Raw genomic sequence first — 48385 nt, 5'->3', positions numbered from 1 at the left:
ACAGCGCATGGGCCCCGACATCTCACCCGACCGGTTGTAGCTCTAGCGGCTTCGCGACACCGCTGCGACCTTCGCCCAGTCCCGGTGGCGGATCCGATCTGACACACTGTCGCGGCATGACCTCCGAGGCGCAGACCGCCGAGCAGCAGCCGGACCACTACGACGCCTTCGCCGAGGCGTACGCACGGGCGAACGAAAACGGCCTGTTCACCCGCTGGTACACCCGGCCGGCGGTGCTTGATCTGCTCGGTGACGTCGCCGGGCGGCGGATCCTGGACGCCGGCTGCGGCACCGGGCCGCTTGTCGCAGACCTGAAGGAGCGCGGCGCGAGCGTGGCCGGGTTCGACGCGAGCCCGGCGATGATCCGACTCGCACGGGAGCGGCTCGGAGACGAGGCCGACCTAAAGGTGGCCGACCTGACCCTGCCGCTTCCGTATGACGACGAGGCGTTCGACGACGCGTTGGCCGTGCTCGTGCTGCACTACCTTAAGGACTGGTCGCGGCCGCTGGCAGAGCTGCGCCGGATGCTGAAGCCCGGCGGCCGGCTGGTCGTGGTGGTCAACCACCCGGTTATCCCGCCGGTGATGTATCCCGAGATCGACTACTTCGCGACCGTGCCGAACGAGGAGGAGTACGACTTCGACGGCGTCTCCGCGACGCTCAGGATCTGGTACCGCTCGCTGAGCGCGATGTCGGAGTCGTTCAGCGCCGCAGCATTCAGGATCGCGGCAATCAGCGAGCCGCCGGTGTCCCCCGACACGCCGCCCGAGTTGCTGCCGCCGAGCAAGCCCGACCCCACCCGCTTCATCGGCTTCATCTTCTTCACTCTTGAAGCCCTCTCCTAGCCGGACCGAGGCTCGCTAGCTGACCACTCCGTGAGCTGCCCGGCTCCAACGAGCCTCGCCAGCGGGTCTCGGCCGTCGACGACGGTCCTGGTCAACGGACACCCGCGAGCCGTCCCGTTTGAGGAACGTCCTGCGGGCACGTCCGCCGACAGCCACGCCCGTAGGGCCGGCTTGAACCTGGGCGTTCTGATAGACCACTCCGGTCAGCGGTCCGGTGACGGGGTGCTATCCGGAGGACAGTCCGGTGCCGGAGTCGTTAGCCCTGTGTGGCGATCACGGTTCGAGCGGAACGACGTCGTAGCGCTCCGGCTCGCTGACGTCGGCAACGACCTCGTTGGCGTAGTCGAGCGCCTCACCGGGGTCGTCGAAAGTCATCCACTCGTCCCGGACGCGGTCGGAGGCCTCACCGGTGCCGTCGACGGAGTAGTAAGCCTCCACGACCTCACCGCCCTCGGCGATCGTGTACGCGTCGGTCACCCACACGTATTCGCGGTCGTTCTCGCGGGCGAGACGCTCGGCGGCCTCCCGCCGGGCTTCGTGCGGAGCAACCTCCCCGGCTGGGATGGTGTCCCCGACATCGTACGGCCCCGTGGAGGGAGCAATCTCGGACGCGATGTCCTCGGGCTCAGTCGTCGTCGCGTCAGTGGAACACCCAACCAGTCCGAGAAGAACGAGCGCTCCAGCGGCCGCTCGGGCGGTGGTCATCACTGATCCCATCGTCGATCGTGCAGAGTACTGCAGCATGCGCCTGTTGCCAGGCTACCAAGGGGCATCAGGCCAAACGCGTGGACTGTGCGTCCTGGGCGCCTTCCAGGTCACCCTCGGCGGCGACCTCGCCAAGCGCCTCCTCTATCGCCGTTGGCGTGCCTACGATCGTCAGGTGGCCAGCCTTCCGACCCGTGAGATCGCGCGTCCAGGACGGCTGCTGATGGCGGTCCTCCTCGGGACTCTCCTGCCGGGCTGCGCCCCGTCGGGGCCGTCCTACGACCCGTACATGTCGGGCATCCCGGAGGCGCGCGCAGCTGCCGTTGCGACGCTCGACGAGGCCGCTGAGCGGATCACCCTCTCCGATCGGGTCACCGTCCTGGGAGCGGGCCGCGCTGACGGCTGTGGGATCCACACCGACTCGACGGTCTTCGCGCGGGCGATCGGCTACTACTGCGTGATGGGAGAGATGGTCGCGTTCGTCGTCCCGGACGCGAGCGCCCGCGAGGACGTGGTCGGGGCGGTCGATGCCGAGCTCGCGTCGATGGACATCACGTACTCCTACCCCCTTGCCGAGGACCTCGTGATGGCGTACCCGAGCGTGCGTCCCGGGATGACGGTGACAGGCGGGGGCCGTGCCGGCGGTGTCGAGATCCGGGTGGAGGTAGAGCCGTTCAGGGCCGACTCCTGGAGGACGCCGCGCATCCCGCGCGGGTCCTCCGAGGTCTCCGTCGATGGCGACCTCGACGTGATCAGCGCCTCGGCCGTCAAGGCCACGGGCGCCGACGAGGTCGTCACCGTCCTCCTGTCCACGAGGTACTGGGACACCAGGGGTCTGGACGCCGTCGCCGGCGCACCCTCGCCGCCCGTCCGGTTGGAGTACTACAGCGAAGGACCGGTCTACGGCTTCGACGTCGCTCTCCCGGTGCCGGCCGAGGGCGGGAAAGCGTGCGCCCTTGACGTGTCGGTGGACACGGCGACCGTCTCATCGGTGCAGCAGCCGTTTCCCCGTCTCTCCTTTTCCTTGAGTCGCGAGGCAACCTCCGACGACATGCAACGCGTGCGTGACTGCCTCACCGCCGGTCTCACGTCGGGCGCTGTCGCCGTGCTGACGCCCCACGAGTGAGCCGGCGCTCACCGGTGAGGCCCAGTCACTCCGACTTCTTCGCCCGGGACGGCTGCACCCGGGCCGGCTCGCCGGGCATCTTCGGGGTGCCTCACCGTTGAGCGTTGTGCAGACAGGCGGAAACCCGCACGAATGTTGGTGGTCGGTGGGAGCGCTGTGGTCGAGGTTATCCGGTGAGATTCGGGGCGCCTCGGACCAACACAAGAGTGCCCCGCTCGGTGGGTTAGACCGGCGGGGCCGACGCTGAAAGGACCAGCGCCATGCATCACAGTATGCGCGTCAGTTCCACCACAGGGACCGCACCCCTCGACATTGCCGCCGGGGATGTCCCCGGCACCGTGTACCTCTTCAATGAGGACACCGGCGCCGGCCAGGTATACCCGATCCATGAGCTGCTCGCGGCGCTGCGGGCAGCCTGCCCCGAAGGAGTCTCAGCATGATGGGTTTCGAAGCAGTCGAAGCGCTCGGTATCACCGTGGTGCCGGTTGCCACACTGAACGGCGACGCCGTCATGGTGGAGGGGCACCCCGTCCTTCTCGTGAGGGAGGACGTCGATTCAGTCGACCGCGACCGGATCGTCACCTGGGTCGTTGGAAAGGCCCGCGAGAGCAAGGACGCTGAGGACGCTGAGGACATCGCCCGCGGACTGCGGCACGCCGAGCACATGCTCAAGTGCCTGAACAACCTCCGCAAGCGCCCGCCCGTCTTCCACCACACGGACGCGGGGCTGATCTCAGGATGTCCCGACGTGACCCTGCCCCTCGACGCCAGGACGGGTCCTGGAACTGACCAACGCACGCTCTGCGGGATGTACTCGAGGGACGTGTGGCTACGCGGCGACAACCCCATCGTTCTCGATGTGCTCGGCGAGATCCGCATTTGCCGACGGTGCGCGGCCTCACACGCCAGGATGAAACAGGACGGCTGATGCCCAGCGCTCGAGCGAGCCGTCACAACATCAATCTGCCAACGCGGCAGTCCGGTGCGTGCCACGCTCGTGACCATGGACGCCGACATTACAGCCGCTGCCATCGCGGCAGCCGGTGCCGTCGTTGCGGCCACCGTGACGACCCTCCTCCGGAGCCTATTCAGAAGGAACATCCGAGACGACATCGAACGCGAGTTGAGGATCGTGGCGGCTCTGCGTGCAGACTCCAAAGCGCGAGTCACCCTCATGGACAAGATCGAGCGCCGCGTCGAGCTCCTCGCCGCTCGAGAGGAAGCTTCCCGCAGCTGGTTCGGTGCCGGTCTTGCCGCGGTCTTTCTCGCGTCCTTCGGCTGGCTCACGTATCTCACGGCGAGCGCAGGCGGCTGGTGGTGGATCGTCGCCGTGCCGGCCGGCTTCATCACGTTGGTGATGCTGCCGCTCGGCATCCGAGACCTAAGAAAAGTCCCACGCGACGAGCAGGGCCGGCCTCTGTCCGATCGACAGTAAGGAGTTCACGGGCATGAGCAACGATGATGACGAGAAGTACGAGCAGACAGACGCCGAGATCCGAGCGTACGTGAGCGGCGTCGTCACCTTCGCCCGACATTGGATTGACGCGGCCCTCACTGAGTGGGACATGGCCATGTTGACGGCGACGCCCGAGTTCCGGCTGAGCCACGCTCAGAACTGGGTGCGCAGCGCGATCGAGGTCGGCGAGATCCTTCCCGAGGAGCGTGACGAGGTCTTCGCCGCAATGGTGGAGGCGAAGGTCGAACACCGGCACTGGCCTTCGTTCGCTCGCGCGAATTACCACTACTACCGGGAGAGGTTCGGGGATGTCCGCGACCACCTTTCCTTCGGCACCCGACCGCGACTGGTCGACCTGGACCATGAGGTAGTGGTCCTGGTCGATGGGCGCGTGGCTGCGCGGGAGGATGTCTCGGCCCCCAGCAGCATCGGCCGAGTCGTAGAGGCCCCCATCGGCGCTTTCGCCACGATGACGCTCCGGTTCCTGCCGCCGGAGTTCTTCCTAGTGGACGGCATCGTCTTCACCGCAGACCAGCCGCAGCGGCCTGAGGGCTGACGTGTGACGTGAAGCGGCTCCCTGCGTCTGACGGCACAGGGAGCCGCTTCGTTGTCACCTCTGGTAATAGCGTCCGATGCCGCGCGCCTGGTGCTCGCGCTCAAGGATGCGGCCATTGGCGACGTCCTCCATGTAGCCAGTGAACTCACGCTCACCGACACTCAGCCGCACCCGCATGCCCTCGAGAGACACCCGGGTAGCCGACGCAGACACCGCGCCGCCCGAAGCGAACGACGGCACATACTGCACCGCCCCACCGTCGCGATACCCACGCATCGCACCCGACCGGATCGCCGCCCGCATCGCATAGATCGCGCCATGCCCGCCAGCTGCCTCGACCTCAGCGGCGGTCAGCATGTGCTCACCGTTCGACGCCATGATCGGCACATCATCCGACGTGCCCGTCCCTGGCCCGATCACCGCGCCACCAGTCGCCATCGCTGCCTGCCCGTACTGACGAATCGCGACCGCGGCCGTGACCGTCTTCCCGTTGATCGAGTTGAGGGTGGCGTCAAGCGCCCCAAGACGTGAGAGCGCCGTGTCGATCCCGGTCACCGCGACTGCGGTCTCGATTGCAGACGGAATCAGGTTGAGCTGGTCCGCGAGGGCGCGCGCGGCGTCTTCCTCAATCCCGGCTGCGACCGCGGCCTCGATGAAGTCGTCCCGAGTCTCAGCCATCTTGGCCTGGAGCTCCTCCTGCGAGGCACCGTTGGCAGCCATCGCTTCGATCAGGTCCCAAGAGGCCCCGGCGATGTCGTCGAGGGCTGCCTGGTTGGCGCGGCCCTTCTCAGTGGTGATGTTGAACGTGTCGCCGTTGTCCTTGATCGACTGCGTCAGGTCGTCATAGGACTGCTCGAGGTTGCGCTGCGCATCCCGGAGCGACAGGGCGATGTCTGCGAGCGTCGACTGAGCGTCAATCAGTTCATCGAGGGCGTCAGTCTGGTCCTCGACTGCGCCGGTGGTGTCCTCCATGACGGTGCCGAGTTCGCCCTGAGCGGTCGCGGTCTCCCCCACCGCTTCCTGGATCTGTCCGTGCTCGTCGCGCGCCTGGGAGACAGCGTCGCGCTGCTCCTCGAGGCGGCGGGACACGAGCAGGATCGCGTCAGCATGCTCGCCGGTACTGCGCCACTCATCGAGCGTCGTGTTGACCTCTGCGAGGGCCTCCGCATCACCCAGCGCGGCGTCCGTCAGCGTGCCCAGGTCGATGCCCAGTTCCTCCGCTGCCTCCGCAGCAGAGTCGAACCCGTAGCCGATGCGGTTGGCCCAGTTCTCAACCTCCAGGAAGCCCTCAGCCACCAGTTCTCGTGACTGCTCCGTGATCGCACTCGACGCGTCATCGAACGTGTCCCGTAGGGCCTCCACGCGCGCTCGCGCCTCAGCTTGCGCTGACGCCCATGCGGTGACAGCAACCGTGGCGATGCTGAGTGCCGCGCCGACACCAGCGACCGCGATCCCGGCTGTCTTGGCGCTGATGCCGAGGTTCTGCATCGAGGTTCGGACGTCCGACACCGCGGTGACCAGTCGCCCGAGGCCGGCGGTGCCGAGCAGCACGAGCCCACCGGCGCCGGTGATGCCCACGAGCCCCTGCTGTACAGACGAGGGCAGGTCCGAGAACGCGTTGACCACGTCCGTCGCGCCCTGCACCAGGGACCGCAGCGGCCCATCCGCGCCCTCACCAGCACCAATCAGTGCCGTCTCAAGGGCGCCCGTGAACTCCTCCCAGTCACCCTTGAGGTTGTCCATGCGGGTCGCAGCAACCTCAGCCGCATAGCCCGAGTCGTTGACCGCGTCAGTCCACTCACGGACACCCTCCGCGCCCTCCTCATACAGGATCGACGCCGCACGGATCGCGTCCTGCCCAAAGATCTGAGCGAGAGCAGCGTTGCGCTGCTCCTCCGTGAGATGCGCCAGCCGGTCCTGCAACTGACCGGCCACGGATTCCATGCCGACGAAGTCACCCTGCGCGTCGTAGAACCGCAGGCCCAGATCCTCGATAAGCCCGATGTTCTCCTTCGTCGGGTTCGCAAGCCTCAGCATCGCCGACCGGAACGCAGTACCCGCATCGCTCCCGACCAAGCCCGCCGAAGCGAACGCCGTAAGCGAGCCGACCGTCTCGTCCAGAGAAAGGCCCATCTGACTGGCGACGAGACCGCTCTGGTTCAGCGCGGCGGCCATGTCCGACACGCCACCTTGCGCCTTGCCGGCACCAGCGGCGAGGAGATCAGCGATGTGGGTGACGTCCTCACCGGCCAGCCCGAACTGCGTCATCGCTGACGCCGCGGTCTCTGCGGCCTCAGCCACGCCGATGCCGCCGGCCGCCGCGAGGTCGAGCGCCCCATCGAGGCCGCCACCGAGAATGTCAGCCGTGGAGATGCCAGCCTTTGCGAGCTCTTCGATACCGGCCGCGGCCTCCGTCGCCGAGTATGCGGTTCGCTGACCGGCGTCGATGGCAGCGTCCCGCAGGAGCTCCATGTTGTCCGCGGACTCCATCGTGGACGCCTGCACCGACGACATGGCCTCGTCGAAGTTCGCGAACGCGAGCACGGCAGCACCGGCGGCGGCGACCATCGCGCCACCCATGATCCCGGCCGTGTTTGACAGGGTGTTGACCGCTTGCGAGTTCGCGGCGATTTTGTCGAGGCCGCGTGCCGTGAAGTTCTCTGCCGCTTGCTGCGCGGTTCGCATGCCATTGACAAACCCCGTGACGCGCGCACCCAGGTTCAGCGTTACTGTTCTATCCGCCATAGTCCTTCTCCGTTTCAATCCGAGTAGATGAATCAACAATGCGTCGCACACATTCATGCTTTGCGGCCATTGTCAGGACTGCCCTACAAGCGGGGCAGATGCGGTCACGAGAAGAACGAAAGCGAGCCGCGGTCGGCTCCGGCTCTCTCTTCCTGCGCGCCATTTCAGCCAGCCCTCCCCTCAGCGCGACGGGCAGCCGCCTCGGTGTCCTTACCCAGCCACCGGGCTCGCGCGTTCTCGTGACCGCTGATCGCGCGAGGATTCGAGATGGTGCCGCCCTCGTCGTCGGGAAGCGCAAGGGCCGCCAGAAGCCGGTGCAGGGCGAGTCGCTGCTGCCGAGCCTCCGAGACGGCAGGGTGCATGACGATCTGGCCCTGACTGCCGGCCGTCGTCGTTCCGTCCTTCGCGATGGTCGCCGCTAGGAGATCGAGGGTGTCCAGGGTTCGGCACACCTCGGCGAGCAGGTTCAGCTCGCCATCCGTTAGCTCGAAATCCTCGAGGGTTTCCTTCCAGAATCGGCGCCCCCTGGCCTTGAGGCCGACGGGTGCTTTCGGTGTCGTTGTCATTGAATCGGGCCTCTCAGGGGGTCGAAAAATGGTCGTTGCCACCGTCTTGCTTGTCAGAGCCCTCTCCGGCGGTACGAGAGGGACGCCGCTCGGGCCCCCTCCCCTACCCGGGATCGGCGGCTGGGGGACGCGGCCCGCGTCCGTGCTGGAACGATGTCGCGGGCCGCGTCAAGGTCTGTCAGCGAAGCGCGGTCGACCAAGAAGGCGGCTGACTCATGACGACCTTCTCGGGCTGCGGCACGTTGTAGGGGTTTCCGTCGTCGTCGAGAGTGACGCTGGCTCCGGTGTTGAGACTGCGATGAACGGTGATGCGCTTGCCGTCCGGCGTAGTGCGGTGGGTGGTCTCCACTGCTCCGTCCTGCTGTATCCGTGCAAGAGGGCTGGCGGGTCGGGCACTCGACTGGCCGTACCGGGCGAGAGTGTCGGGGTCAGCCATCTCAGCGCGGGCGCGTTCGGCTCGCTGCACGCGCTCTTCCTCGTGGATGGTCTCCGCGAGGGAGTCGGCGGCCCTTGCGACGGGGCGCACGAGGAACTCCGGGACGACTGAGCCGTCGATGTAGCCGGCGACCGAGGTGGGCACGGTGCCCTTACCGGTGAGAGTGGTACCGAGGATGGCCGCGGCCCGTTCCTGGTCGTGGCGGGTGAGGGCGGCACGCTTGCGGACGGCTCCGAGGTGAGCGAGGGCGCGGACCCAAGGCTCTTCAGCGAGGGCCGCCTCAAAGTCGGCGGCGGCCTTCCGCTCGGCGGTGCGGTGCCCTGCCATCTCGGCGTCGGAGCGCTGGAGCACCATGCGTGCCCATGCGCGTTCCTGGTCCGTGGTCGGGGTCTCGGTCGTAGGGTTGTTCTGCTGCTTCGTGGTCATCGGGGGTCTCCTTCGTGGTCGTGCTGGGCCTGGGCGATGCCGTACTCGAGGCGCTTGGCGGCGATGAGCTCGGGGTTTCCGATCTCTTCGGCTAGCTGTAGTTCGGCTTCCTTGCGTGCGAGCTGTGAGGGGTCGTCGTGGTCGGCCGGGTCGCGCGGCTTCATGGCGGCGTCGAGCCCTGCGGCGAACTCGTGGTTGGCGAGCCACGCTGGGCGCGGCCGGAACTCTGCGGGAGTGCTCATGCTTTGATCTCTTCCTGGTTGATGTACTGGCGACGCCATGCCGTGAGCGCGGCGCCTTGGTGGGGGCAGAGGGCGGCGCCGAGGTTGCCGTGCGTGTCGCACGTCCAGCGCTTGCCGTGGGGGCGTCTGCGCACGCGGACCTCTGCCGAGTCGTTGGGGAGTTGGACGATGGCGATCCAGCTCGTGGGGCGTGGTGTGCCGACGAATCGGACGACGGATGAGCGGCTCACGCGCTTACCTCGCATGCGGGATGCGTCGTCTGTCCTCTTTCGATGACGGTCATGGGGAGGCCGCACACCGCGCAGGTGGGCGCCACCGGTTCAACCGGTTCAACCGGAGCCACCGGTTCCCCGGGAGGGGTAAAGCCCATCCGGTGCCAGACCGGTTCGAAGGACACACGCAGGTACCCGCGAGGTCCGACGCCGCCCGGACGGTCGGAGTGGAGGTTGTAGGAGGAGACGAGCATCCGTCCGAGCCGCTGGGCGGTGAGTGCCTTGCCGAACGGGGAAGCGTCGCCCCACGAGTCGGGGTTGTGGTCGATCAGGGCAGGGATGAGGTCCTCCGTGGGGAAGAAGCTCTGACCTGCGGGCCACACCTCACGGATGTTCCGCAGCAGGACGACGCCGGGACGCTCTCGCACCATGCCGTCCTCGCGGTCCTGCTCCATTCGGGCAAGGTCTGCCAGGGCGAGGGCATCGACCACGGAAGGCCAGCGTCCGCCGGCCGCTGCCGCCACACGCTTGAGTGGGGACCACCTTTCCCGTGAACGGCCAACGATCCCCGCGGGCAGCGGCGGTCGCTCCGCCACGACCTGCTCACGGACGAGCTCGGCCCATGCCGCGAGGCTCTCTCCGAGGTCGCGGGCGTCGATGTCGATGAGTTCCCAGTCCGACTCCTCTACCCGGCCCTCGAGGTCGGGGAGCAGTAGGACGCGGATGGTGCGGCTCTTGGTGTCCTCGGGCAGGTTGGGGTTGTTACCTGCCATGACGACGGGTGCGAAGGTGGGCATTTCCTTGGGGTCCCACCCGTCCTTAGTGGGGACAAGCACGGGGCGGGTGCCGCCGCGCTTATATCCGGAGTTCAGGACGGCGAGCAGTTCCGCGACGCCTTCCTTGTCGGGGCTCAGGGACCGGTCCGCCTCGTCGATCAGGACGGTACGGATACCGGAGTCGAGCATCCGAGTGAGGAGTGCGGGCGAGGATAGGGACGCCATCTGCACGGGGTTGAGGCAGAGGCGGGACAGGTGCTCCAGAACGGTGGTCTTACCGGACCCGGGCACCGGGGAGTCGAGGACGAGGCGGGGCGTTGTGTACGTCTCGAAGCACAGGTGGGTGTGTGCCGCCCAGAGCGTGAGCACGTCGAGGTCTTCGTCGTGCATGGTTCGGACGTAGGTGGCGAGCCACTTGCGCACGGCGTCCAGTACGTCTCCACCGGTTCCCTGGGGGGTCCCGGTGTAACCGGTGGAAGTGGTTGAACCGGTTGAACCGGTTGAGATGTCGATCCACGGGTCGTAGTCGAGCGTGCTCATGCGACCCCCCGTTCCTTGAGGGTCTGGCGCTGGCGCTCTGCCCGGTGCCGCTCGCCCCGCCGTTCGCAGAGGACGTCGTAGGGCAGGCCGCGAGCGACGTCCTGCACGGTGGCGTGTGCGCGGCGCTGGATCGCGGACAGGTCGGCCTCGGCGGCGTCGTAGCCCATTTGCCACCCGGCCTGCATGCCGAGCTCGTAGACGGCCATCCATGAGGCGCGTGCGTCGTCGCTCATGGTGCCGAGGTCGTAGGCCACGGTGCGCCCGGTCGCGCTAGTCACGGTGGCCGGCTGCTGGCGCTGCTCGAGGGTCACCATGAGCCGACCCCCTCGGGCACGAGCCGGACGAGGGTGACCTGGGCGTCGAACCCGCGCGCCTCAGCCTTCGTGACCGCGCGCGTGGCGGAATGGAGGCTCAGGAAGAGTCTGCGACGGGTGCGCGGCTCAGAATCCGCCGGGATAGTGACAACTACGGCGTAACCGCTAAGCGTGGCGGACGTGCCGTTGGGTGCTCTGTCCCGGTATGCTGTAGGTGCCTGCCCGGCGAGTTTCTGAGATGCCGTCCCGTTGCCCGCGGGGCGGCTTTCTCGTTCCTGGGTCGCGCTCATGCTGCACCACCACCCGCGGCGGTGAGCTCGACCTCTGCGCGGACGGCCTCAGCGTTCAGTTCGGCAGCCCTGCGGCGGGAGCGCGCCGACTTGAGTGCGAGGCGCTGGAAATGCGCGCGCCGTAGGTGCTCGGCACGCACAGGATCCCCGCCGGCCTGGTCGAGGAACTTCTGGTCTAGCGCACGCCGAGCGGGCGCTGTGCGGGCGGTACGGTCGGGCGTAGCCGCCCACGACTCATGCGCCGCGATCGAAGCACGAAGCTTGCGTTCCGCTTCTGTCATTGCTGGGCACAACCTCTCGGCCGGTCCCAGGTTCGTCGCGGTGAATCTGCGCGAATGTGAGTCCAGCTCGAGGGCGGCGGCGCCAGTGACGGCGACTTACGTTAAGCCCGCAACGGTATTCAGGTGCTCAAAGCATAACGCATCTACAGGGTGATCCCCCGGCGACTCGCCGAGACGTTGAGAAGTCCCTCATCCGCCACGCCTGCCACATTCTCCCCTTCGACGATCTCCGCAGCCTGTCGAGCGAGAGTCGCGATGCGGAAGCGCGGTCGGTGACCACAGCGACCACACCGGGCTTCGGCCCCGCCGCCTCGCTGCGGTTGGCCCGCGATGCGGCGCTCCCGACGCCCGTCGGGGTAGATCTTCAATCGGTCGACGCGCTGCCAGCGCCAGCCGCCACCCTCGATGTGGTCGGGCCACAACTGCATCTCACCCAACATCGCAGCCTTGCCATATCGCGCCAGGCACTGCCCACAGCGAACGGGCACGATGGCTCGTAGCCTGTCGTCACTCACACTCGGTCTCCTCGTCGTAGGTTCTGGGCGGCTTGCCGGGCACGCGCGTCTGCCGCTGACGCTCCGTAGCGCTCGAGCATCACGTCGGAGGTCCATCCAGCGAGGCGCTTGAGGTCGCGTTCCTGCCCGCCGGCCATGAGGAAGTCGTGGGCGAAGGTGTGGCGGAACCGGTGAGGGTGGAGCCCCTCGATGCCGGCGGCGTTTCCGCGGACTCGGATGATCTCGCGGGCGCCGTCTGTGGAGAGGGCGCCGCGTTGCGTGAGGAAGTAGGCGGCGAGGTGGGCGTGCCGGTGTGAGCTGCGGGCGCGTGAGTAGCGGTCGAGGGCGGCGACGGTTCGGGTGGAGAAGTACACGGGCCGCACCTTGTCGCCTTTGCCGCGCACGAGGGCCATGCCGTTGTCGAGGTCGACGGACTCGGTGGTGAGGCCACACAGCTCGGAGACGCGAATCCCTGCGTCCAGGAGAACGCGGATGACGGCTTCGTCGCGGCGATCGTTGAACGCTTTGCCGCGGCACGCCTTGAGGAGCGCCGTCAGTTCGTCGTCGTCGAGGACCGGCACGGGCGTGACCTTGGCGACTGGCTGGGCGATGGTTCGCATCGGGTTGTCGTCGAGCTCGTCCTCGTCAACGAGCCAGCCGGCGAAGCGATGCAGGCCGCGGTAGCGGGTGCGGACGGTGCCGGTTGCCCGCGTCTCGGAGAGGTCGGCGAGCCACTCGCGGATGTTGTCGCGTGTGAGTGCGGCGACTGTGGGGGCGATGCCTTTGGCGGTCAGCCAGTCGGCGTACATGTCGACGGACATGCCGTAGAGCGTGACGGTACGCGGCGCCTTGCCTTCGGCGCGTAGGTGACGCGCGAAGGACTTGCCCATGTCGGTCAGATTCGAACTCACGGACTAGACGTTATCAGGTGAGTGTGCGCTATGCTAGGACCGCCACGCACTCCTACCGGCTACTTTTCCGCAGAATCGCGGCGCTTTCTGGATGGTTGCACCCTCGCCGGCTCGCCGGGCATCTTCGGGTACTCCGGCGGGTACGGCATGTCCCCGTGGCCCTCGGCCTCCTGCTCCGCGTAGAGCTCGAGGAGCGGGGTGAGGTCGTGGGCGACGCCGTCGATCTCGGCATGGAGGTCACCGAGCTCGGCGAAGCGGGCCGGCATGGTGCGGACGGTGAGGTCGCGCGGGTCGACGTCGGGCAGCTCGTCCCAGGTGACCGGCGCGGACACCGGGGCGTGGGCGATCGGGCGGATGCTGTAGGCGCTGGCGATCGTCCGGTCGCGGGCGTTCTGGTTGTAGTCGACGAAGATCGTCTCCCCGCGCTCCTCCTTCCACCAGTTCGTCGTCACCTTCCCCGGCATGCGCCGCTCGAGCTCGCGGCCGAAGGCGATCGCCGCGTGGCGCACCTGGGTGAAGTCCCACTGCGGCTCGATGCGGACGTAGATGTGGACGCCCCGGTTGCCGGAGGTCTTGGGGAAGCCGCGCCAGCCGAGCTCGGCGAGGTACTCCCGCGCGACGGCGGCAACCTCGACGGCGTCGGCGAAGTCGGTGCCCGGCTGGGGGTCGAGGTCGAGGCGCAGCTCGTCGGGGTGGTCGACGTCCCCGCGCCGCACCGGCCACGGGTGGAAGGTGATGGTGCCGAGGTTCGCGGCCCAGGCGACGGCGGCGAGCTCGGTGGGGCACAGCTCGTCGGCGGTGCGGCCGCTCGGGAAGGCGATCTCGACCGTCTCGATCCAGTCCGGCACCCCCTTGGCGGGCACCCGCTTCTGGTAGAACGCGTCACCGTGCGGGTCGCTGCGGGTGGCTCGCTTCATCCCCTCCCGCACGCCCTTGGGCCAGCGCTCGAGGGTGACCGGCCGCTCGTGGAGCGCGCGCAGGATCCCGTCCCCGACGGCGAGGTAGTAGTCGACGACCTCGCGCTTGGTGATGCCGGGCTCGGGGAAGATCACCCGGTCGCTGCTGGTGATCCGCACAGGCCGGCCGGCCACGTCGATCTCGACGGCGGGGCTCTTCGTCGGTGCCATGGCCAGACGCTACCGCCCTCACCCGCTGCGGCCCACCGTTCGGCGGCAGGCGAGGTGCACGGCCCCTTGGAGGAGGCCCGCACCCTGACGGATGCGGGCCTCCTCGGCAGGCTGCCGCTGGTGTGTCAGCGCGTCATCACGGAGCGCGGCGGACGCCGAGCGTGTCGGTCCCGTCGCCGTTCCAGTCACCGACGTAGACCTCGTCACCGGTGCGCCCGTAGGTCTGCACCAGGTCCGGGTCCCCACCGTTGAGGCTGTTCTTCACGTGGTAGGTCGCCCCGCGGCGCACCGCGAAGGTGTCTACCCCGTCACCGTCCCAGTCCCCGGCGAGGACGGTGTCCCCCGCCCGGCCGTAGGTGATCACCGCGTCGGCGTCGCCCGCCGTCACGCTGTTCCTCACGTGGTACGTCGCCCCGCGGCGCACGGCCAGGGTGTCGCCGCGTCGTCCGTCCCAGTCCCCCACGACGACGGCGTCATCCGCCTTGCCGTAGCGGACGACGACGTCGGCCGGGCCGCCGCTGATGCTGTTCTTCAGGTGGTACTCGTTGCCGCGTCGCACGGCCAGCGTGTCGATGCCGTCACCGTCCCAGTCGCCGACGAGGACGACGTCCCCGGCGCGGCCGTAGGTGAAGGTGCGGTCGGCGTCGCCGCCGCGCTGGGCGTCGGACACGTGGAACTCGCGACCGCGGCGCAGGGTGATGGTGTCGGTCCCGTCCCCGTCCCAGTCCCCGATGAGGACCTCGTCGGTGAACCGGCCGTAGCGGAAGACGTGGTCGGCCCACGCGTCCCAGCCGTCGTTGAGGAAGAAGCCCGTGCGCGGGGGCGCCGGCTCCTCGGGCATGCCGGGCACCTCGGGCTCCGGCTCCTCCGGCCAGCTCGGGGGGTTCTGGGCGCACGAGTCGTCCCACTCGGTCTCCTCGCTGATGCCGGTGCACCGGAACAGCGAAGGATTGGTCTCCTCGGGCGAGCGCCACGCCTGCGCGGCGTCCTCGTAGTCCGAGGCCAGGGCGAGCAGCTCCGCCTCGCTCCACGCGGTGCCGAGGAAGACGATGTTGACCGGGCGGCGGTTGTTCGCCGCATAGCCGGCGGGCACGCTGACGGAGGGGTAGCCGGCACTTGCCGCCGTCCCGGTCGTCGCCGAGGCGGAGACGATCGCCTCGACGTCGTTCTCCTCGAGCGCGGAGTCGATCGCCTCGCGCGACTCGCTCACGAGCTGGTCACGCTGAGCGGTGTACTGGGCGTAGGTGTCCGGGTCCTCGAGGTCGACCTCCTGCGAGGCGAGCAGCAGGGTCTGGCCGAACTTCAGCGCGGCGTCCGCGTGCTCGGTGTTGTACTCGATGATGTCGCTCAACGTCTTCATCGGGGCGTCCGCGGGCAGCCGGGACAGGTAGGCGTTGATGTCCCGCTTGTACTCGCTGGTGAGGATGCTCCCGGCGGAGGAGCGCCCGACCTGTACCGGCACGAGCGTGGCGCCCTGCTCCTCGAGCGTCTCCAGGGCCGCGGCGTAGACGGGGTCGTCGGACTCGACGTACCCGAGGCGCGTGCCCTCCAGGGCCGTCGTCGACAGCGACTCGGTGAAGTCGACGCCGACGCTCGGGTTGCCCGCCGTCGCCGGGTCCTCCGGGTCGACGGTCACCATGCCGGTCAGCAGCGCGGCGGCGTCGTACACGCTGCGCGTCATCGGCCCGGCGGTGTCCTGCGTCGCCGAGATCGGCACGATGCCCGTCCTGCTGATGAGCCCGACGGTCGGCTTGATGCCGACGTTCGAGTTCGCCCGGGAGGGGCTGAGGATCGAGCCGGACGTCTCGGTGCCGACGGTGACCGTGGCCAGCGCGGCGGCGGCCGCGGAGCCGGACCCGGCACTGGAGCCACTCGGACTCTGGCTGGCGTCGTAGGGGTTGAGGACCTGGCCACCGAGGGAGCTGTACCCGCCCGGCATCCCGCTGGTCATGAAGTTGGCGAACTCGGTGAGGTTGACCTTGCCGAGGATGATCGCCCCGGCGTCCTCGAGGGCAGCCGTCACCGGCGCGTCGGCGGCCGGGTAGGAGTCCGCGAGGGCCACCGAGCCGGCGGTCGTGGCCATGCCGGCGACGTCGATGAGGTCCTTGAGCAGCACCGGGATGCCGTGGAGCGGCCCGTGCACGGTCCCGGCGGCGCGCTCGTCGTCGCGCTGTGCCGCCTGCTCGAGGGCGGCCGGGTTGATGGACCGCACCGCGTTGAGCGCCGGCCCCTCGATGCTCAACGCCTCGATACGCTCGAGGTAGGCCCGGGTCAGCTGGACCGAGGTCAGCTCACCGGCGGCGAGGGCGGCCTGGATCTCCTGGATGCCGGCCGTGGCGAGGTCGAGGGGGATCTCCTCGTGGACCGACGTGGCGGCGATCGCGGGCGTGGGGGCGGCGAGGGCTCCCGTGACCGGCACGGCTGCGACGGCGCACGCGGCGAGCACGGCTGCCGACACGCGCGTGACGGCTCTGCGTCTGCTCGGTGGGTTTGACTGCAACTCGACATGCATGGGCATCTCCCTGAGTCGTCGGCCGCCACGCGCGACCGTTGACCGGAAGCATGCTCGCCGTCCGTTTCGGGCGTGTGAGCCCTTGTTTCCAACACGTGACGAGCAGCCGGCGGCATCAGGGCCGGGCCGGCGGCATCAGGGAAGGGACAGCTCCCGCAGCTGCCGACGGGACGTGATGCCGAGCTTCCCGAAGATGTTGCGCAGGTGGGCCTCGATGGTGCGCGGGCTGAGGAACAGCTGGGCGCCGACCTCGCGCGACGTCGCGCCGGTGGCCACCAGCCGAGCGATGTGCAGCTCGTGGGGCGTGAGCGTGTCGGTCGGCTGGCTGGACCGCTTACGTGGGTACTCCCCGGTGGCCTGCAGCTCGCGGGCCGCGCGAGCGGCGAATGCCTCGGCACCCATCTCCGAGAGGCTCTCGTGGGCGGCCCGGAGCTGCTCGCGGGCGTCCTTGCGCCGGCCCTCGCGGCGCAGCCACTCACCGTAGACGAGGCGGGCACGGGCGGTGTACGCGCCCATCCGGCACCCCTGGAGGTGGTGGATCGCCTCGCGGTAGTGCTCCTCGGCCCGGGCTCCGGTAGTCGTCAGCGCTCGCGCGCCCGCCGCCGTCCCCAGGGCCCACCGCGTACCGCTCGCCGCGGCGCGGGAGGCGATCTGGTCGACCGCGGACGCCGCCAGTGCAGGCTGGCCCGCACGGGCGCACGCCTCGACGTACTCCGGGAGGCTCGAGCTGCTGAGCGCCAGCTCCGGCGACCCGCAGGCCCGGATCGCGGCCTCCTGCGCAGCCGGATAGTTGCCCAACCCGTTGTGGAGGACCGCCAGGGCGTACTGGGCCTGGGCGGCGTCCGTGCTCCCGTCGGGGTAGGCAGCGTCCTCGGCGGTACTGACGGTGAGGGCAGTCGTCGCGGCCTCGTCGCCCCGCCACGCTCCCAGGATGACCCGTGCGTGCGGGAGCTGGACACCACCGGTCGCCTGTGTGATCGCCGACGCCTCCGCGGCCAGCTCGGCCGCCCGGACGAGCTCCCCCATGAGGACCGAGGTGATCGACAGGAGGTTGAGGGCGGTGGGGAGCGCCGCGAGCGCCCCGGTGGCGCGCGCCCGCTGGACGTTGCGGGTGGCCAGGGCGTGGACGAGCTCGTCGTCGAGGAGCCCCACCGCGGTGCGCCCCGCGAGCCACAGCCAGGCGTCGTCGTGGCGGCCCGCCTCGGAGGCGGTGTGGACGACGTCCCGGAACGCCTCCAGGGCGCGCCGCAGCGGCGGCACGCCCGTCGCGTACCCCTGCGTCAACGCCGTCGCGAGGCCGTCGAGGAGGAGGTCCACCGGCCGGGCCGGGACCTGCGGGGCGGGTGCGGCCTGCACCGCCTCGGCGATGCCCACCGCGTCCCCGCCGTTGAGGATGGCGGCGTCGAGAGCGTGGAGGTGGGTCTCGCGGGAGAGCGCCGGATCGAGCGGCGCGAGCATCCGGGCCGCGTGCAGGAGCATCCCCGGCGCCTCTCGGTCCCGTCGCAGGTGGAACGCGACCTGGGCACGCAGCAGCTCGAGGCGGGCGCGGTCCGAGACGCCCAGCGGCCTCGCCTCGGCGACCGTCACGAGCTCCAGTGCGGCCTCCGGCGCCCCGGCCCCGTACTTGGCCTGCGCCGCCTCCAGGGCTCGCCGTGCTCGCTGGGCGGGCTCCGGGGACAGCTCTGCGGCCTCCTGGAGGAAGGCGGCCGCGGCAGCCAGCCCGCCGCGGTCGCGTGCCCGGGCGGCCATGCGCTCCACCTCACCGGCGACCTCCTCGTCGACGCCGAGCACCGCCCGTGCGCGGTGCCACGCGAGCCGGTCCGGATCACGGGCGGGGTCGGTGGCGGAAGCAAGCGCACGGTGCGCACGACGACGGTCGGCGGGAGTGGCGACGCCGTACACGGCCGAGCGCGCGAGCGGGTGGCGGAACCGCACCCGGCTCTCGATCTCCAGCAGCCCGGCCGCCTCCGCCGGCGCGGCTGCGTCGACCGCGATCCCCAGGTGCGCCGCGGCACGCCACAGCAGGGACACCTCGCCCGTGGGCTCGGCCGCAGCCACCAGCAGCAGCTGCTGGGTCTCGACCGGCAGGCCGCTCGAGCGACGCCGGAAGCTCTCCTCCACGCGGCGGGGGACGTTCGCGGGGTCGGGCAGCTCGAACCCGCCGGCCAGCTGTGCGGGCGGCGCGCTCCGGGGAAGCTCCACCAGCGCCAGGGGGTTGCCGCGCGACTCGGCGAGGATCCGGTCGCGGACCCCGGCGTCGAGCGGGGCGTGCACCCCGGAGCTCAGCAGTGCGCGTGCCTCCTCGTCGCTGAGCGCTCCCACGCGCAGCTCGGGCAGGCCGGCGAACACGCCGGCCGCCGGGCCGTCACGCACCGCGACGACCATGGCCACCCGCTCGGCCGCCAGGCGCCGCGCGACGAACGCCAGCACCTGCGCCGACGCCTCGTCGAGCCACTGGGCGTCGTCGACGAGGCACAGCAGCGGCCTCTCCTCGGCGGCCTCGGCGACGAGGTTGAGCACCGCCAGGCCGACGAGGAAGCGGTCCGGCGCGGCACCGGCGTGCTGACCGAAGGCCACCTCGAGGGCGGTCCGCTGCGGCGCCGGCAGCGGGCCGACCTCGCTCAGCAGTGGCGCGCACAGCTGGTGCAGGCCGGCGAAGGCGAACTGTGCCTCGGCCTCCACCCCCACCAGGGTCTCCGCCCGGAACTCGGGGCCGGCCGCGTCACGGGCGTGCTCGAGCAGCGCAGTCTTGCCGATCCCGGCCTCGCCGCGGACGACGAGCGTCCCGCTGCGTCCGGACCTGGCCAGCGCGAGGAGCTGCTCGACCGCGTCACGTTCCGCGCGCCGGCCCACGAGGTGCATCAGGTCCGGCCTCCATCCGCGTCCGACCGAGTCCGCCCTACGTAGCTCTTACCGACGCGAACACTACCCGGCCGACCCGTCGCGCCCGGCCGGAACGGTGGCCCTGGCCGGCCCGACGCCGCAGGTCGACGCGCTGCGGACCCGGTTCCGCCGCGGTCGGTCCGTGCCCGCGCCAGGTGGCGCGACGGCGGTGGGTCCCACCGACGCGAAGACACCACCGGCGGTGCGAACCTCCACCTACAGCACCCACACCGACCCAGGAGGTCACCATCATGGAACACCAGCTCACCGACAGGACGGCCGCATCGACCACGCGCGGCCTCCTCGGGGGCGCCGCCGCCGGGCCCGTCGTCGAGGTCGAGTCACTGAACGTCGACTACGGCGACTTCCGGGCGGTGAAGGACCTGTCCTTCCAGGTGCAGCGCGGAGAGCTGTACGCCCTGCTCGGCACGAACGGCGCCGGCAAGACCTCGGCGCTGGAGGTGATCGAGGGACACCGCACGCCCTCCTCCGGCACGGTGCGGGTGTTCGGCAAGAGCCCCACGGACCGTGCCGCGGTACGTCCCCGGATGGGGATCATGCTCCAGGAGAGCGGTTTCGCCGCCGACCTGACGGTCGCCGAGTCGATCCGGCTCATCGGCCGGCTCACCGGCCGCTCGGACACCGTCGAGCGGGTGCTCGGCGCCGTCGACCTCACCCGCAAGGCCGACACCCGCGTGGAGCAGCTGTCCGGGGGCGAGAAGCGACGTCTGGACTTCGCCACCGCCGTCTACGGACAACCGGAGCTCATCATCCTCGACGAGCCCACCACCGGCCTGGACATCCAGTCCCGCGACGCCCTCTGGGACGTCGTCGAAGGGCTGCGGGAGGACGGCTCGACCGTCATCCTCACCACGCACTACCTCGAGGAGGCGCAGCAGCGCGCCGACCGCATCGGCCTCATGCACCGGGGCACCTTCCGCCACCAGGGCACCGTCGCCGACCTCACCCGCACGCTGCCGGCGTCGATCCGGTTCACCCTGCCCCCCGACACCCCGACCCCGCCGCTGGCGACCGCCCCGGCGGGCGACGCGGCCTACCAGCTGGAGACCTACCAGCTGCAGCGTGAGCTCAAGCGGCTCCTCGACTGGGCCGAGAGCAACGGCGTCGAGCTGCTCGACCTGTCGGCCGCACCCACGCGGCTCGACGACGTCTTCCGGGCCATCGACTCCGAGCCCGTCCCCTCCTGACCCTGACCCCGCTACACCGACAAGGACCCCTCATGTTGACCATCGCCCGCAGCGAGCTCATCCAGCTCTTCCGGGACCGCACCGCGCTGTTCACCAGCCTGATCATGCCGCTGGCCGCCAGCATCTTCTTCATCTACAACCGCGACCTGTTCGCCGACGCGGGCGGCTCCGGCTACATCGCCGTCCTGCTCATCTTCACCCTCGCCGGTTTCAGCCTCTACGCCACCGTGGTGACCACCCTCGCCGCCCGCCGGCAGAACCTCTTCCTCAAGCGACTGCGGTCCACCGCCGCCACCGACTCGGCCATCGTGTCGGGGCTGGTGCTCCCGATCACCGTGATCTCCCTCGTCCAGGTCGGCCTCGTCCTCGTGGCGTTCGCCGTCGTCAGCGACGTGCCGGCCAACATCGCGCTCCTGGTGGTGGCCAGCGCCGCCTCCTTCGCCATGATGCTCGGCCTCGGGATGGCCACCGCCGGGGTGACGAGCTCCTCCGAGCGGGCGCAGATCACCACGCTCCCGGTCAGCCTGGGCATCGTGGCGGTCGCGATCTGGGTGGGCGTCACCGGCGCCGAGGAGCTCGCGCTGCTCAAGCGGCTGCTCCCGGGCGGGGCAGCCACCGAGCTGGTGGTCCACGCCTGGAACGGGGGCTACCCGCTCAGTGACTCGCTCCTGCTGCTCGCCCCCACCCTCGCCTGGGTCTGGGTCGCCGTCGCGCTGGCCACCCGGTTCTTCCGCTGGGAGCCGCGCCGATGAGAGCTGCACCGACGAGTGGCCCGAACACGATGCCCGTCCCGGCCGACCGGACACTGGCGGAGGACCTGCTCCTCCTCCTGTTCCAGCCCGGGTCGGGAACGATCGCCGGCGAGGGCACCCTCTCCTACGTGCTCGCCGGTGCGGTGCTCGCCGAGCTCGGGCTGGGCGGGCACGTCCGCGCCGGGACGGGGCGGATGGGCTCCACGACCGTGTCTGCGGTCCGGGACCGCCCGCCGGCGGACCACCTGCTGCGCGACAGCTGGGACTACGTCTCCGACAAGCCCCGCGGCGTGCAGACGGTCCTGCCGGCGACCGGCCCCACGCTGCGGGGGCCGCTGCTGGACCGTCTGGTGGAGCGCGGTGACCTCCGCCGCGGCACCCGCAGGGCGCTCGGACTGTTCTCGGTCCGGGTGCTCGAGGAGGGCGCCACGGGCCGTCGGCCGGCGCTGCTCACCGAGCTCCGCGCCGTCCTCGTCGACGGCGCCGCCCCCACCCCGCGCGTCGCCGCACTCGCCGCGCTGCTCCACGCCAGTGGCACCCTGCCCCAGCTCCACCCGCACCTTCCGTGGACCGGGCCGGTGATCGCCCGCGCGGAGGCGCTCAAGGACGGCCGCTGGGAAGCCGGTGCGGCTGCCGAGGCGGTGAGCCGCAGCGTGATGGCCTACCTCGTCGCCGTCAGCGCCGCCGCGTCACCACACGCCTAGCGGGGCCGGACGCGCGGCATGGCGATGACCGACCGTCACCGGGCCTGCCCGGCGAGGCCACGCAGGCGCTCGAGCGAGCGGCGCACGTCCTCGAGGGGGCCGGTGCCCTCCGGCGGCTCGGCCGTGAGGATGGCGTCCTGCTCCAGGACGTACCAGCCGTCGAAGCCGGCGGCGTCGAGGGCGCTGACGATGGCGGCGAAGTCGACGTCGCCGGTGCCGACCGGCGTGTAGATGCCCTGGCGCACGGCGTCGGTGTACGTCGTCTCCCCCTGCTGGACGCGGCGGGCCAGGTCCAGGCGCACGTCCTTGACGTGCACGTGGTTGATGCGGGCGGCGTGCTCGGTCGCCAGCGCCACCGGGTCGGTGCCGCCGATGAGGAGGTGGCCGGTGTCCAGGCACAGCGGGACCGCGGACCCCTCGAGGACCCGGCGGACCTCCTCCTCCCCCTCGACCATCGTCCCCACATGGGGGTGCAGGCTGGCGCGCACGCCGCGGGAGGCGGCGAGCTCGGTCAGCCGGTCGAGGTTGCGCAGCAGCGCGGCCCAACCCGCGTCGTCGAGCGCGGGACGCTCGTCGTAGCCGTCCTGGCCCGAGGCCGCGGCCAGGACGAGGACGTCCCCGCCGGCCGCCTCGAAGCTGTCGAGCTCGCGGTCCACCTCGGGCACCGGGTCGTGGCCCGGGTCGTGCAGGACGACCGGGACGAAGGCGCCGACGGCGGCCAGGTCGTAGGGAGCCAGCGCCCGCGCCCGCTCGGCGGGCGCCTCGGGCAGCCAGCCCTGGGGGCCGAACTCCGTGGCGGTGATCCCCAGCCCCGCCATCTCGGTGAGCACGCGGTCCGGGCTCAGCTGGTGTCCCCAGCCGGGGACCTCGCACACGCCCCAGCTGATGGGGGCTCCGGCGATCCTCATGGGTGGCTCCTCGTCGTCGCGGTCGTGGGCAGGCGGACCCGCTCACCGGTGGCGGCGCTGCGGGTGGCGGCGTCCGCCAGCACGAGCGCGGCGCGTCCGTCCTCGATCGTGGGCGAGGGCGCCCGGCCCGTGCGCACGGCGTCCACGAAGTGGCCGAGCTCGGCGCTGTAGGCCGCGGCGTAGCGCTCGAGGAAGAAGCCGAGGTACGGCCCGGAGGCACCGGTGCGTGTCGCCGAGGAGTGACGCACGGAGGTGGCGCCGGGGTTGACCGCCTCGAGCGCGCCGAGCGGGCCGAAGGCCTCCAGGCGCTGGTCGTAGCCGCTCGCGCAGTGCCGGGAGTTGATGATGGTGGCCACCGCCCCGCTGGCGGCGACGAGGGTCGTCACCGCGCCGTCGACGTCCTCCAGGTGGGCGAAGGCCGGGTCCAGGCGCTGGCCCACGGCGCTCACCTCGACGATCTCCCCGAGGAAGTACCGGGCCATGTCGAGGTCGTGGATCGTCATGTCGCGGAAGAGGCCCCCGGAGGTGCGGACGTACTCGGGCGAGGGCGGTGCGGGGTCGCGGCTGACGATCGTCAGCTGCTCCACCGGGCCGATCTCCCCCTGCCGGACGCGAGCGTGGACCTCCGCGAAGGTCGGGTCGAAGCGGCGGTTGAACCCGACCATCACCCGGTCCTCGTGGCCGGCGATCGCGACGACGCACTCGTCCACCCGGGCGAGGTCGAGGTCGACGGGCTTCTCGCAGAGCACGGCCTTGCCGGCGCGCACCGCGCCCACGACCTGCTCGACGTGGACGGGCGTCGGGGAGCCGACGATGACGGCGTCGACGTCGTCGGCCTCGTAGACCGCGTCGATGTCGTGGGTGGCGCGCGCGCCGTGGACGGCCGCGAGCTGCTCGGCGGCGTTGCCGACAGGGTCGTGCACGAGCACCAGCTCGGCGTCGGGGTGCCGGGCGACGGTGGCGGCGTGGACGGTGCCGATCCGGCCCGCGCCGATGACGGCGATCCTCACCATTGGGGGGGTCCTCTCGGGGCGTCGGTGGTGGAGGGGACGCTCGGGGCTCCTGGAGGGTGGCCACGAGCGGCCACGGTGCATCCTTCCACCGACCGGCAACAGAGGACGCCACCGCCCGCGACGGGGACGGTGACGACGGCGAGAGGGTGGGGACGCCCGTCCGGGCGTCCCCACCCGATCAGCGGGAGCGGCGGTGGCGGGCCACCAGGGCCACGGCGCCGCCGGCGACGGCGAGCAGCACGGCGACGAGCACGACCGTGCCGACGTCCGCACCGGTCGACGGCAGCGGACCGCCGGCGGCCGGAGGCGTCGTCGGCTCACCCGGCGTCGTGGGCCCGTCGGTCGGGGCCGGTGACGTCGGCTCCTGCGTGGGCTCCGCCGTCGTCGGCTCCTCCGTGGGCTCCTCGGTGGGGACCTCCCCCTCGACGACGGGGAAGTGCCACGCGTCCACCCCGCCGTCGGCGGCTTGGAAGGACACGAGCACCGAGCCGTCGGCACGCAGCGCGTCGAGGGCGTCGTCGCCGATCTCGACGGTGAGCGTGTCGGTCCCGGGTGCCACCTCGGTCGTCCCGGCGCCGAGCAGCCGGCCACCCATGTCGGGTGCCCACGGCGCCGCGGCGCCGTCCTCCTCCGAGCAGGCGGAGAAGCCGAGCTCGTCACCCTCACAGCTCGACACCCACACCGGCACCATGCCGAGGTCGCCCTGCCACACGAAGGCGCGGACCGTCCCGGCCTCGGTCGCGTCGAGCGACAGCGTGACCGACGGGTCGTCGATCTCCACGTCCGCGACCGTCAGCCCGTGGCTCGCGGGCAGGCCCGAGATCGTCACCCCGCGGACCGCGGACTGGTAGATCGTCTGCGGCGACTCCACGCCCATGAGCGCGGTGTCGGGGATGACCGGGTCGGCGGGCTCGGTGGGCCGGTCGGCGGGCGGCTCGTAGTCGTCGAGGTACGCGTGGCCCCACCGGTAGGGCTCGGACTGCTGGCTGCCGAAGGGCGACCACGCCGTGCGGGTCTCCCCGATGAAGTCCTGGTTGTCCGAGTCGTAGGGCGTGACGTTGAGGCCGAGGAACTGCGGGTCGACGTCGTTCGTCGTCGCGTCACCGGTCGGTGCCGTGCTCGTCGGCCCGACGGCGGCGGGCAGGTTCGCCAGCGGGATCTTCGTCTCCACGGTGTAGGAGCCGCCCGCGTAGCTGCCGTCCGCCCCGCGGGCCACGCTCACCGCGACCTCCTGGCCGGGCGAGTTCGGCGCCTCCTCGACGGTGTCCGCGAGGGGGCCGGAGGAGAAGCCCTGGTGGGCGTCGGCGTCCCTGCTCCAGCAGGGCCCGTCCGGGCCGTTGCCGGCCGCGCCGGTCGGGTCGTCGGTGAAGGGCATGATGCCGGTCTTGAAGGTTGTCGAGGTGTCGCGCGACGTCGCCTGCGGGTCGAGGAGCACCTCGACGGAGTCGACGAGCCAGTGCCCGAAGCAGCGCTCGGGGGTGGCGGCCGCGCTCGCGACGTCGTCGACGACGTGCGCGAGGACGTAGAGGTCGTCCTCGGACCAGGCGAGCCGGGCGTAGCTGCCGGCGCCGCAGTCGGTCCCGTCCGGATCGCACTCCGCGCCCTCCCAGCGACGGCCGATGTCGATCGGCTCGCCGTAGCCGGCGTCCTCCTCGCCGTCCACGGCGGGTGCCTCTCCCGCCTCCGGGACGACGGTGGTCGGGACGACACGCACCACGAGGTTCTCCGTGCTCGTGGAGCCGGCCGTCGTCGTCGTGATCGGCACGTCGACCGTCTGGCCGCCGGGGGCGGACGGGTCGGGGTGCGTGAGGGTGAGCTCCACCGTCGTGTCCTCGCCCGGGGCCAGGTCGGCGAACGGGACGGACGCCGGCGCCACCTCCAGCGGCGCGGGGGCCGTGAGGGTCACTTCCCCGTCCTGCGCCTCCGTCGTCCGGTTGGTGACGACCACAGGGACGGTGATGGTCTCGCCGGCGCCGATGCGGGTCTCCGCCGGGGAGCGGCCGGAGACGTAGGTGAAGGCCTCGGCCCACTCGTCGTACTCGGCGAAGTTGCCCCAGCGCTCGAAGCGGCCCTCGACGCCGGGGACGATGTCGACGCGGGTGTCGTTGTAGGCCGTGACGGTGCCGTTGTCGAAGCGCGCGGCGAGACGGTGGCGCCCGGTGGCGGCGTCCTCGGCCGGCGTCACCGTGAAGGTCACGCCGGACTCCGCGGAGGTGCCGATCGGTCCGAGCCGCTGCGGCTCGCTGACCGTCCAGCCGACGGGGACCTCGAGCGTGACGTCACCGGCGGCGATGGTGCCGCTGCCGGCCCGGCTCTCGACGGTGACGTCGAAGGGCACGCCCGGCGCCTGGAAGTTGTCGGCGACGTCGAAGGAGAAGGTCGAGCCGAGGGGCATGCCGCCGGGGTCGGCGATGACCGAGCCGAAGAGGATGGCGTCGTCGCGGGCGTTCTCCGGGGAGCCGTTCGGCTGGAAGGGCACCTCGGAGTGGGCGATGCCGTAGCGCAGGCACTGCGGCTCCCAGATCCCGGTGTGCTTGGTGCGCGCCTGCGTGGGGTGGGCGCGGTTGCCCTCGCGGCCCACCTGCGCCCACGTCTGCGCGCTACCGGGCTCCTGGCCCTGGACGTTGCCGGGCAGCCACGTGTACGGCGAGGGGTAGCCGCTCCACGTGCCGACCACGGTGAAGGGGTTGGTCGGGGCGGGCACGAAGCCGGCGTTGCAGCTCGGCCCGTCGGTCCCGCCCTCCCCCGCGGTGCTCGCACCGGAGGTGATCACCTTGACCTGCCAGACGTCGACGGCGTCGGGTCCGGTGAGCTGCTCGGGGAAGGCGGTGGGGTCGGCGGCCATCTGCGCCGCCTCCCAGATCACGCGACCGGCGTACTGGTGGTTGCCGTGTCCGGCGGGTGCCGGTGAGAAGCCGGTGAGGATCTCCGGCCTGGTCTGGCGGATGACGTGGACCACCTGGCGCTGGACGCGCTCGGAGCCCCACACCTCCTCGGTGAGGGCCGCGCTGGTGTTGTAGAAGAAGTCGACGGCGTCGATGTTGTAGATGTCGACGGTGCCGGAGCGGTAGTGCGAGGCGCGGTCCTCGTTCTCGCGACGCAGGCCGAGCGCCGGGCCGGCCTCGTCGCCGACGGAGTTCGACCCGCCCTCGCCGCGGGTGAGCATGATGATGCCGCACTGGACGTCGTACCGGTCGTGCCAGACGCCGCAGGGCGTGGTGAAGCCGGCGTCGTCGTCGGGGTGGGCCCAGAGGCCCATGACGTCGATCTTGTTCGGCTCCACCTCCGTGGCGATCGAGGGCTCGTCCACCGTGAGCGGTGGCAGCTCCTCCCCCGCCGCCGTGGGCATGAGGGCGCCGAGCACCAATGCAGCGAGGGCGGCTGCGGCTACGCGTCTCTTCACGAGTACCTCCTGGCCGGGCAGACGGCCTCGTCCGCGCGTGAGGCCCGTCACCGGGCCGTGGGCAGCCAACGTAACGACCCCGCGCACGGGCGTGCAAGCACTCGGGTGCTCAGTCCTTGACCGCTCCCTCGAGCATGCCGCGGATGAAGTGCCGCTGGAGGAAGAGGTAGAGGACCACCATCGGCAGCGCGACGAGCACCGCTCCGGCCGCGAGGAGCACCGTGCCCTGCGTGTACTGCCCCTGGAAGAGCGCCAGGCCCAGGGGCGCGGTGCGCAGCTGCGCGTTGGGCGACATGACGAGCGGGATGAGGAACTCGTTCCACGTCCACATGAAGGTGAGGAGCACGAGGGTGACGACGGCGGGCCGGGCCACCGGCAGCAGCACCTGCCACAGCACCCGGTGGTGGCCGGCGCCGTCGAGGCGGGCCGCCTCGATGATCGAGCGGTTCGCGCCGCGGAAGTAGGCCCGCATCCAGAAGGTGCCGAAGGCGACGGACTGGGCGATCTGCGGCAGCGCGATGCCCCAGATCGTGTTGGTCAGCCCCAGGGCCTGGAAGTCGAAGAAGAGCGGGACGATGATCGCCTCGGCCGGAACCATGATGCCGAGGAGGAACACGTAGAAGAGCACCTGGGAGCCGGGGAAGACGAAGGCGCCCAGGGCGTAGCCGGCCATGATGGACAGGACCGCCGCACTGGAGACGACGACCGCGGCGACGAGCAGCGAGTTGGTCATGTACTCGCTGAACCGGCCCTGCTCCCACGCCCGCGCGAAGTTCTCCCAGTGGACCGGGCCGCCGGCGGCCGCGTCCTGCGGTGTCTCCGGCCCGAACGCGGTGGTGAGGACGGTGGCGATCGGCGCGAGCGCGAAGGCCGCGAAGGCGATGAGGATGACGTAGTTGCCGAGGCGCTCCCCGGTGGAGACCCTCACCGCTCACGCTCCCCGATGAGGTTGACGGCGAGGTTGATGCCGAAGATGAGCACGGTGAGGACGACGGCGACGGCGGCCGCCGAGCCCACCTCGCCCTCCATGAACGCGCGGCGGTAGACCTCGTAGCTCGGCACCGTCGTCGACGTCCCGGGCCCGCCGCGGGTGGTGACGTAGACGAGGTCGAAGGTCTTGAGGGCCGCGATGATCGTCAGCGTGAGCGCGACGACGATCTCCGCCCGGACGGCCGGCACGGAGATCGCGAGGAAGGAGCGGACCGCTCCTGCGCCGTCGAGCGTGGCGGCCTCGTAGAGGTCCTGCGGGACGCGCGCCATGCCGGCCATGAGCAGCACGGTGACCAGGCCGGTGGAGACCCAGGTGCCCACGAAACCGACGGCGGGCAGGGTCCACGTGAAGTCCCCCAGCCAGGCCCGCGTGAGGGAGCCCAGGCCCACCGCGTCGAGCAGGCCGTTGAGCGCGCCGTCCGGCGCGTAGATCTGCCGCCACGCGACGGCGACGACGACCATCGCGATGACCTGCGGGAGGAAGACGACGGTGCGGAAGAAGGGCAGGCCTCGTACCTGGGCGCGCACGAGGAGCGCCGCGAGGACGAGGCCGATGGCCAGCGGCAGCACCGAGAAGAAGAAGATGAGGACGAGGGCGTGCCAGAAGGACTGGCGCAGGCGGTCGTCGGCGAGGACGTCGACGTAGTTGTCCAGGCCCACGAAGGTCGCCAGGCTCAGCCCGTCCCAGTCGTACAGGGAGATCTGCACGGCCCGGCCCAGCGGGTAGAGGAGGAAGGCCGCATAGACGAGGAAGCCCGGTGCGAGGAACAGGTAGGGGGTCAGGCCGTAGCGGCCCAGCCCCCGCGGGCGGCCCTTGCGGGTCGCCCGCGGGAGGGGCGCGACGATGCCCCGTGGCTGGGCGGTCATGTCACTCCGCCGAGGCGACGAACTCGCTGTAGTCGGCCTCGAGTGCGGCGAGCAGCCCGTCGACGTCGAGCTGTCCGCCCATGAAGGACTGGAGGGACTGGCCCAGGGTGTCGCTCATCGTGGGCGTGCCCCAGTCGAGGTAGGGCACCAGCGCGCCGTCCTCGGTGACCTCGCCGTAGGCGGTGTAGATGTCGGCCTGCAGGCCGGCCTCGGGCATGTGCTCGGCGGTCTCGACGACGGGCATGTTGCCCGTCTCGGCGAGTACGGCCATGGCCTCCTCGTTCGTGATGAAGTCGATGTACGCCGCACCGACGTCCGGGTTCTGCGAGCGAGCGGTCACCGCGAAGGGGATGCCGGTGCCCCCGGTCGTCACCTTGCCGGCGCCGGCCTCGACGGGCGGCGGGGCGAAGAAGCCGACGTCCTCACCCATGGCGGCCTCGACGTCCGGGCCGATCCACGAGCCGGCCATGAGGTAGACCCCGGCGCCCTCGGTGAAGGACTGCCACACGGCGTCGTAGTCGGCGCCGTTGAAGCCCTCGTTGAAGTAGCCGGCCTCGATCCAGGACTGCAGCTCCTCGGCCGCGGCGCGGTTCTCCTCGGTCTCCCAGCTCGCGCCGGCGTTGCCGAAGCCGAGCGCCCGGATCTCCTCGGGGTCCACGTGGGCACCCTGGACCGGCCCGAAGACGTGGGCGGCGGGCCACTGGTCGAGGTTGCCGAGGAGCATCGGCGTCTCGCCGGCCTCGGCGATCGTGCCGAGCTGCTCGCCGAACTCGTCCCAGGTCTGCGGCACCTCGAGGCCGAGCTCCTCGAGCTTGGTCTTGGAGTAGTACACGCCGACGACCTCGCCGACCTGCGGCAGGCCCCAGATCGAGCCCTCGCCGAAGGTGACACCGTCCTCGGAGTAGCGGGTGTTCTGCAGCACCGAGTCGGGGAAGCGGTCGGTCCAGCCGTAGGCCTCGGCGTAGGGGTCGAGGTTGAGCAGCTGCCCGGCGGCGACGTACTGGCTCATCTGCGAGCGGGAGTTGTTCACCTGCGTGACGTCGGGGGCGTCCTCGCCGGTCAGCGCCAGGCGCAGCGTGGTGGTGAGGTCGTCGTTGGACTGGGTGACCCGGTCGATCTCGACGTTCGGGTACTCCTCCTCGAAGGCGGCGTTGAGCTGCTCGATCTGCTCGTTCTGGCCGCCGCGGACCTCCTGGTCCCACACGACGAGGGTGACGTCACCGAGGCTGGAGATGTCGGTGACGACCTCCTCGCTCGTCGTGCCGCCGTCGCTCCCGGGCTCGGTCTCCTCGTCGTTGCCGCCGCTTCCGGGGGTGCAGGCCGCGACGAGCGCGAGGGTCGCCACGGCAGCCGTGACGACGCCGGCGGAACGGCGGGTTCGTAGTGGGCTCATGGTCCTGATTCTCCTTCGTCGTGGGCGGTGGGGGTACCGCCCGGTCATGCCCGTAGATACTCGCTCAGAGGTCGGACTCGAGCGCGAAGGTCGCCTCGGCACGGCGGGTCACGCGTCCCGGCCGGGCCGGCAGCACGTCCGGGAGGAAACGGTAGTGGTCGTGCAGCGCGGTGGCCGCCGGATCGCCCTCCGTGCGGGCGCTGTCCAGCCGCTGCCACCAGTCGTGGAGGTCGCCGATGCCGGGCGCCGCGAGGGACCCGCCGAACTCCTGGACGGCGAGCCCCGAGCACAGGGCGGCGAAGCGCAGGCGCTGCTCCAGCGGCCACTCGGCCAGCGAGCCCCGCGCGAACGCCGCGAGGAAGACGTCGCCCGCGCCCGTGGGGTCGATCGCCTCGACGTCCAGCGCCGGGACGTGGCACTCCTCCCCCGTCTCGGAGTTGATCGCGACGGCGCCGTCCGCGCCCATGGTGACGACGACGAGCGGGACGAGGTCCGCCAGGGCGCGGGCGGCCGCGTGCGGGCTGTCCGTGCGGGTGTAGGCCATGGCCTCACCGGCGTTGGGGAGGAAGGCGTAGCAGTCCTCGAGGACCGCGAGCCGGCTGGCGTCCCACTTCTCGGTGGGGTCCCAGCCGAGGTCGGCGAAGACCCGTGCGCCGCCGGCCCGGGCGCGGCGCCACCAGCGCTCCTGGGCGCGCTCGTCGTCGAGGTCGATGATGACGGCGCGCACGGGCGGCGGGTCGCCGATGAGCTCGTCGTAGCTCATCGGGAGGTGGTGGCCGTGGGTGATCATCGACCGGTCGCCGTCGTAGGCGAGGGAGACGGTGACCGACGTGTGCTGGGAGGCGATCCGGGTGGAGCGGGAGAGGTCGATCGCCTCGTCGGAGAGGATGTCCCAGCACCAGCGCCCGTAGACGTCGCCACCGAAACCCGTGGCGAGACCGGTCGACAGGCCCAGGCGGCTGGTCGCGACCGCGAGGTTGGCGATCCCGCCGGGCAGCGACCCCATGCCGCTGGCCCACACCTCCGTGCCGGGACGCGGCGGTGTCGGCAGCCCGGAGAAGACGACGTCGAGGAAGAGCGGCCCGGACAGGAAGACGTCCAGCACGGTGCCGTCGGGTGTCACCTCGTGCTCCTCGCTCACGCCTGCTCCTCTCTCCTCGCGGACCGCTCCGTCCGTGAGCACGCCTCTCCGACGGCCATCCTAAGGGCCTCGATGCCCGGCGCTGCGCGCCTCTGCTAGCGTCGGCCGGGTGCTGACCACGACCCGCCGCGTCACCAGTCCCACGCCCGGCTCATCCCGGCCCGACGCCCTCGGTTCGAGCGGCACGGAGGTCACCACAGCGTGAAGCTCACCGTCATCGGCGGCGGCGGCTTCCGCGTGCCCCAGATCTTCCAGGCCCTCTCCGCCGCCGACGCGCGCCTGCGCGTGGACGAGCTGTGGCTCTACGACGTCTCGGCGGAGCGGCTCGACGTCGTCGGCAGCGTCCTCGCGCAGCTCGCCCCCTCCCTGGCCAGGCCCCCGCAGGTGCGCACGACGACGACGCTGACCGACGCCCTCGCCAACGCCGACTTCGTCTTCTCCGCCATCCGCATCGGCGGCACGGCGGGGCGCATCACCGACGAGCGCACCGCGCTGCGGCTCGGCGTCCTCGGGCAGGAGACCGTGGGCCCGGGCGGGCTCGCCTACGCGCTGCGCACCGTGCCGCACGCGCTGCGCCTGGCCGAGGAGATCGCCACGCACGCGCCGGACGCGTGGACCATCAACTTCACCAACCCCGCCGGCATCATCACCGAGGCCATGCGGCGGGTGCTGGGTGAGCGGGTCGTGAGCATCTGCGACACCCCGATCGGTCTCATGCGGCGGGCCGCGCGCGTCGTCGGCCAGGACCCGCGGCAGGTCGACTTCGACTACGTCGGCCTCAACCACCTCGGCTGGCTGCGCACCCTGGTCGTCGACGGGCGCGACGTCCTGCCCGAGCTGCTCGCCTCCGACGAGCGGCTGGACGGCATGGAGGAGGCACGCCTCCTCGGCTTCGACTGGGTGCGCGCGATCGGCGCGATCCCCAACGAGTACCTCTTCTACTACTACCGTCACCGCGAGGCGATGGAGCGGATCACCGGCGGGCAGCCCACCCGCGGGGAGTTCCTCGACGTCCAGCAGGGCGCCTTCTACCGCGAGGCGGCCGCCGCGCCCGACCGCGCCCTGGAGATCTGGGACGCGACCCGGCACGACCGCGAGTCGAGCTACATGAACGAGTCGCGCCCCGAGGAGGAGCGTCACGGCCGCCGCGCCGAGGACGTCGAGGGCGGCGGCTACCAGGAGGTCGCGCTCGACCTCATGACCGGCCTGGCCACCGGCGAGGCCGCGACGATGATCCTCGGGGTCGGCAACGACTCCCTCGGCGGGGACCGCCTGCTCGTCCCTCAGCTCGACGGCGCCGCCGTCCTCGAGGTGCCGTGCACGGTGGAGCGCGGCGCCGTCCGCCCCCACCCCGTCGCCCCGCTCGACGGGGAGATGGCCGGCCTCATCACGACCGTCAAGGCGAGCGAGCAGCTCGTCCTGCGGGCCCTGGACGAGGGCTCGCGCGAGCTCGCCTGGCGCGCCTTCGCCAACCACCCGCTCGTCGACTCCACCGAGGTCGCCCGCCAGCTGGTCGAGGACTACTGCGCCGCCATGCCCGACGTCGCCGCCCGCCTGCGCTGACCCACCGCCCGACCCGGCCGGGAGAGCCACAGGTGCGCGAGCAGCGCACCACCCCACAGCGCGAACAGGGGGTCCCACAGCCAGGCGTGGCCGACCATCGCCGCGCGGTCGTACGTCGCAGGGTCGCGGGTGGCGAGCACGGCGTTGCTCACGACGACGTTGACCCCTCCGTAGACGAGGAGCGCGGCACCTCCGGCCCAGCTCAGCCCGCGCCACAGCCGCCGGCCGGGAAGCCGCCCCCGGTCCACGACGACGGGCACGAGCGCGGCGAGGCTCTTGACCAGCGCGATGCCCGCCAGTCCCCAGGCGGCAACGACGGGTGAGGACCGGCGCAGCTCCACCGCCCACTGCCCCACGGTGTCGAGCAGCCACTCCCCGCCCACGGCCCAGGACGCGCTGAACCCCGCGTGGACCAGCCCGGCGACGCACGCCACCCACAACCACGAGCGCGCGGCCCGGCCGGAGGCTGGTGGAACGGTCACCCGTCGAGCGTGCCGTCCGCGGCGCCCGGTGGCAACGGCCTCCCGTTGCAGGTGCGGCGCCACACCGGCCCGCCCGCAACGCTCACGGGTGCGCGAACCGGTGCGTCGTCTGGCCGTGCGGGTCCTTCGCGAAGGTGAGGGCCCGCTCCGGGCACACGCGCACGACCCAGGCGGGGCCGTCCGGGGAGGCGAAGCCCTCGCCGTCGACCTCGAAGCGCCACGCCTCCCCGTACTTGTCGAGGAAGGCTGCGGCCACGTCACCGAGCCCCTCGCGGACGCGGACCGCGCGCCCCTCGACGACGACGTCGGTGCCGCTCGCCCACGTGTTGCGCCCCGTCGTCACCGCGACGGCGTCGGTGTGCTCGAGGTTGCGCGCCTTCTGCTCTCCCGGGCCGGTGACGACGCACAGGCCCTCCCCGTGCCACACGCCGACCACCGGCGTGACGTGCGGTCGGCCGTCACGGCGCACGGTGGTCAACCAGTAGAGCTCCGCGTCGCGCAGCAGCTCGAGCGTGCGCTCCCAGGGCAGCGGACCGGCGTCGGGGTCGCTGAAGCGGGGGTCGAACGTGGTCGTCGGCACGGGTCCTCCTCGGCAGTGGTGTGGGGCTACCGACCGTGCCCGGGCCGCGAAGTCATCGCCGCTCCGGAGCCGTCGCCGCCCTGGTGTCCCGGCACCCAGGAGAGGCCGAGATCACCGGCCACAGGCCGTACTCCGACCTCACCGCGACCCGTCACGTGCCGATCGAGCAGGAGGTGACCGCCGCATGTATGAGACACATCGACCGAGACAGACACGACGTGACCACGCCGTCGAAGGGTCGACCGACCCGCGCCGTGAGCGTCCTCCTCACCGGCGCCATCGCCGCCGGCCTCGCCCTGAGCGTCGCCCCCGCCCACGCCTCGACCACCGAGCTCGAGGGCAGCTGGCGCGGCCGCGGCACGGAACGGGCCACCTACAGCGACAGGGCCGTCTTCTCCGGCGCCGGAGCACGATTCACCTACGGTCGCCCCGGTGACAAGCCCCTCGTGGGCGACTGGGACGGCGACGGACGTGACTCCCTCGCCGCCCACCGTGGCCACTTCCTGTTCTTCCGCAACCAGCTCTCGGGCGGTGACGCCGACGTCACCTACTACTACGGCCGCACCGGTGACGTGCCCGTCGTCGGCGACTGGGACGACGACGGACGCGACACCGTCTCCGTCCTGCGCGACGGCGTCCTCCACGTCAACAACAAGCTGCGCGGCGGTCATGCCGAGTACACGGTGAGGATGAGCCAGAGCGCTGCCCTCGGCCGCCCCGAGCCGCGTCCCTCCGCGGAGCAGCGGACCCGCACCGTCCTGGACCGGTACGGGTGCGAGGACGTCGTCCTCGAGATGGCCTCGCCCGACCTCGGTACCGCAGTTGGCGCGGCCTTCTGGGAGGAGACACCCCAGCGCATCGCCATCGACCCGCAGCGCGTGGACGACCTCGAGCACACCGCCGCCCACGAGTGCGCCCACATGCTGCAGTTCCGTGCCTACGAGGAGTACCACACGCCCGAGCGGAGCGCCGGGTACACCCTGTGGCCGCACCTGGACACGCTCACCGGCTCGACGGGGCACCTGGGCGGCGAGAAGCTGGCGGACTGCATGACCTACCGGTGGGGCTTCGCGACGACCGGCTCCTACACTCGCGACCAGCAGTGGTGTGCGCAGCACAGCGACATCGTCGACGCGCTCCTCGCCGGCCGCACCCCGCACCCGGCACCCACGCCGGCTGTCTCCCCGGAGCCCGAGACGCGGACCCACGAGCAGCGGGCGCGGGACGTCATGGACCGGTACGGCTGCGCCGACGTCGAGCTGGATCTCGGACCGCTGCCTCCCGAGAAGGCGCACCTCGTCGGTGTCGCCTACTGGGACGACGTCCCCCAGCGGATCGCGGTCGACCCGGAGCGCACCCGCGACCTCGAGCGGACCGTGACGCACGAGTGCGCCCACATGCTGCAGTACGACGCCTACGTGCCCTACGCGAAGCCTGGCCTCAGCCCGGCGTACGCCCTCTACCCGCACCTCAACGAGATCACCGGCCTGGACCGCAACCTCGGCGCCGAGCGGCTGGCCGACTGCATGACCTACCGGTGGGGGTTCGCGCCGACCGGGAGCTACACCCGCGACCTGGCGTGGTGCGACGAGCACAGCGACGCCGTCGACGCCCTCCTCGACCGACGCGTGCCCGACCCCGCTCCCGCCGTGCCGTCCTGACCCCACGCACGCGCAGACCCGCGGCCTCGGGCAGACGAAAGGCCCGGCACGCCGTAGCGTGCCGGGCCCTGGGCGCGGGCGGTCATGCGCGTGGCAGTGACGCGTTGCGCACGACCGCGCGCGGCCCGATACCCGCCCAGCGTCCCCGGCGGGCCCGCAGGACGCGGGTGGCCGGACGGCGCTGGAGGTGGACGTAGTCCGCGAGCGGCATTCCCATGGCGCTGGCGGACATGTCACCGAGCATGATGGATGACATGACAGATTCCTGGCTCTCTCGTGGTGGAGTCCCCTGAGGAGGGGACGACGGCATGGCCCGGTGCACGGGCAGGGATCGCGACCTCGTCGTCGGGATCCCAGCGGCGACGAGGCCTGCTACGCGAGCAGTCGGATGGCCATGACGAGAACTGTGCCAGCGGCCGCCGCGACGGCGCCACCTATTTATCGGCGTCCGCCGTCGCCTCGGTGAGGCGCCTGCCGAAGCCGGCCAGCGCACGGACGGCCTCCTCGGTGCCGCTGACCGTCCACGCGACGTCGGGCGGGATCCACGCGGGCCCGTAGACGAGGTCGGCGAGGGACCGACCCCCCACCGGCCAGTCCGTCCCGCCCGCCTCGTTCGGCGTGGCCCCGGTGGACCACACCCCGAAGTGGGTACGCATCTCCGCCAGCGGCAGGTTGAGGTGGACCACCGCCTCCAGCGGGTAGGTCTGGCTGTCGGTGTCGGTCGCGAGGATGAGCTCGGACGGGTCGTCGACCGGCAGCTCGCGCGCCGCGGTGCGCACGCCCGTGCGCAGCAGCCGCGAGAGTCGGTCGAGCCGGAAGGTGCGCCAGTCGTCGCGGCCGAGGTCCCAGCACACGAGGTACCAGCGCGGCCCGTGGGACACGAGGGTGTGCGGCTCGACGTGACGCGAGCTCTCGATGTCGCGGCCGGTGACGTAGGCGAAGCGGACGCGCTCGTGGTCGCGGCAGGCGAGCGCGAGCTCGGCGACGACGTCGGGGTCCACCGCCCGGCCCCTCCCGCCCGCCGGTACGGCGTATTCCTGGAGCGCTGCCACGCGCCGGCGCAGGTGCGGGGCGAGCATCTGCTCGAGCTTGACGAGCGCGCTCAGCGCGGTGTGCTCCCCCAGTCCCTGGACGGCCGCCACGCGCAGGCCGACGGCGATCGCCACCGCCTCGTCGTCGTCGAGGAGGAGCGGAGGCAGCCGGCCGCCCCCGGCCAGCCGGTACCCGCCGTCGACGCCGGGACGGGCGCTCACCTCGTAGCCGAGCTCGCGCAGCCGGTCGACGTCACGCCGCAGCGTGCGCGCACTGACGCCGAGCCGGTCCCGCAGCTCCCGGCCGGACCAGGACCGGTGGGTCTGGAGGAGGGAGAGCAGGCGCAGGGCTCGGGCGGTGGGGTCGGCCATGCCGGAAATCTACCGACCCATGCGGCCAGGATCTGGCCGCATGGGCTCGTAGCGTCCTGCCCATGACTCCGATCATCAGCACCATGGGGCTCACCAAGACCTTCCACCGCAAGGGCGGTGAGGAGGTCGTCGCGGTCAGCGACCTCACGATGGACGTGGAGCCGGGATCGCTCACGGCTTTCCTCGGGCCCAACGGGGCCGGCAAGTCCACCTCCCTGCGCATGCTCACCACGCTCCTGCCCCCCACCAGCGGCAGCGCGACCGTCTGCGGCTTCGACATCACCCACCAGCAGGCCGACGTGCGCCGGTCCATCGGCTACATCGGCCAGAAGAACGGTGCGGCCCAGTACTACCGGGTGCGCGACGAGCTCGTCTCCCAGGGCGCCTTCTACGGGCTGGGCCGCGTCGAGCGGCGCCGGCGCGCCGACGAGCTCATGGAGATCCTCGGGCTCACCGATCTCGCCACCCGCACGACGATGACCCTCTCCGGTGGCCAGCGCCGACGCGTGGACATCGCGCTGGGACTGGTCCCCGCACCGCGGCTGCTCTTCCTCGACGAGCCGTCCACCGGCCTGGACCCGCAGTCCCGCTCGCACCTGTGGGACCACATCCTCACGCTCCGCGAGCGCTACGGGATGACCCTCCTCCTCACCACCCACTACCTCGACGAGGCCGACCGCTTCGCCGAGCGGGTGATGATCGTCGACCAGGGCCGGCTCATCGCCGACGACACCTCGGCCCGGCTCAAGGCGGAGCTCGCCGGGGACCGCGTCCTCGTCACCGTCGCGGGCACCGGCCCCGACGACGGCGCCCTCGCCACCCTGCGGCGCGTCGCCGCCCGCGGTGACGACGTCGAGCACGCACCCGTCGCTGCCCCCGAGGGCGCGGCGGTGCGGTACGCCGTCGTCGTCGACCAGGGCGACCGGGTGCTCCCCGGCCTGCTCGCCGACCTTGCGGCCGGCGGCCACCGGGTGCTCGCCGCCGAGCTGCACCAGCCCACCCTCGACGACGTCTTCCTCCGCCTCACCGGCCGCAGCCTGCGCGAGGAGCAGGCCACCACCGGCACCGACACCCCCGCCCAGCCCGCCCTCACCCCCGGAGGCCCCCAGTGAGCACCGTCGTCACCGACACCCGCAACGTCCTCGTCCGCGAGCTGTGGCCGGTCCTGCGCGACCCGTTCAGCGTCATCTTCTCCCTGCTCCAGCCCCTCGTCTTCCTCGCCTTCTTCGGCCCGCTGCTCAGCGGCATGACGGGGCTGCCGCTGGCCGAGTCCTTCCAGTGGTTCGTGCCGGGCATCATCGTCATGAGCACGCTCTTCGGCACCGCGATGGCCGGGTCGAACCTTCTTTTCGAGCTCCAGTCCGGCTCCCACGAGCGGATGCTCGTCACGCCCGTGGCGCGCTCGGCGCTCATGGTGGGGCGGGCGCTCAAGGAGATGGTGCCGCTCGCCGTCCAGGCGGTCGTCATCACGCTCGTGGCCGCGATCTTCGGCTTCCGGCCCCACCTGCCCGGCATGGCGATCGGGCTGGTGGTGCTCGCGGCCTTCGGGATCGGGCTCGGGGCGCTGAGCTACTCCCTCGGCATCGCCGCCCGGGAACGGGACTGGATGTTCTGGGCGGTCCAGCAGGCGCTCATCTTCCCGCTCATGATCCTGTCCGGGATGCTGCTGCCGCTGGAGGCGGCACCGCGCTGGATGCAGGTGCTGTCCCAGCTCAACCCGCTGACCTACCTCGTCGAGGCGGAGCGGGCGCTGTTCAACGGGCAGCTCACCGAGGCCGCGGTGTGGCAGGGCGCGCTGGCGGCCGCCGTGCTCGCGGCGGTCGGGCTCACGGTGGGGATCAGGATGATGAGGCGCAGCATCTGAGTGTCGGAGGCCGCGGTTACCGTAGGCGGGTGGACCTCACCGAGAGCGACGTGCGGGCGCTGCAGAACCTCACGCTCCCGGACGACGCCACCCTCGCGCAGTGGTTCGACCACGGCACGGTGGAGCGCGGCACCGACTACGCGCGGCGCGGCATGGTCCAGCGCCTCCACGTCGACCCCGACGAGCGCGCCCTGTTCGCCACCGTCCGCGGCAGCGGGGCGGCCTCCTACCAGTGCTTCGTCGTCCTCTACCCCGGCGCGCAGGTGTCGGTCCACTGCACCTGCCCGGTGAGGCTGGGCTGCAAGCACGGCGTGGCCGTGGTGGTCGCGGCCCGGGAGGCGAGCACCACCGGCGTCCGTCCCGCGTGGGAGCGCGCCCTGGACGACGCCGTCACCGACGCCGCCTCCGGCAGCGGGGACCCGCTCGGGCTGCAGCTCGAGCGGGTCGTCGCGCGCGGGGCGGCCGCGGCCGCGGCCGGGCGCAGCGCCGCCCGCATCCGCATGGCCCCGGTGACGACCGGGGCCAAGGGCCAGTGGGTGCGCACCGGCGTGAGCTGGCAGACCGTGCGGTGGACGTGGAGCCGCTACGTCCCGGCCCACGCCGAGGCGCTGCGCGCGCTCATCGCCTCCCACCCCCACGCCTACGGCACCCACGTCTTCCTCGACGAGCTCGGCCCGGCCGTGTGGCCGCTGCTCCAGCAGGTGGTCGACGCCGGCGTCGCGCTCGTCCCTCACCGCAGCGTCAAGGGTGAGGTGACGCTCAGCAGCACACCGGCCGACGTCACCCTCGACGTCACCGCCCACCCCATCCAGGACGGCGTGCGCGTGGCGCCGTCGGTCCGCGTGGCCGGCCGCACGGCCGGGGCGCACGCCGTCGCCTTCGTCGGCCACCCGGTGCACGGGGTGGCCGTGAGTGACGACGGCCTCGTCCTCGCGCCGCTGGCCCGTCCGCTGCCGCTCGGCGCCTCCGAGCTCGTCACCGGCGAGCCCCTCCACATCCCGCCCGACGGCGTCGACCGCTTCCGCCGCGACTTCTACCCGCGGCTGCGCCGGCTGCTGCCCGTGCGCTCCTCCGACGACGCCGTGGACCTGCCCGAGGTGCTCGCCCCCGTGCTCCTGCTCTCCGTGGAGCACCTCCCGGAGTTCGTCGTCCGGCTCGCCTGGTCCTTCCGCTACCAGTCCGGGGAGACGGTCGTCGACCTGCCCGTCGGCACCGACGACGACGTTGCACCGGCGCCCGAGTGGGTGCGCGACCATGCCGCCGAGCAGCGCCTGCTGGCCGCTCTCGAGCTGCCCGCCGAGCTCCCCCGGCTCACGGCAGCCCCTCCTGGGCGCGGACCCGCGCCCGTCACCGAGCTGCGCCGGCTCGACGCCGCCCGCTTCACCGAGGAGGGCCTGGACCGGCTGCGCCGCGCGAACCCCGCCGTCGTCGTCGAGGTGAGCGGTGAGGTGCCCGACTACCGGCACGTCGACGTCGCCCCGACCATCTCGGTGTCCGCGACCGACACCCCGCAGGGCGACTGGTTCGACCTCGAGGTGGCCGTCGAGCTGGAGGGCGAGCCGGTGCCCTTCGGCCACCTCTTCCGCGCCCTCGCCACCGGCGAGCCCCACCTGTTCCTCCCCTCCGGCAGCTACGTCAGCCTCGACCGGCCCGAGCTCGACCAGCTGCGCCAGCTCATCACGGAGGCGGGCGGGCTCCACGACGAGGAGTCCGGCACGCTGCGGGTCACCGCCTACCAGGCCGACCTGTGGCAGGAGCTCGTCACGCTGGGCGTCGTCGCCGAGCAGAGCGAGCGGTGGCGGCGCACCGTCGACGCGCTCCTCACCGGTCCGCCGCCCGGCGAGGTCGCCCTGCCTGCCGGGCTGCGCGCCGAGCTGCGCTCCTACCAGCGGGAGGGCTACGAGTGGATCTCCACCCTCTGGGACGCCGGACTGGGCGGGATCCTCGCCGACGACATGGGCCTGGGCAAGACGCTGCAGACCCTCGCCGCCGTCCAGCGCGCCAAGGAGACCGGCCGGCTCACCGCGCCGGTGCTCGTCGTCGCCCCCACCTCGGTGGTGGGGGGCTGGGCGGGCGAGGCGGCCCGCTTCACCCCCGAGCTCACGGTGCAGACCGTCGAGCAGACCGCCGCCAAGGCGCGGCTGCCGCTCGCCGAGCACGTGGCGGGGGCCGACGTCGTCGTCACGTCCTACGCCCTGCTACGCCTGGACTTCCCCTCCTACGACGCCCTGGACTGGTCGGTGCTCGTCCTCGACGAGGCGCAGATGGTGAAGAACCACCAGGCCAAGACGCACGTGTGCGCACGGAAGCTCGCCGCCCCGGTCAAGCTGGCGATCTCCGGCACCCCGCTGGAGAACAGCCTCATGGACCTGTGGGCGCTGCTGTCCATCACCGCCCCCGGCCTCTTCCCCGACCCGCGCGACTTCACCGTCGCCTACCGCACGCCGATCGAGCGGGAACGCGACTCCGCGGCGCTGGACCGGCTGCGCCGCCGCACCCGGCCCTTCATCCGCCGCCGCACCAAGGAGGAGGTGGCCCAGGAGCTGCCACCCAAGCAGGAGCAGGTGCTCACCGTCCCGCTCAGCGCGCGCCACCGGAAGATCTACGACACCCACCTCGCGCGCGAGCGGCGCAAGATCCTCGGCCTCGTCGACGACATGGACAAGAACCGCTTCACGATCTTCCGCTCCCTCACCCTCCTGCGGCAGCTGGCCCTGGCGCCCGGCCTCGTGGACGCCGACTACGAGGGCGTGGGGTCGAGCAAGGCCGAGGCCTTCCTCGAGCACCTCGACGAGCTCGTCTCCGAGGGCCACCGGGCGCTGGTGTTCAGCCAGTTCACCGGGTACCTCGGGCTCGTGCGGGAGCGGCTGGAGCAGCAGGGCATCGACTACTGCTACCTCGACGGCAGCACCCGTGGCCGCGCCGCCCGCATCCGGGAGTTCAAGGAGGGCCAGGCGCCGGTCTTCCTCATCAGCCTCAAGGCCGGCGGGGTGGGGCTCAACCTCACCGAGGCGGACTACTGCTTCATGCTCGACCCCTGGTGGAACCCCGCGGTGGAGGAGCAGGCGATCGACCGCACCCACCGCATCGGGCAGGACCGCACCGTCATGGTCTACCGGATGGTCGCCGAGGGGACGATCGAGGAGAAGGTCATGGCCCTGGCCGAGCGCAAGCGTGAGCTCGCCGGTCGCGTCCTCGCCGAGGGGACCAGCACCGCCGCGGCCCCGCTGAGCGCCGACGACATCCGCGCGCTGCTCGGCTGAGCCCGCCGCCTCAGAGCTGCGGGGAGCTGAGCGAGCGCGGCACGTGGGTGCCGTGGCCGGCCTCGCGCAGCGCCTCGCGCAGCCGCTCGGCGGCGGCGTCGAGCTCCTCGGCCGGGACGTCGGTGCGTGCCCGGTCCAGGCGCAGGGCGGTCTCGTCCCACGCCGGCAGGACGTGCACGTGCAGGTGGGGTACCTCGAAGCCGGCCACCATGACGGCGGCGCGTGGCGCGTCCCACGCCGCGCGCTGCGCACGCCCCACCGTGCCGGCGACGACGGCGAGGTGGGCGACGAGGTCGTCGGGCGCGTCGGTCAGCTGATCCACCTCCTCACGTGGGACGACGAGGACGTGGCCGTCGGTGACGGGGGCGATCGTGGCGAAGGCGACGCACTCGTCGTCGGCCCAGACGAAGCGTCCGGGGATCTCCCCGGCGATGATCTTGCTGAAGACGGTGCTCATGGCGCCAGGGTATCGACCACTACGATCGGCGGGACGAGAGGAGCGACGTGCCGGAGCAGGACCATCAGGGTGTCTCCACGCGGACGGCCGCCGAGGCGTGGGAGGAGCTCTTCCGGGCCCAGGTGACGCTCATGCGGCGCTTCGAGGCCGGTGACGACTTCGCCCCGCTCACCTCTCGCGAGTACGACGTCCTCTTCCAGCTCAGCCTCGGTGAGGGCCGGGCGATGCGGATGCGCGACCTCACCGCGCTCATCCTCCTGTCCCAGCCCAGTCTCAGCCGCATGGTCGACCGCCTCGGCGCCCGCGGGCTCGTCGAGCGGCGCGCGGCCCCGGGCGACGCCCGCGGCGTTGTCGTCGCCCTCACCGACGAGGGCGTGCGGCTGCAGCGGGAGATCGGCCGCCACCACGTGCGCTCGATCCGCCGCTACGTCGGCGGCGCGCTCGACGAGGACGAGCTGCGCACCCTGCAGCACCTGGCGCACAAGCTGCGCACCGCCCAGCGCCACCTGTGAGGGCTCAGGCGGTGACCCATACCGCGGCGACGGCGGGGTCGCCGAGCTCGACGGCCTCCCCCGCGGACTCCCCGGGCGGGGTGACGGTGAACAGCGTCGTGCCGACGTAGGGCCGGGCCTCGACGACGGCGACGTGCGCGTCCAGGTGCACCCCGACGTCGGCGAGGTGGCGCAGCACCTGCGGCTCGGCGTCGGAGATCCGCACGACGCGACCGCCCTCTCCCGCGGGGGTCTGCGCCAGCGGGCGGGTGGGCGGGAGGGTGACCTCCCCGCCGACCGTGGGGATGGGGTCCCCGTGCGGGTCGCGGACCGGGTGGCCGAGGAGCCGGTCGATGCGCTCGACGAGGAGGTCGGAGACGGCGTGCTCGAGGATCTCGGCCTCGTCGTGGACCTCGTCCCACCCGTAGCCGAGGTGCTCGACGAGGAGGGTCTCGATGAGCCGGTGGCGGCGCACCATCGCCAGGGCCGCCTGCCGGCCGCTGCCGGTGAGGGAGATGCCGCCGTAGCGCTCGTGGTGGACCAGCCCCTCGTCCGCCAGGCGCCGGACGGTCTCCGAGGCGGTGGACGCCGAGACGCCCATCCGGGTGGCCAGGGCGCTCACGCTCGTGGCCGGACCGCCCCACTCCACCGCGGCGTAGATCGCCTTGAGGTAGTCCTGGGTGACGTTCGAGGTGGGCAGCTGGCTCACAGGATCAGCATCCACTGGTCCCAGAAGACGACGCCGATGAGGAGGAGGACGACGGCGTACCAGACCGTGATGACCAGGGCGCGGTCCTGGACGAGGAAGCGCCGCAGGCCCTCGGGGGCGGGAAGGTGCCGGCCCTGGAGGCCGCGGGCCCAGACGTTGACGACGATCGGGATCGTCACCGCCCACACGACGAGGCAGTAGGGGCACAGGCCGCGCAGGTTGGTGAAGGCCTGGTACTGGAACCACGTGATCCACACGGCGGCGAGCACGGAGCCGGCCATGAGCAGCACCCAGTAGACGCGTGGGAGGCGGCCACCGCCGAGGAGGGCGACACCGGTCGCGGTGACGATCGCGAAACCGATCGTCCCGAGGACGGCGTTGGGCGGGCCGAGCACCGAGGCCTGCCACGACAGGACGAACTTGCCACAGCCGATGAGCGGGTTGATGTCGCAGCCGAGCGCGGCGTCGGGGTCGCGCAGCAGCTTCTGCGTGGACAGGATGAGCATGACCGAGGCCCACGTCCCGAGCGCGCCACCGATGGTGAGGAGCCAGCCCAGGCCCCGGGGGGCGCCGCCGGCGAGCTGGTGCTCGGTGGGGCGCGCGGGGTCGAGCGCCGCGAGCGCCTCCTCCTCGGCGAGCAGCTCCTCGTCCGTGAGGACGTCCTCGTCCGCGGTGGCGTCCTCGGCCCGCTGCTGCTGGCTCATCTGCGCTCCGTTCCCGCGGAGGACTCCGCGTCGGTGGGCTCCTCGGTGGACCCGGAGGTCCCAGTATCGCCGCTCGTCGGGGCTGAGGCAGCAGGGTCCGGGAACCGGTACCAGCGCCCCACGTCGACGGTCGCGTCGGTCCCGACCGTGACGATCCGGTAGTCGAGCGGACGGCCGCTGGCGGCGTCGACCCGCAGCACCGTCATCTCCGCCGGCCCGTTGAGCGGCCCGACCGTCGCGCCGCCGGAGGCGCCGGCAGTGCTCGCGCTGACGTAGCGGGTACCGGCCCCGTGGATCTCGGGGCCCTCGCGGCGGTGCCAGTGCCCCGACAGTGCGAGCGGCGCGCAGCCCTGCTCGAGGGTCGGCAGCGCGGCGCGGGGGTTGTGGACGAGGAGGATGTCGGCCCGGTCGGCGGAGCAGGCCTCCTCGGCGAGCCGCTCGCCCATCTCCGGGACGGTCTCGTCGCGCTCGGGCTTGGTGCCCTCGCCGACGGCGGTGAGCGTGGGGTCGGTGTCCCCGAGGATGCGCACGCCCTCGACCTCGACGGCCTCCCCGCCGAGGACGACGTACCCGGCGTCGCGCATCTGCTCCGCGGTGGTGACGGAGTCGTGGTTGCCCGTGGACACGATCATCGGGAGGTCGTCGGGGACCTCCCCCGCGAAGGCGTTGACGCAGTAGGACTCCACCGTCGTGCCGCTCATCACCGTGTCACCCGCGTCGAGGAGCGCGCTCGCCCCGCTCAGGCGCGCGGCGGTGGCGATGACGGAGGCCATGCCGACGTTGCAGTGGAGGTCGCTGACGAGGAGGAAGGTCACCGGCTCCAACCGCGCCGGCGGCTCGGTCGCCGGCTCCGTGGCGGGGAACGCCCCCTCGCCGGTCACGGCGTCGCTCGTGACGCCCGGGACGGGCGGAAGGTCGTCGCCGTCGGTGGCGGCGCCGTCGGGCGTGGCGGCGTCGTCGCCCGTGGCGGCGTCGGCGCCGTCGGTGGCGGCGTCGTCGCCCGTGGCGGCGTCGGCGCCGTCGGTGGCGGCGTCGTCGCCCGTGGCGGCGTCGTCGGGGTCGGTGGTCTCGTCGGTCACCCCGTCGTCCGTGGCGGTGTCGGTGGGCGCGGGGCTGACGATGGGGATGCCGGGCGGGCGGACGGGAGCACGGTTCTGGGCGTAGGCCGCCTCGAGGTTCTCGGTGACCGAGGCGTAGAACGCCTCGTTCTCCTCGTAGGCCTCCACGAGGTAGCCCCCGTAGGTGTCGATGAGCTCAGCCATCCGGCCGGTCATCCGCAGGTCCTCCAGCGGCGTGCCGGCCAGCGCGCTGATGGTCCGGCCCGGCGCGGGACGGTCGCGCAGGGTGATGGCCGTGGGCACCGCCACGAGCGTGACGGCGACGACCGCAGCGAGCGGCACCACCCCGGGCCGGCGCGCCGCGTGGGCGACCTCGCGGCGCAGCAGGCCGCGCGAGGCGAACCGCGCCCCGGCGACGACGAGGAGGATGAAGCCGGCCACGATCGCCGCGCGGCCCAGCGCGTCACGGACCAGGGCGGCGACGGCGTCGGCGATGACGGCGTCGGGGTGGGACACGGCCTGGGCGTAGGCGGCGACGTCACCGGCCAGGCCGGTGACCGGGTCGGCCGACACGGCGGTCAGCTCGGCGGGGATCTCCTGGACCACGACCTCCACACCCAGCGGCCACGGCATCGGGGAGTCGACGAGGACCGTACCGAGGGGCCCGAGGTCGACGACGACCTCGTGCTGCGCGGTGATCTCGTAGTGGGCCACGTGCGGGCCGAGGGAGGAGTCGGTCGACGCGGTGAGGACGCCCACGACACCGGAGACCAGCACCGTGACGACGAGCAGCAGGGCCGTGCGGATGACGCGCCGCGTCGTCGTCGTCTGGCGGTGCCACCACGGCCAGCGTCGCCGCGGCGCCTCGCTCTGCTCGTCGTCGTCCATCCCCACCATTGTCGCTCAGCCCGGACCGCGTGCCGAGCGGCCCGTCATGTGGTTCGCTCTCGTGCGACGTCAAGACGAGGAGCGGCCGTGGGTGAGGACATCTCGGGGACGACCTTCACCCGGGCGGACCATGCGAAGTACCGGGCGAAGATCCGCCGGTGCCTGGACACGCTCGAGGCGATGCTCGACGCCGGTGTCTTCGTCGAGGACGAGTGGCGCACGGGTCTGGAGATCGAGCTCGGCCTCGCCGGCCCGGACATGCGGCCCTTCCACCGCAACGCCGAGGTGCTCGAGCGCATCGCCGACCCGCTCTACCAGACTGAGCTGGGCAGGTTCACCATCGAGCTCAACGTCGAGCCGCGGCGCATCGACGGACAGTCCCTGGTCCAGCTCGAGGCGGCGCTGCGGCGCAACCTCAACCGTGCACGGGACCGCGCCGGGGACGTCGGCGCCGAGCTCGTCATGGCGGGCATCCTGCCGACGCTGCCGGCGCCGCCCGCCGGCCGTAGCTGGTTCAGCGACAGTGACCGGTACGTGGCGCTGGACGAGGCCATCATGAACTCGCGGCGCGAGGACATCACGCTGCGCATCGGCGGGCCGGAGCCGCTGTCGCTCACGATGGACTCGATCATCGCCGAGGCCGCGTGCACCTCCACGCAGCTCCACCTGCAGGTCACCCCGCGGCGCTACTCCGCGTACTGGAACGCCTCACAGCTGCTCGCCGGTCCCCAGCTCGTCATGGGCGCCAACTCCCCCTTCCTCTTCGGCCACCACCTCCAGGCCGAGACGCGCGTGGAGACCTTCCTCCAGGCGACCGACACCCGCTCGGTCGAGCTGCGCAACCAGGGCGTGCGCCCGCGGGTCTTCTTCGGCGACCGGTGGATCACCTCGATCTTCGACCTCTTCGAGGAGAACGTCCGCTACTTCCCGGCCCTGCTGCCGGTGAGCAGCGACGAGGACCCGGCGGCGGTCCTCGCGGCCGGGGGCACGCCGACGCTGGGCGAGCTGCGGCTGCACAACGGCACGGTCTACCGGTGGAACCGCCCGATCTACGACGTCCAGGACGGACGCCCGCACCTGCGGGTGGAGAACCGGGTGCTGCCCGCCGGGCCGAGCGTCGTCGACACGCTCGCCAACGCGGCCTTCTTCTACGGGATGGTCGTCGAGCTCGTCACCGACGAGCGGCCCCTGTGGTCACGGATGTCCTTCGACGCCGCGCGGGAGAACTTCCTCACCGCCGCCCGGCACGGCATCGACGCGCGGCTGTACTGGCCGGGCCTCGGTGAGGTGGACGGCGCCGAGCTCGTCCTCGGGACGCTCCTGCCGCTGGCGGCCAGCGGCCTGGAGCGGCTCGGCGTCGACGCCTCGGTCGCGGGACGCTACCTCGACATCATCGAGGCGCGTGCGCGGCTGCGCCGCAACGGTGCCACGTGGCAGGTC

Annotated in this window: 43 protein-coding genes (1 of these 43 cut by a window edge); 15 read left to right on the top strand and 28 right to left on the bottom strand. The window is 71.9% G+C overall.

The features are described from left to right. Positions 1–116: 116 nt before the first annotated feature. Complete coding sequence (locus DSZ44_RS11950) at positions 117–845, top strand: class I SAM-dependent methyltransferase (protein WP_110852852.1); 729 nt, start codon at positions 117–119, stop codon at positions 843–845. 273 nt (positions 846–1118) lie between these two features. Here the strand turns inward: DSZ44_RS11950 and DSZ44_RS18085 are convergent, their stop codons facing one another. Beyond that, complete coding sequence (locus DSZ44_RS18085) at positions 1119–1550, bottom strand: hypothetical protein (protein WP_146237538.1); 432 nt, start codon at positions 1548–1550, stop codon at positions 1119–1121. A gap of 223 nt (positions 1551–1773) precedes the next feature. On the opposite strand from DSZ44_RS18085, the gene DSZ44_RS11940 reads away from it, so the two are divergent. From DSZ44_RS11940 to DSZ44_RS11920, 4 genes are all read left to right on the top strand, one after another. Beyond that, a complete protein-coding gene (locus DSZ44_RS11940; RefSeq protein ID WP_146237537.1) occupies positions 1774–2676 on the top strand; it encodes a hypothetical protein in 903 nt (300 codons plus the stop codon). 436 nt (positions 2677–3112) lie between these two features. Beyond that, positions 3113–3604: a hypothetical protein gene (locus DSZ44_RS11930; RefSeq protein WP_110852848.1), complete on the top strand. Its 492-nt coding sequence runs from the start codon at positions 3113–3115 to the stop codon at positions 3602–3604. Between the two features lie 75 nt (positions 3605–3679). Further along, positions 3680–4111, top strand: a complete 432-nt coding sequence (locus DSZ44_RS11925; RefSeq protein ID WP_146237536.1) for a hypothetical protein — start codon at positions 3680–3682, stop codon at positions 4109–4111. A 13-nt stretch (positions 4112–4124) separates the two neighbouring features. Further along, positions 4125–4688, top strand: a complete 564-nt coding sequence (locus DSZ44_RS11920; RefSeq protein ID WP_110852846.1) for a hypothetical protein — start codon at positions 4125–4127, stop codon at positions 4686–4688. 54 nt (positions 4689–4742) lie between these two features. Here the strand turns inward: DSZ44_RS11920 and DSZ44_RS11915 are convergent, their stop codons facing one another. The 12 genes from DSZ44_RS11915 to DSZ44_RS11860 all read right to left on the bottom strand — a co-directional run bounded on the left by DSZ44_RS11915 (position 4743) and on the right by DSZ44_RS11860 (position 19422). Beyond that, the gene (locus DSZ44_RS11915; RefSeq protein ID WP_181424625.1) at positions 4743–7373 is read right to left on the bottom strand and encodes a phage tail tape measure protein; all 2631 of its coding nucleotides are present in this window, start codon (positions 7371–7373) and stop codon (positions 4743–4745) included. A 224-nt stretch (positions 7374–7597) separates the two neighbouring features. Continuing rightward, entirely contained in the window at positions 7598–7999 is a 402-nt protein-coding gene (locus tag DSZ44_RS11910; RefSeq protein WP_181424624.1) for a P27 family phage terminase small subunit, read from the bottom strand. Between the two features lie 178 nt (positions 8000–8177). Continuing rightward, positions 8178–8789, bottom strand: a complete 612-nt coding sequence (locus DSZ44_RS11905) for a hypothetical protein (RefSeq protein WP_146237535.1) — start codon at positions 8787–8789, stop codon at positions 8178–8180. Positions 8790–8857: 68 nt separating this feature from the next. Next, complete coding sequence (locus tag DSZ44_RS11900; protein ID WP_110852843.1) at positions 8858–9103, bottom strand: hypothetical protein; 246 nt, start codon at positions 9101–9103, stop codon at positions 8858–8860. Next, positions 9100–9333 carry a hypothetical protein gene (locus DSZ44_RS18080; RefSeq protein ID WP_146237534.1) on the bottom strand — a complete coding sequence of 78 codons (234 nt, stop codon included), beginning with the start codon at positions 9331–9333 and terminating at the stop codon, positions 9100–9102. The genes DSZ44_RS11900 and DSZ44_RS18080 overlap by 4 nt, the downstream gene beginning before the upstream one ends. Further along, positions 9330–10631, bottom strand: coding sequence for a DUF3631 domain-containing protein (locus tag DSZ44_RS11895; protein ID WP_110852842.1), 1302 nt, complete (start codon positions 10629–10631; stop codon positions 9330–9332). Before DSZ44_RS11895 ends, DSZ44_RS18080 begins: the two co-directional genes overlap by 4 nt. Then, on the bottom strand, positions 10628–10945 hold the full coding sequence (locus tag DSZ44_RS11890; RefSeq protein WP_110852841.1) for a hypothetical protein: 318 nt from the start codon (positions 10943–10945) through the stop codon (positions 10628–10630). The genes DSZ44_RS11895 and DSZ44_RS11890 overlap by 4 nt, the downstream gene beginning before the upstream one ends. 714 nt (positions 10946–11659) lie before the next feature. Continuing rightward, the gene (locus DSZ44_RS11880) at positions 11660–12031 is read right to left on the bottom strand and encodes a hypothetical protein (protein WP_110852840.1); all 372 of its coding nucleotides are present in this window, start codon (positions 12029–12031) and stop codon (positions 11660–11662) included. Then, positions 12028–12900 carry a tyrosine-type recombinase/integrase gene (locus DSZ44_RS11875; protein ID WP_110852839.1) on the bottom strand — a complete coding sequence of 291 codons (873 nt, stop codon included), beginning with the start codon at positions 12898–12900 and terminating at the stop codon, positions 12028–12030. Before DSZ44_RS11875 ends, DSZ44_RS11880 begins: the two co-directional genes overlap by 4 nt. An 80-nt stretch (positions 12901–12980) precedes the next feature. After that, positions 12981–14048: a non-homologous end-joining DNA ligase gene (gene ligD / locus DSZ44_RS11870; RefSeq protein WP_110852838.1), complete on the bottom strand. Its 1068-nt coding sequence runs from the start codon at positions 14046–14048 to the stop codon at positions 12981–12983. A 136-nt stretch (positions 14049–14184) separates the two neighbouring features. Then, entirely contained in the window at positions 14185–16506 is a 2322-nt protein-coding gene (locus DSZ44_RS11865) for an amidase family protein (RefSeq protein ID WP_258369455.1), read from the bottom strand. Positions 16507–16695: 189 nt separating this feature from the next. Next, positions 16696–19422 carry an ATP-binding protein gene (locus tag DSZ44_RS11860; protein WP_110852837.1) on the bottom strand — a complete coding sequence of 909 codons (2727 nt, stop codon included), beginning with the start codon at positions 19420–19422 and terminating at the stop codon, positions 16696–16698. A gap of 272 nt (positions 19423–19694) precedes the next feature. On the opposite strand from DSZ44_RS11860, the gene DSZ44_RS11855 reads away from it, so the two are divergent. The 3 genes from DSZ44_RS11855 to DSZ44_RS11845 are packed head-to-tail and all read left to right on the top strand — an operon-like array spanning position 19695 to position 22107. After that, positions 19695–20651 (top strand): ABC transporter ATP-binding protein, encoded by a 957-nt coding sequence (locus DSZ44_RS11855; RefSeq protein ID WP_110852836.1) that lies wholly within the window; start codon positions 19695–19697, stop codon positions 20649–20651. Positions 20652–20683: 32 nt separating this feature from the next. Next, complete coding sequence (locus DSZ44_RS11850) at positions 20684–21403, top strand: ABC transporter permease (protein WP_110852835.1); 720 nt, start codon at positions 20684–20686, stop codon at positions 21401–21403. Then, positions 21400–22107: a GOLPH3/VPS74 family protein gene (locus tag DSZ44_RS11845; protein ID WP_258369454.1), complete on the top strand. Its 708-nt coding sequence runs from the start codon at positions 21400–21402 to the stop codon at positions 22105–22107. The genes DSZ44_RS11850 and DSZ44_RS11845 overlap by 4 nt, the downstream gene beginning before the upstream one ends. A 35-nt stretch (positions 22108–22142) precedes the next feature. Here the strand turns inward: DSZ44_RS11845 and DSZ44_RS11840 are convergent, their stop codons facing one another. The 7 genes from DSZ44_RS11840 to DSZ44_RS11810 form a co-directional block, all read right to left on the bottom strand. Next, positions 22143–23015 carry a TIM barrel protein gene (locus tag DSZ44_RS11840; protein WP_110852834.1) on the bottom strand — a complete coding sequence of 291 codons (873 nt, stop codon included), beginning with the start codon at positions 23013–23015 and terminating at the stop codon, positions 22143–22145. Beyond that, positions 23012–24028 carry an inositol 2-dehydrogenase gene (gene iolG / locus DSZ44_RS11835; RefSeq protein WP_110852833.1) on the bottom strand — a complete coding sequence of 339 codons (1017 nt, stop codon included), beginning with the start codon at positions 24026–24028 and terminating at the stop codon, positions 23012–23014. The genes DSZ44_RS11840 and iolG overlap by 4 nt, the downstream gene beginning before the upstream one ends. A gap of 178 nt (positions 24029–24206) precedes the next feature. Then, positions 24207–27431, bottom strand: coding sequence for a sugar-binding protein (locus DSZ44_RS11830; protein WP_220035177.1), 3225 nt, complete (start codon positions 27429–27431; stop codon positions 24207–24209). A 109-nt stretch (positions 27432–27540) separates the two neighbouring features. Further along, positions 27541–28359, bottom strand: a complete 819-nt coding sequence (locus DSZ44_RS11825) for a carbohydrate ABC transporter permease (RefSeq protein ID WP_110852832.1) — start codon at positions 28357–28359, stop codon at positions 27541–27543. Further along, positions 28356–29288, bottom strand: a complete 933-nt coding sequence (locus DSZ44_RS11820) for a carbohydrate ABC transporter permease (RefSeq protein ID WP_110852831.1) — start codon at positions 29286–29288, stop codon at positions 28356–28358. Before DSZ44_RS11820 ends, DSZ44_RS11825 begins: the two co-directional genes overlap by 4 nt. A gap of 1 nt (position 29289) precedes the next feature. Then, positions 29290–30681 (bottom strand): extracellular solute-binding protein, encoded by a 1392-nt coding sequence (locus tag DSZ44_RS11815; RefSeq protein WP_110852830.1) that lies wholly within the window; start codon positions 30679–30681, stop codon positions 29290–29292. A 64-nt stretch (positions 30682–30745) separates the two neighbouring features. After that, the gene (locus DSZ44_RS11810) at positions 30746–31822 is read right to left on the bottom strand and encodes a carbohydrate kinase family protein (protein ID WP_110852829.1); all 1077 of its coding nucleotides are present in this window, start codon (positions 31820–31822) and stop codon (positions 30746–30748) included. Positions 31823–32023: 201 nt separating this feature from the next. Here DSZ44_RS11810 and DSZ44_RS11805 point away from each other — a divergent pair, with 201 nt between their 5' ends. Next, a complete protein-coding gene (locus DSZ44_RS11805; protein ID WP_110852828.1) occupies positions 32024–33385 on the top strand; it encodes a family 4 glycosyl hydrolase in 1362 nt (453 codons plus the stop codon). Here DSZ44_RS11805 and DSZ44_RS11800 read toward each other — a convergent pair. Both DSZ44_RS11800 and DSZ44_RS11795 read right to left on the bottom strand, forming a co-directional pair. Beyond that, positions 33343–33867, bottom strand: a complete 525-nt coding sequence (locus tag DSZ44_RS11800) for a DUF3995 domain-containing protein (protein WP_110852827.1) — start codon at positions 33865–33867, stop codon at positions 33343–33345. The genes DSZ44_RS11805 and DSZ44_RS11800 overlap by 43 nt on opposite strands. 82 nt (positions 33868–33949) lie before the next feature. Beyond that, on the bottom strand, positions 33950–34447 hold the full coding sequence (locus DSZ44_RS11795; protein WP_181424623.1) for a pyridoxamine 5'-phosphate oxidase family protein: 498 nt from the start codon (positions 34445–34447) through the stop codon (positions 33950–33952). A 218-nt stretch (positions 34448–34665) separates the two neighbouring features. Here DSZ44_RS11795 and DSZ44_RS11790 point away from each other — a divergent pair, with 218 nt between their 5' ends. Next, positions 34666–36108: an FG-GAP repeat domain-containing protein gene (locus tag DSZ44_RS11790; RefSeq protein WP_146237533.1), complete on the top strand. Its 1443-nt coding sequence runs from the start codon at positions 34666–34668 to the stop codon at positions 36106–36108. Positions 36109–36190: 82 nt separating this feature from the next. Here DSZ44_RS11790 and DSZ44_RS18325 read toward each other — a convergent pair whose 3' ends face one another. Continuing rightward, positions 36191–36364, bottom strand: a complete 174-nt coding sequence (locus DSZ44_RS18325; protein WP_181424622.1) for a hypothetical protein — start codon at positions 36362–36364, stop codon at positions 36191–36193. Between the two features lie 178 nt (positions 36365–36542). After that, positions 36543–37511, bottom strand: a complete 969-nt coding sequence (locus DSZ44_RS11785; RefSeq protein ID WP_110852824.1) for a helix-turn-helix transcriptional regulator — start codon at positions 37509–37511, stop codon at positions 36543–36545. Positions 37512–37582: 71 nt separating this feature from the next. On the opposite strand from DSZ44_RS11785, the gene DSZ44_RS11780 reads away from it, so the two are divergent. Genes DSZ44_RS11780 through DSZ44_RS11770 form a run of 3 tightly spaced genes read left to right on the top strand, consistent with a single transcriptional unit; the run spans position 37583 to position 42638 of the window. Beyond that, complete coding sequence (locus tag DSZ44_RS11780) at positions 37583–38623, top strand: ATP-binding cassette domain-containing protein (RefSeq protein ID WP_502530289.1); 1041 nt, start codon at positions 37583–37585, stop codon at positions 38621–38623. Continuing rightward, positions 38620–39375 carry an ABC transporter permease gene (locus DSZ44_RS11775; protein WP_110852822.1) on the top strand — a complete coding sequence of 252 codons (756 nt, stop codon included), beginning with the start codon at positions 38620–38622 and terminating at the stop codon, positions 39373–39375. Before DSZ44_RS11780 ends, DSZ44_RS11775 begins: the two co-directional genes overlap by 4 nt. A 29-nt stretch (positions 39376–39404) precedes the next feature. Further along, entirely contained in the window at positions 39405–42638 is a 3234-nt protein-coding gene (locus DSZ44_RS11770; RefSeq protein WP_110852821.1) for a DEAD/DEAH box helicase, read from the top strand. A 10-nt stretch (positions 42639–42648) separates the two neighbouring features. On the opposite strand, the gene DSZ44_RS11765 is transcribed toward DSZ44_RS11770, so the two are convergent. Beyond that, a complete protein-coding gene (locus DSZ44_RS11765; RefSeq protein ID WP_110852820.1) occupies positions 42649–43095 on the bottom strand; it encodes an HIT family protein in 447 nt (148 codons plus the stop codon). Between the two features lie 47 nt (positions 43096–43142). Here DSZ44_RS11765 and DSZ44_RS11760 point away from each other — a divergent pair, with 47 nt between their 5' ends. Beyond that, positions 43143–43607 carry a MarR family winged helix-turn-helix transcriptional regulator gene (locus DSZ44_RS11760; protein WP_258369451.1) on the top strand — a complete coding sequence of 155 codons (465 nt, stop codon included), beginning with the start codon at positions 43143–43145 and terminating at the stop codon, positions 43605–43607. A 4-nt stretch (positions 43608–43611) separates the two neighbouring features. On the opposite strand, the gene DSZ44_RS11755 is transcribed toward DSZ44_RS11760, so the two are convergent. From DSZ44_RS11755 to DSZ44_RS11745, 3 genes are read right to left on the bottom strand one after another with little or no spacing between them, the layout of a single operon-like run. Beyond that, on the bottom strand, positions 43612–44295 hold the full coding sequence (locus DSZ44_RS11755) for a metal-dependent transcriptional regulator (RefSeq protein ID WP_220035176.1): 684 nt from the start codon (positions 44293–44295) through the stop codon (positions 43612–43614). Next, complete coding sequence (locus tag DSZ44_RS11750; RefSeq protein WP_110852819.1) at positions 44292–44999, bottom strand: vitamin K epoxide reductase family protein; 708 nt, start codon at positions 44997–44999, stop codon at positions 44292–44294. The genes DSZ44_RS11755 and DSZ44_RS11750 overlap by 4 nt, the downstream gene beginning before the upstream one ends. Continuing rightward, the gene (locus DSZ44_RS11745; protein WP_110852818.1) at positions 44996–46945 is read right to left on the bottom strand and encodes a metallophosphoesterase family protein; all 1950 of its coding nucleotides are present in this window, start codon (positions 46943–46945) and stop codon (positions 44996–44998) included. Before DSZ44_RS11745 ends, DSZ44_RS11750 begins: the two co-directional genes overlap by 4 nt. An 87-nt stretch (positions 46946–47032) precedes the next feature. On the opposite strand from DSZ44_RS11745, the gene DSZ44_RS11740 reads away from it, so the two are divergent. Beyond that, positions 47033–48385, top strand: the 5' portion of a protein-coding gene (locus tag DSZ44_RS11740) for a glutamate-cysteine ligase family protein (protein WP_110852817.1). The gene runs 126 nt beyond the window's last position; only the first 1353 of its 1479 coding nucleotides appear in the window; the start codon lies at positions 47033–47035; its stop codon lies beyond the right edge, outside the window.

It is taken from the genome of Georgenia satyanarayanai, assembly GCF_900116375.1.
In the GTDB taxonomy this organism is placed as follows: Bacteria; Actinomycetota; Actinomycetes; order Actinomycetales; family Actinomycetaceae; genus Oceanitalea; species Oceanitalea nanhaiensis.
This window is presented reverse-complemented; position numbering and strand designations above follow the sequence as displayed.

Coding starts and splice junctions, on each gene's coding strand:
- DSZ44_RS11920 (WP_110852846.1), top strand. CDS start 4,125: ATGAGCAACGATGATGACGAGAAGTACGAGCAGACAGACGCCGAGATC.
- DSZ44_RS11890 (WP_110852841.1), bottom strand. CDS start 10,945: ATGGTGACCCTCGAGCAGCGCCAGCAGCCGGCCACCGTGACTAGCGCG.
- DSZ44_RS11815 (WP_110852830.1), bottom strand. CDS start 30,681: ATGAGCCCACTACGAACCCGCCGTTCCGCCGGCGTCGTCACGGCTGCC.
- DSZ44_RS11845 (WP_258369454.1), top strand. CDS start 21,400: ATGAGAGCTGCACCGACGAGTGGCCCGAACACGATGCCCGTCCCGGCC.
- DSZ44_RS11855 (WP_110852836.1), top strand. CDS start 19,695: ATGGAACACCAGCTCACCGACAGGACGGCCGCATCGACCACGCGCGGC.
- DSZ44_RS11900 (WP_110852843.1), bottom strand. CDS start 9,103: ATGAGCACTCCCGCAGAGTTCCGGCCGCGCCCAGCGTGGCTCGCCAAC.
- DSZ44_RS11785 (WP_110852824.1), bottom strand. CDS start 37,511: ATGGCCGACCCCACCGCCCGAGCCCTGCGCCTGCTCTCCCTCCTCCAG.
- DSZ44_RS11930 (WP_110852848.1), top strand. CDS start 3,113: ATGATGGGTTTCGAAGCAGTCGAAGCGCTCGGTATCACCGTGGTGCCG.
- DSZ44_RS11910 (WP_181424624.1), bottom strand. CDS start 7,999: ATGACAACGACACCGAAAGCACCCGTCGGCCTCAAGGCCAGGGGGCGC.
- DSZ44_RS11875 (WP_110852839.1), bottom strand. CDS start 12,900: ATGGGCAAGTCCTTCGCGCGTCACCTACGCGCCGAAGGCAAGGCGCCG.
- DSZ44_RS11940 (WP_146237537.1), top strand. CDS start 1,774: ATGGCGGTCCTCCTCGGGACTCTCCTGCCGGGCTGCGCCCCGTCGGGG.
- iolG (WP_110852833.1), bottom strand. CDS start 24,028: ATGGTGAGGATCGCCGTCATCGGCGCGGGCCGGATCGGCACCGTCCAC.
- DSZ44_RS18085 (WP_146237538.1), bottom strand. CDS start 1,550: ATGACCACCGCCCGAGCGGCCGCTGGAGCGCTCGTTCTTCTCGGACTG.
- DSZ44_RS11950 (WP_110852852.1), top strand. CDS start 117: ATGACCTCCGAGGCGCAGACCGCCGAGCAGCAGCCGGACCACTACGAC.
- DSZ44_RS11820 (WP_110852831.1), bottom strand. CDS start 29,288: ATGACCGCCCAGCCACGGGGCATCGTCGCGCCCCTCCCGCGGGCGACC.
- DSZ44_RS11750 (WP_110852819.1), bottom strand. CDS start 44,999: ATGAGCCAGCAGCAGCGGGCCGAGGACGCCACCGCGGACGAGGACGTC.
- DSZ44_RS11915 (WP_181424625.1), bottom strand. CDS start 7,373: ATGCGAACCGCGCAGCAAGCGGCAGAGAACTTCACGGCACGCGGCCTC.
- DSZ44_RS11840 (WP_110852834.1), bottom strand. CDS start 23,015: ATGAGGATCGCCGGAGCCCCCATCAGCTGGGGCGTGTGCGAGGTCCCC.
- DSZ44_RS11850 (WP_110852835.1), top strand. CDS start 20,684: ATGTTGACCATCGCCCGCAGCGAGCTCATCCAGCTCTTCCGGGACCGC.
- ligD (WP_110852838.1), bottom strand. CDS start 14,048: ATGGCACCGACGAAGAGCCCCGCCGTCGAGATCGACGTGGCCGGCCGG.
- DSZ44_RS18325 (WP_181424622.1), bottom strand. CDS start 36,364: ATGTCATCCATCATGCTCGGTGACATGTCCGCCAGCGCCATGGGAATG.
- DSZ44_RS11905 (WP_146237535.1), bottom strand. CDS start 8,789: ATGGTGCTCCAGCGCTCCGACGCCGAGATGGCAGGGCACCGCACCGCC.
- DSZ44_RS11860 (WP_110852837.1), bottom strand. CDS start 19,422: ATGCACCTCGTGGGCCGGCGCGCGGAACGTGACGCGGTCGAGCAGCTC.
- DSZ44_RS11925 (WP_146237536.1), top strand. CDS start 3,680: ATGGACGCCGACATTACAGCCGCTGCCATCGCGGCAGCCGGTGCCGTC.
- DSZ44_RS11765 (WP_110852820.1), bottom strand. CDS start 43,095: ATGAGCACCGTCTTCAGCAAGATCATCGCCGGGGAGATCCCCGGACGC.
- DSZ44_RS11745 (WP_110852818.1), bottom strand. CDS start 46,945: ATGGACGACGACGAGCAGAGCGAGGCGCCGCGGCGACGCTGGCCGTGG.
- DSZ44_RS11895 (WP_110852842.1), bottom strand. CDS start 10,631: ATGAGCACGCTCGACTACGACCCGTGGATCGACATCTCAACCGGTTCA.